General features: G+C 69.7%; 46 protein-coding genes and 6 pseudogenes (1 of these 52 only partly in view). 27 read left to right on the top strand and 25 right to left on the bottom strand.

The genetic code is table 11. The features are described 5' to 3' along the window. From ACZ6BB_RS09465 to ACZ6BB_RS09455, 3 genes are all read right to left on the bottom strand, one after another. Positions 1 to 1,632, bottom strand: the 5' portion of a protein-coding gene (locus ACZ6BB_RS09465; RefSeq protein WP_471614685.1) for a fatty acyl-AMP ligase. 183 nt of this gene lie to the left of the window's left edge; only the first 1,632 of its 1,815 coding nucleotides appear in the window; the start codon lies at positions 1,630 to 1,632; the stop codon falls past the left edge of the window. A 128-nt stretch (positions 1,633 to 1,760) separates the two neighbouring features. Further along, positions 1,761 to 2,099 carry a DUF6059 family protein gene (locus ACZ6BB_RS09460; RefSeq protein WP_471614684.1) on the bottom strand — a complete coding sequence of 113 codons (339 nt, stop codon included), beginning with the start codon at positions 2,097 to 2,099 and terminating at the stop codon, positions 1,761 to 1,763. Positions 2,100 to 2,109: 10 nt separating this feature from the next. Next, positions 2,110 to 4,077, bottom strand: coding sequence for an HAD-IIIC family phosphatase (locus tag ACZ6BB_RS09455; protein WP_471614683.1), 1,968 nt, complete (start codon positions 4,075 to 4,077; stop codon positions 2,110 to 2,112). 597 nt (positions 4,078 to 4,674) lie between these two features. On the opposite strand from ACZ6BB_RS09455, the gene ACZ6BB_RS09450 reads away from it, so the two are divergent. From ACZ6BB_RS09450 to ACZ6BB_RS09440, 3 genes are read left to right on the top strand one after another with little or no spacing between them, the layout of a single operon-like run. Then, positions 4,675 to 6,297, top strand: a complete 1,623-nt coding sequence (locus ACZ6BB_RS09450) for an amino acid adenylation domain-containing protein (protein WP_471614682.1) — start codon at positions 4,675 to 4,677, stop codon at positions 6,295 to 6,297. Beyond that, positions 6,297 to 7,634 (top strand): ferredoxin reductase domain-containing protein, encoded by a 1,338-nt coding sequence (locus ACZ6BB_RS09445; RefSeq protein WP_471614681.1) that lies wholly within the window; start codon positions 6,297 to 6,299, stop codon positions 7,632 to 7,634. Before ACZ6BB_RS09450 ends, ACZ6BB_RS09445 begins: the two co-directional genes overlap by 1 nt. A 40-nt stretch (positions 7,635 to 7,674) precedes the next feature. Further along, complete coding sequence (locus ACZ6BB_RS09440; RefSeq protein ID WP_471614680.1) at positions 7,675 to 8,442, top strand: enoyl-CoA hydratase-related protein; 768 nt, start codon at positions 7,675 to 7,677, stop codon at positions 8,440 to 8,442. A 418-nt stretch (positions 8,443 to 8,860) separates the two neighbouring features. Here the strand turns inward: ACZ6BB_RS09440 and ACZ6BB_RS09435 are convergent, their stop codons facing one another. Then, complete coding sequence (locus ACZ6BB_RS09435; protein ID WP_471614679.1) at positions 8,861 to 10,315, bottom strand: amino acid permease; 1,455 nt, start codon at positions 10,313 to 10,315, stop codon at positions 8,861 to 8,863. 709 nt (positions 10,316 to 11,024) lie between these two features. Here ACZ6BB_RS09435 and ACZ6BB_RS09430 point away from each other — a divergent pair. The 3 genes from ACZ6BB_RS09430 (at position 11,025) to ACZ6BB_RS09420 (ending at position 13,993) form a co-directional block, all read left to right on the top strand. Further along, positions 11,025 to 11,756 carry a FadR/GntR family transcriptional regulator gene (locus ACZ6BB_RS09430; protein WP_471614678.1) on the top strand — a complete coding sequence of 244 codons (732 nt, stop codon included), beginning with the start codon at positions 11,025 to 11,027 and terminating at the stop codon, positions 11,754 to 11,756. A gap of 78 nt (positions 11,757 to 11,834) precedes the next feature. Then, positions 11,835 to 13,304 carry an APC family permease gene (locus ACZ6BB_RS09425; RefSeq protein ID WP_471614677.1) on the top strand — a complete coding sequence of 490 codons (1,470 nt, stop codon included), beginning with the start codon at positions 11,835 to 11,837 and terminating at the stop codon, positions 13,302 to 13,304. A gap of 173 nt (positions 13,305 to 13,477) precedes the next feature. Next, positions 13,478 to 13,993 carry a MarR family winged helix-turn-helix transcriptional regulator gene (locus ACZ6BB_RS09420; protein WP_471614676.1) on the top strand — a complete coding sequence of 172 codons (516 nt, stop codon included), beginning with the start codon at positions 13,478 to 13,480 and terminating at the stop codon, positions 13,991 to 13,993. Between the two features lie 84 nt (positions 13,994 to 14,077). Here the strand turns inward: ACZ6BB_RS09420 and ACZ6BB_RS09415 are convergent, their stop codons facing one another. From ACZ6BB_RS09415 to ACZ6BB_RS09405, 3 genes are all read right to left on the bottom strand, one after another. Continuing rightward, positions 14,078 to 14,503, bottom strand: a complete 426-nt coding sequence (locus ACZ6BB_RS09415; protein WP_471614675.1) for a PPOX class F420-dependent oxidoreductase — start codon at positions 14,501 to 14,503, stop codon at positions 14,078 to 14,080. Positions 14,504 to 14,579: 76 nt separating this feature from the next. After that, positions 14,580 to 14,972, bottom strand: coding sequence for a nuclear transport factor 2 family protein (locus ACZ6BB_RS09410; RefSeq protein ID WP_471614674.1), 393 nt, complete (start codon positions 14,970 to 14,972; stop codon positions 14,580 to 14,582). A 154-nt stretch (positions 14,973 to 15,126) separates the two neighbouring features. Next, on the bottom strand, positions 15,127 to 15,507 hold the full coding sequence (locus ACZ6BB_RS09405; RefSeq protein ID WP_471614673.1) for a VOC family protein: 381 nt from the start codon (positions 15,505 to 15,507) through the stop codon (positions 15,127 to 15,129). Between the two features lie 270 nt (positions 15,508 to 15,777). Between ACZ6BB_RS09405 and ACZ6BB_RS09400 the strand changes: the two genes are divergently transcribed. Next, positions 15,778 to 16,659: a radical SAM protein gene (locus tag ACZ6BB_RS09400; RefSeq protein ID WP_471614672.1), complete on the top strand. Its 882-nt coding sequence runs from the start codon at positions 15,778 to 15,780 to the stop codon at positions 16,657 to 16,659. Positions 16,660 to 16,714: 55 nt separating this feature from the next. On the opposite strand, the gene ACZ6BB_RS09395 is transcribed toward ACZ6BB_RS09400, so the two are convergent. Beyond that, entirely contained in the window at positions 16,715 to 17,281 is a 567-nt protein-coding gene (locus ACZ6BB_RS09395; RefSeq protein WP_471614671.1) for a hypothetical protein, read from the bottom strand. Positions 17,282 to 17,724: 443 nt separating this feature from the next. On the opposite strand from ACZ6BB_RS09395, the gene ACZ6BB_RS09390 reads away from it, so the two are divergent. The 6 genes from ACZ6BB_RS09390 to ACZ6BB_RS09365 all read left to right on the top strand — a co-directional run bounded on the left by ACZ6BB_RS09390 (position 17,725) and on the right by ACZ6BB_RS09365 (position 24,139). Continuing rightward, positions 17,725 to 19,038, top strand: coding sequence for an ABC transporter substrate-binding protein (locus tag ACZ6BB_RS09390; protein ID WP_471614670.1), 1,314 nt, complete (start codon positions 17,725 to 17,727; stop codon positions 19,036 to 19,038). A 102-nt stretch (positions 19,039 to 19,140) separates the two neighbouring features. Further along, entirely contained in the window at positions 19,141 to 21,168 is a 2,028-nt protein-coding gene (locus tag ACZ6BB_RS09385) for a branched-chain amino acid ABC transporter permease (protein WP_471614669.1), read from the top strand. Continuing rightward, positions 21,165 to 21,980: an ABC transporter ATP-binding protein gene (locus tag ACZ6BB_RS09380; protein WP_471614668.1), complete on the top strand. Its 816-nt coding sequence runs from the start codon at positions 21,165 to 21,167 to the stop codon at positions 21,978 to 21,980. Before ACZ6BB_RS09385 ends, ACZ6BB_RS09380 begins: the two co-directional genes overlap by 4 nt. Then, positions 21,977 to 22,690 (top strand): ABC transporter ATP-binding protein, encoded by a 714-nt coding sequence (locus tag ACZ6BB_RS09375; RefSeq protein WP_471614667.1) that lies wholly within the window; start codon positions 21,977 to 21,979, stop codon positions 22,688 to 22,690. The genes ACZ6BB_RS09380 and ACZ6BB_RS09375 overlap by 4 nt, the downstream gene beginning before the upstream one ends. A 124-nt stretch (positions 22,691 to 22,814) precedes the next feature. Continuing rightward, positions 22,815 to 23,669: an alpha/beta hydrolase gene (locus ACZ6BB_RS09370; RefSeq protein ID WP_471614666.1), complete on the top strand. Its 855-nt coding sequence runs from the start codon at positions 22,815 to 22,817 to the stop codon at positions 23,667 to 23,669. A 254-nt stretch (positions 23,670 to 23,923) separates the two neighbouring features. Next, a complete protein-coding gene (locus ACZ6BB_RS09365) occupies positions 23,924 to 24,139 on the top strand; it encodes a hypothetical protein (protein ID WP_471614665.1) in 216 nt (71 codons plus the stop codon). A gap of 62 nt (positions 24,140 to 24,201) precedes the next feature. On the opposite strand, the gene ACZ6BB_RS09360 is transcribed toward ACZ6BB_RS09365, so the two are convergent. Continuing rightward, positions 24,202 to 25,059: an effector-associated domain EAD1-containing protein gene (locus ACZ6BB_RS09360; RefSeq protein ID WP_471614664.1), complete on the bottom strand. Its 858-nt coding sequence runs from the start codon at positions 25,057 to 25,059 to the stop codon at positions 24,202 to 24,204. Between the two features lie 597 nt (positions 25,060 to 25,656). Between ACZ6BB_RS09360 and ACZ6BB_RS09355 the strand changes: the two genes are divergently transcribed. The 3 genes from ACZ6BB_RS09355 to ACZ6BB_RS09345 all read left to right on the top strand — a co-directional run bounded on the left by ACZ6BB_RS09355 (position 25,657) and on the right by ACZ6BB_RS09345 (position 28,805). After that, the gene (locus ACZ6BB_RS09355; RefSeq protein ID WP_471614663.1) at positions 25,657 to 27,006 is read left to right on the top strand and encodes a S8 family serine peptidase; all 1,350 of its coding nucleotides are present in this window, start codon (positions 25,657 to 25,659) and stop codon (positions 27,004 to 27,006) included. Positions 27,007 to 27,029: 23 nt separating this feature from the next. After that, positions 27,030 to 27,311: a hypothetical protein gene (locus ACZ6BB_RS09350; RefSeq protein WP_471614662.1), complete on the top strand. Its 282-nt coding sequence runs from the start codon at positions 27,030 to 27,032 to the stop codon at positions 27,309 to 27,311. A gap of 654 nt (positions 27,312 to 27,965) precedes the next feature. Then, a complete protein-coding gene (locus ACZ6BB_RS09345; protein WP_471614661.1) occupies positions 27,966 to 28,805 on the top strand; it encodes a transposase family protein in 840 nt (279 codons plus the stop codon). A 453-nt stretch (positions 28,806 to 29,258) separates the two neighbouring features. On the opposite strand, the gene ACZ6BB_RS09340 is transcribed toward ACZ6BB_RS09345, so the two are convergent. The 7 genes and pseudogenes from ACZ6BB_RS09340 to ACZ6BB_RS09310 all read right to left on the bottom strand — a co-directional run bounded on the left by ACZ6BB_RS09340 (position 29,259) and on the right by ACZ6BB_RS09310 (position 36,412). After that, entirely contained in the window at positions 29,259 to 30,686 is a 1,428-nt protein-coding gene (locus ACZ6BB_RS09340; protein WP_471614660.1) for an aspartate ammonia-lyase, read from the bottom strand. Between the two features lie 171 nt (positions 30,687 to 30,857). After that, positions 30,858 to 31,751, bottom strand: coding sequence for an amino acid ABC transporter permease (locus tag ACZ6BB_RS09335; protein WP_471614659.1), 894 nt, complete (start codon positions 31,749 to 31,751; stop codon positions 30,858 to 30,860). Then, a complete protein-coding gene (locus ACZ6BB_RS09330; protein WP_471614658.1) occupies positions 31,748 to 32,416 on the bottom strand; it encodes an amino acid ABC transporter permease in 669 nt (222 codons plus the stop codon). Before ACZ6BB_RS09330 ends, ACZ6BB_RS09335 begins: the two co-directional genes overlap by 4 nt. Before the next feature lie 75 nt (positions 32,417 to 32,491). Further along, on the bottom strand, positions 32,492 to 33,322 hold the full coding sequence (locus ACZ6BB_RS09325) for a glutamate ABC transporter substrate-binding protein (protein WP_471614657.1): 831 nt from the start codon (positions 33,320 to 33,322) through the stop codon (positions 32,492 to 32,494). Between the two features lie 84 nt (positions 33,323 to 33,406). Continuing rightward, entirely contained in the window at positions 33,407 to 34,186 is a 780-nt protein-coding gene (locus ACZ6BB_RS09320) for an amino acid ABC transporter ATP-binding protein (RefSeq protein WP_392314898.1), read from the bottom strand. A 127-nt stretch (positions 34,187 to 34,313) separates the two neighbouring features. Then, a pseudogene (locus ACZ6BB_RS09315) lies at positions 34,314 to 35,744 on the bottom strand (NF041680 family putative transposase). 131 nt (positions 35,745 to 35,875) lie between these two features. Continuing rightward, positions 35,876 to 36,412, bottom strand: a complete 537-nt coding sequence (locus ACZ6BB_RS09310) for a phosphoribosyltransferase family protein (RefSeq protein WP_471614656.1) — start codon at positions 36,410 to 36,412, stop codon at positions 35,876 to 35,878. A 170-nt stretch (positions 36,413 to 36,582) separates the two neighbouring features. Between ACZ6BB_RS09310 and ACZ6BB_RS09305 the strand changes: the two genes are divergently transcribed. Both ACZ6BB_RS09305 and ACZ6BB_RS09300 read left to right on the top strand, forming a co-directional pair. Continuing rightward, positions 36,583 to 37,317 (top strand): Type 1 glutamine amidotransferase-like domain-containing protein, encoded by a 735-nt coding sequence (locus tag ACZ6BB_RS09305; RefSeq protein ID WP_471614655.1) that lies wholly within the window; start codon positions 36,583 to 36,585, stop codon positions 37,315 to 37,317. A 178-nt stretch (positions 37,318 to 37,495) separates the two neighbouring features. Continuing rightward, on the top strand, positions 37,496 to 38,002 hold the full coding sequence (locus ACZ6BB_RS09300; RefSeq protein ID WP_471614654.1) for a helix-turn-helix domain-containing protein: 507 nt from the start codon (positions 37,496 to 37,498) through the stop codon (positions 38,000 to 38,002). Here the strand turns inward: ACZ6BB_RS09300 and ACZ6BB_RS09295 are convergent. Together ACZ6BB_RS09295 and ACZ6BB_RS09290 are read right to left on the bottom strand one after the other, a co-directional pair. Continuing rightward, a pseudogene (locus ACZ6BB_RS09295) lies at positions 37,884 to 38,527 on the bottom strand (IS5 family transposase); the annotation flags it as partial. The gene ACZ6BB_RS09300 and the pseudogene ACZ6BB_RS09295 overlap by 119 nt on opposite strands. Positions 38,528 to 39,010: 483 nt before the next feature. Continuing rightward, entirely contained in the window at positions 39,011 to 40,369 is a 1,359-nt protein-coding gene (locus tag ACZ6BB_RS09290) for a glycoside hydrolase family 43 protein (RefSeq protein WP_471614653.1), read from the bottom strand. A 372-nt stretch (positions 40,370 to 40,741) separates the two neighbouring features. Between ACZ6BB_RS09290 and ACZ6BB_RS09285 the strand changes: the two genes are divergently transcribed. Then, the gene (locus ACZ6BB_RS09285; RefSeq protein ID WP_471614652.1) at positions 40,742 to 40,927 is read left to right on the top strand and encodes a hypothetical protein; all 186 of its coding nucleotides are present in this window, start codon (positions 40,742 to 40,744) and stop codon (positions 40,925 to 40,927) included. Positions 40,928 to 41,440: 513 nt separating this feature from the next. Here ACZ6BB_RS09285 and ACZ6BB_RS09280 read toward each other — a convergent pair. Together ACZ6BB_RS09280 and ACZ6BB_RS09275 are read right to left on the bottom strand one after the other, a co-directional pair. Next, a complete protein-coding gene (locus ACZ6BB_RS09280) occupies positions 41,441 to 42,316 on the bottom strand; it encodes a glutamate ABC transporter substrate-binding protein (protein ID WP_471614651.1) in 876 nt (291 codons plus the stop codon). Further along, entirely contained in the window at positions 42,313 to 43,002 is a 690-nt protein-coding gene (locus ACZ6BB_RS09275; RefSeq protein WP_471614650.1) for a response regulator, read from the bottom strand. The genes ACZ6BB_RS09280 and ACZ6BB_RS09275 overlap by 4 nt, the downstream gene beginning before the upstream one ends. 283 nt (positions 43,003 to 43,285) lie before the next feature. Between ACZ6BB_RS09275 and ACZ6BB_RS09270 the strand changes: the two genes are divergently transcribed. The 3 genes and pseudogenes from ACZ6BB_RS09270 (at position 43,286) to ACZ6BB_RS09260 (ending at position 46,780) form a co-directional block, all read left to right on the top strand. Next, the gene (locus ACZ6BB_RS09270) at positions 43,286 to 46,255 is read left to right on the top strand and encodes a hybrid sensor histidine kinase/response regulator (protein ID WP_471614649.1); all 2,970 of its coding nucleotides are present in this window, start codon (positions 43,286 to 43,288) and stop codon (positions 46,253 to 46,255) included. A gap of 32 nt (positions 46,256 to 46,287) precedes the next feature. After that, positions 46,288 to 46,514: pseudogene (locus ACZ6BB_RS09265) on the top strand (hypothetical protein); the annotation flags it as partial. Further along, positions 46,478 to 46,780 (top strand): hypothetical protein, encoded by a 303-nt coding sequence (locus ACZ6BB_RS09260; protein ID WP_471614648.1) that lies wholly within the window; start codon positions 46,478 to 46,480, stop codon positions 46,778 to 46,780. The pseudogene ACZ6BB_RS09265 and the gene ACZ6BB_RS09260, both read left to right, overlap by 37 nt. Positions 46,781 to 47,026: 246 nt before the next feature. On the opposite strand, the gene ACZ6BB_RS09255 is transcribed toward ACZ6BB_RS09260, so the two are convergent. The 4 genes and pseudogenes from ACZ6BB_RS09255 to ACZ6BB_RS09240 form a co-directional block, all read right to left on the bottom strand. Continuing rightward, positions 47,027 to 47,914: an SCO6745 family protein gene (locus tag ACZ6BB_RS09255; RefSeq protein WP_471614647.1), complete on the bottom strand. Its 888-nt coding sequence runs from the start codon at positions 47,912 to 47,914 to the stop codon at positions 47,027 to 47,029. 202 nt (positions 47,915 to 48,116) lie between these two features. Further along, positions 48,117 to 49,264, bottom strand: a pseudogene (locus ACZ6BB_RS09250) (sensor histidine kinase); the annotation flags it as partial. Positions 49,265 to 49,312: 48 nt separating this feature from the next. Beyond that, positions 49,313 to 49,540: pseudogene (locus ACZ6BB_RS09245) on the bottom strand (MMPL family transporter); the annotation flags it as partial. 214 nt (positions 49,541 to 49,754) lie between these two features. Then, positions 49,755 to 49,895: pseudogene (locus ACZ6BB_RS09240) on the bottom strand (ABC transporter ATP-binding protein); the annotation flags it as partial. 146 nt (positions 49,896 to 50,041) lie between these two features. Between ACZ6BB_RS09240 and ACZ6BB_RS09235 the strand changes: the two are divergent. The 5 genes from ACZ6BB_RS09235 to ACZ6BB_RS09215 all read left to right on the top strand — a co-directional run bounded on the left by ACZ6BB_RS09235 (position 50,042) and on the right by ACZ6BB_RS09215 (position 54,954). Further along, positions 50,042 to 50,413, top strand: a complete 372-nt coding sequence (locus ACZ6BB_RS09235; RefSeq protein ID WP_471614646.1) for a hypothetical protein — start codon at positions 50,042 to 50,044, stop codon at positions 50,411 to 50,413. Between the two features lie 164 nt (positions 50,414 to 50,577). Then, positions 50,578 to 51,162, top strand: coding sequence for a DUF5819 family protein (locus ACZ6BB_RS09230; protein WP_471614645.1), 585 nt, complete (start codon positions 50,578 to 50,580; stop codon positions 51,160 to 51,162). Continuing rightward, positions 51,159 to 52,358, top strand: a complete 1,200-nt coding sequence (locus ACZ6BB_RS09225) for an HTTM domain-containing protein (RefSeq protein WP_471614644.1) — start codon at positions 51,159 to 51,161, stop codon at positions 52,356 to 52,358. Before ACZ6BB_RS09230 ends, ACZ6BB_RS09225 begins: the two co-directional genes overlap by 4 nt. A gap of 306 nt (positions 52,359 to 52,664) precedes the next feature. Next, on the top strand, positions 52,665 to 53,399 hold the full coding sequence (locus ACZ6BB_RS09220) for a fumarylacetoacetate hydrolase family protein (protein WP_471614643.1): 735 nt from the start codon (positions 52,665 to 52,667) through the stop codon (positions 53,397 to 53,399). 76 nt (positions 53,400 to 53,475) lie between these two features. Next, entirely contained in the window at positions 53,476 to 54,954 is a 1,479-nt protein-coding gene (locus ACZ6BB_RS09215) for an FAD-dependent monooxygenase (protein WP_471614642.1), read from the top strand. Between the two features lie 213 nt (positions 54,955 to 55,167). On the opposite strand, the gene ACZ6BB_RS09210 is transcribed toward ACZ6BB_RS09215, so the two are convergent. Further along, positions 55,168 to 56,742, bottom strand: a complete 1,575-nt coding sequence (locus ACZ6BB_RS09210; RefSeq protein WP_471614641.1) for a sigma-70 family RNA polymerase sigma factor — start codon at positions 56,740 to 56,742, stop codon at positions 55,168 to 55,170. Positions 56,743 to 56,888 lie beyond the last annotated feature (146 nt).

Genomic DNA, 56,888 nt, shown 5'->3' with positions numbered 1-56,888 from the left:
GCGCACGGTGCCGGGGCGGACCAGCAGCACGTTGCCCGCCGGGACGGCGAACTCCATGCCGATGTGCCGCTGGATCTGGGTGGCGACGTCCTTCAGGTCCGCGGCGGCCGCGGCGGCCCGGATCTCGTGGATGACCACCAGATGCTCCTGGCCGCCGGTGTCGACGGCGAACACGGCCCCGGCGCCGATCGCCGGGTCCAGGCCGCGTACCGCGCTCTCCACGTCGTACGGGTAGATGTTGCGGCCGTTGATCAGGACCATCTCCTTCAGACGGCCCGTCACGAACAGTTCGCCGCCGCCCAGGACGCCCATGTCGCCGGTGCGCAGCCAGGCGCCCAGCTCCTCCTGGCCGGCGATCCGCGCGCCGAAGATCTCCGCGTTCACCTCCGGCCGCTCCCAGTAGCCGGAGGCCACGCTGGCGCCGCGCACCCAGATCTCCCCGACCCGGCCCTCGGGCTGCTCGGCGAGCGTCTCGGGGTCGACGATCCGCACCTCGAAGTCCTCGGCCAGCGCGACCCCGCTGCTGACCAGGGTCCGTCGCGGAGCGCCCAGGTACGGGCCCGCCAGGGTGCCCTGCTCCAGTCCGGCCGCGTCCACCTCGCGCAGCAGCGCGCCGCGCGTCTTCGGGGTACCGGTGACCAGCAGGGTGGTCTCGGCCATGCCGTAGCAGGGGAACATGGTCTCCGGGCGGAACCCGTAGGGGCCGAAGCGCTCGGTGAACGCCTGGAGGGTCTCGGCCCTGACGGGCTCGGCACCGTTGCAGGCGGTCCGCCACGACGACAGGTCCAGGCCCTCCAGCTGCGCGTCGGTCACCCGGCGCACGCACAGGTCGTACGCGAAGTTGGGGCCGCCGCTGGCGTTCACGCCGTACTCGCTGACCAGTTCCAGCCAGCGGGCGGGCTTGCGCAGGAAGGACACCGGCGGGATGAGCACGCTGGTGGTGCCCAGCCACAGCGGCTGGAGGATGTGCCCGATCAGGCCCATGTCGTGGTAGAAGGGCAGCCATCCGCCGATCATCGTGTCGGGGGTGTTGCCGGTGGAGCGGGCGATGGCCGCCTCGTTGGCGAGCAGGTTGCCGTGCGAGACCATCACGCCCTTGGGGGCACTGGTGGACCCCGACGTGTACTGCAGGAACGCCAGGTGGTCCGGGGTCAGCGCCGGGTCCCGCCAGGCGGCCGCGTCACCGACCGGGCCCTGGTCGGTGGGCAGGCAGACCACGTCCGAGAAGCCCTCGGCCGCCAGCCACGCCTCCACCTCCGGGGCGTGCTCGGCGAGGGTCAGCACGGCACCGACCCGGGCGTCGCGGACGATGCCGGACACCCTGCGGAAGTGCTGGCCCTGCTCGGAGGGCAGCGGCGCGGGCACCGCGACGGCCCCGGCGTAGAGGCAGCCCGTGAACGCCTTCACGAAGTCCAGGCCCGAGGGGTACAGCAACAGGACCTGACGCCCCGCCAGACCCCGTTCCTGCAGCCAGGACGCGATGTCCTTGGCCGCACGGTCCAGGTTCCGGTACGGCAGTCGCTCCGGCACCTTGCCCCGTACGCCGTCCGCGAGGAACACGAACGCGTCCGTGTCACCCCGTTCGTCCGACCGCGTCAGCACGACCTCCGCGAATGAACCGAATTCCGCCACCGTCTTTCCCCTCGCCTCGAAGCGACTCGTATCGCGTTGACATCGGTCGGCCCGGTCGAACCGACTGTCCGCCGGACCCGTCGTGCCGATCGTCGGGTCCGTCTCTAAAGCCCCTCTTGCGGCCGGCGTCACTCCCGCCGGCCGGGGCCGTCCTCCACCCGGCCGTGCCCCCACAGCTGTGCCCACAGCTCCCGTTCACGCGGGGAGAGCGGCACGTCGGGGACCAGGCGCTCGGGATGCGCGGGCGGCGGCTCGTCGAGCGGGGGCGCGCCCGCGCCGCCCGGTCTCCCGGCGTCCGTGTCGTCGAGCCACCACTGCTTGGCCTGCTCCACGGACGCCGGCGGCACCATGCCGAAGATGACGGCGAGCGCGCCGAACCCGTCGACGAAGAACGTGACGACGCCCTTCCTGATCCGCCGCGCCGCCGGGCGCGCGGACCACCACCCCATGCCGGGCGAGGCGGCCACACCGGCCGCCTCAGGACGAGCGCCGGGTGAAGTCCGTCCGCAGACGGACGTGCGCCGGCGGCGTCGGCAGGTGTTCCTCGGCCAGGTCGTGCCGGAACGACACGGTGCCGTCGGCGTCCTCGCCGGTCTCGGCGAAGCCCAGGGACGGGTACAGGCCACGCACCCGGTGGTTCTTGGCCGTCGGACGGTAGCGGGCGTACACGGCGGCCGCGCCCTGGGCCCGCGCCTCGTGCAACACGGCGGCAAGGCAGGCCTGTTCGATACCGCGGGCGAACACTCGGCAGCTCAGCAGCATGTTGTCGATGTGCCAGCCGCCGTCCGCCCCGCCCTCCGTGCCGACGTCCGTCCCGACGCCGCTGACCAGGACCGCTCCGACCAGTCCGTTGTCCCCGAACCGGTCCGCCGAGCGGATCGCCAGCACCAGCCCGTCGGTGGACTCGTGGCGGGCCCGCACGTCGGCCTGCTGGAGCCGCTCGGTGGTGAGGTTGAACTGGTTGGTGCGCAGCGTCACCTGCGAGACCCGTGGGATCTCGTGGTCCCGCGGGGGCGAGAGGGTGACCTCGACGCCCAGTTCCGCGAGGTAGTCCTCCATGGAGTCCGCGCCCTCCAGGAGGTCCTGGCGGGCCACCTCGGTGCGGTACTGCGTGGACCGGGCACGGTCCTCGGCCGTCAGCTCCCGTACGTCGAACCAGCCGTCGGCGAGCAGCCGTTCGATGTGCAGCGCCGGTTCCTCGTCGAGCCGGACCACGGCGACGCCGGGCAGGCTGCGGGAGACCAGGCCGCACTCGAACGGCGAGTCGTCGGCGAAGACGAAGCTGTCCACCCCGAGGTTGAGCCGCTGGGCGATCTCCAGCAGATTCCGGTCCTTGGGTTCCCAGTTGGCGGTGACCTGCACGAAGTCGGTCTCCCGCAGGACCATGTCGGGGTGCTCGCGCAGCACGCCGCGGACCGGCTCGATGTCGTTCTTGCTGCACACCGCGAGCAGGACGCCCTGCGCGCCGAGCTGTCCGACGGTCTTCTGGAACCGGCCGAACGCCTCGCCCCGGTAGGTGGTGGCGGCGGCGATGCCGTCCGGGCCGTCGTCGCCGAGGATGCCGTCCCACAGGGTGTTGTCCAGGTCGACCACCAGCACCTTCTTGGTGCGCCCGCGCAGCACGCGGGCCAGGTGGCCGACCTCCCGGGCGTAGGAGGCCAGGACCTCCTCGCCGAACTGCACCTTGGCGTAGGCGGCGAGCCGGGGCTCGTTGACCGGGCCGCAGGACGCGGCCAGCGGATCGAGGTCCACGACGTGGACGCGCTCGTGCACGACGGCCAGCCGCAGCAGTCCGGCGTTGAACTCCCGCCAGATCACCCCGAGCCGGGCCCGGGAGCGGGCGTCGACGAGACGGCGCAGATGGCCGCGCAGCAGGGGCACGGTGTTGAGCACCAGGGTGCCGCCGCCGCGCGTGACATAGCGCTCCACCAGCGAGGTGATCAGGTTCAGTTTCCCGGCGGTGACGCGCTGGACGTCCTCCACCAGCCAGGGGTGCGGCAGTTCCCCGAAGACGATCTCGGCGTCCAGCACGCACAGCGCCAGATCGGCGTCGTACATCTCGCTGGCGGTGTTGTGGAGATCGCGGCGCCACGAGTCGTAGTCGCCCTCGTGCAGCGTCGACAGCAGGCCGTGACGGGCGAGTTCGGCGGTCAGCGGGGCCGTGAGCCCGCTGAGGGTCGAGCCGCCGGTGACCGCGACGGTGATCGTCTCGGTGCCGGGGTGCTCGCGCAGCACATCGTCCCGGTCCAGCCGGGACAGCAGTTGCCCGGCTCGCGCCAGGTCCGGTGCCGGAGGTCCGGCGGGGTCACCCGCCGCGGCCAGTTCGGACAGCAGACCGGGCACCTCGTCGTACGCGTAGGCGAGGCGTCCTTCGGCGTGGAGGGCGCGCAGCCGGTCCAGCGGTCCGGTCCGCTCGCCCACGGCGGTGTTCACAACCGTGGCCATGGTGTCTCCATTCACTGAATCGCCCGTCGCTCGGCGCTCGCGGTGTCCCGAGAGCACCGACGCGGGCCCGCGCCCCATCCCGGACACGGACCCACCACCACTGCGGGTGGCCGCACCGAGCGTGCCGAGCGCGTCTTAAGCGCCCCTTGAGCGCCCGGACCGGCCCGCTCCCGGGGCGGACGTCAGGGCCGCCGACGTGCCGGGGCCAGCGGGGAGGCACCGGGGGCGCCGGGGAAGGCGATCGGGCGCGTACGTCCCGCTCCCGCACGTCATGGGTCTGCGCAGGCCACGGACCTGCGCCGCGCGGGCGGCCCCGGCCCGCCACCCCCACGCGCGCGTCCCGTGACGCGCGCTGCGAATGAGGCTCCTGGCGCCTGCCCGGAAGGGAGCTGTCCCTGTGCCGCAAGTCCAGTCATGTGACTGGTTTTCACAGTGACGCAGAGCACATTGAACGTTGAAGCTATTTGAGCCGCCACCGCACACCGGTGTTGTCGGCCGGCACCTCCGCACGACGCTCGACCATGCACCGTTCGAGGCACGTCAGCGTTCAGCAGCCCGAGGCATCTTCTCCCCACACAGCCAGGAGGTCTGTGAAGCATGCCCCTGAGCCATCTGTCCCTCCAAGACAGGGCCCTGTTCTGGCAGTTCGGCCAAGGTCCTGACATCCCCGTCCCCGACCCCCTCGTCCACCACGCCTTCGAACGGTGGGCCACCGCCGCGCCGCACGCGGTCGCCGCCGAGCACCTGGGCACGACGATCACCTACGGCGAACTGAACCGCCGTGCCACCCGCCTCGCGGCCGTACTCGTAGGGGAGGGCGTACGGCCCGGCGACCACGTCGGCCTCTTCGTGCGCCGCTCCATCCCGATGCTCGTGGGACTGCTCGGCACGCTGAAGGCCGGCGCCGCCTACGTCCCGCAGGACATCGGCCTCACCCCCGCCGCCCAGCTGCGGCACGTCATCCGCACCGCCGGAACCCGGGTCGTCCTGACCCAGTCGGAGCACTCGCTGCGGGTGCCCCTGCCCGGCACCGGACACCGGCTGATCACGCTCGACGACGATCTCGCCGGCCCGACCGCGCACGGGCCGGTCCGTCCCGAGCGGCCCGTACGCCCCGAGCGGCCCGTACGCCCCGACGACGGGTGCTACGTCCTGTTCACCTCCGGCACGACCGGCAAGCCCAACGGGGTGAAGGTCACCCACCGCAACGTCGCGAACATCCTCCTCACCGCGCCCGGCGACCTGGGCATCCGCCCCGGTGACCGGGTCGCCCAGCTCCTCAACATCGCCTTCGACATGGCCGCCTGGGAGATCCTCGGCTGTCTCGCCCACGGCGGCACGCTCGTCGTGCGCGGCAAGGACGTCAGGGCGGCGGCCCGCACGGCGGACGTGCTGATCGCGACGCCGACGGTGCTGTCCGGAATCGACCCGGCGGACTGCCTCCGGGTGCGGACGGTGGCCGTCGCGGGTGAGCCGTGCCCGCGCCCGCTCGCGGACGCCTGGGCCCGGCGGTCCGCCTTCCACAACTCCTGCGGGCCCACGGAGACGACGATCGTGAACACGATGCGCCGGCACCGCGTGGAGGACGCGCTGCTCACGATCGGCCGCCCCACCCCCAACAACACGGTGTACGTCCTCGACGAGCACCGGCGTGCGCTGCCCATCGGGGAGGTCGGCGAGATGTGGGCCGGGGGCGACTGCGTCTCGGCCGGCTACCTGGACAACGAGGCGCTGAACGCCGAGCGGTACGCCCCCGATCCCTTCCTCGGCGGCGGCCACCGCATGTTCCGCACCCGCGACCTCGGCCGCTGGACGCCGGACGGCGAACTCGAACACCTGGGCCGTACCGACGACCAGGTCAAGGTCCGCGGCTTCCGCGTGGAACTCGACTCCGTCTCCTCGGTGCTGGAGTCGGTGGCGGGCTGCTCCCGCGCCGTCACCCTGAAGCGGGACGCCCGCAGTCTGGTCTCCTTCGTCTGCCCGGCCGACGTCGACCCGGACACGGCCCGGCGCGCGGTGGCCGACGTCCTGCCGTACTACTGCGTGCCGGCCACGGTCCTCCCGGTGGCCGCGCTGCCGGAGACGGACCGGGGCAAGGTCGACCGGGCGGCACTGCTGCGGCTGGCGGCCCAACGGGAGGAGGCCGCCCGGGCGGTGACGGTTCAGGGCGAGGGGGCACCGCTGATGTCGGTGTCGGCGGTGCGAGAGGGGGCGGCCTGATGACGTCGTCCGTCGAGACCTCGTCGGCCGGGACCTCGTCCGCCGAGGCGGGAGGCGCCACCCGCGCGGCCTCCCCCACCCCTCCCGCGCCTGCCTCGGCTCTCGCCGAACTCCCACCGCTCACGTCCGCGCCCCGCCGCCTGCTCAAGCACCCCCGCCTGATGCACCACAACCGCCTCGCGGCCCTGGTGCTGCTGGTCAACATCGTTTTCCTGGCGGTCAGTCGGGGGCCGGACGCCGAGACCGTCGGCTACGCGTCCCTCGCGAACCTCGCGCTCGCGGTGGTGGTCCGGCAGCAGTACGTCATCAACCTCTTCTTCCGGCTGGCGACCCGGGCTCCGACGAGCTGGCCGCTCAAGGCGCGGTGGACGCTCGGAAAGGTCTACCACTTCGGCGGACTGCACGTGGGCGGGGCACTGGCCGGAGCGGCGTGGTTCCTCGCCGGGGCGGTGGTGGCGACGGCCGACGGGGCCGACCCGGCGCTCGTCACGGTGAGTTGGACGCTCGTCGCCCTGCTCGCCGTCATCGTCGCCACCGCCCTGCCTCCGTTCCGCGCCCGCTTCCACGACCACTTCGAGAAGATCCACCGCTTCGGCGGCTGGAGCGCCCTCGTACTGTTCTGGACGCACACGCTGCTGGGCGGACAGGGGCCGGTCGCCCTCGGGGTGCTGGCCGTGGTCACCTTCAGCGTCGCCCTCCCCTGGCTGCGGCTGCGCAAGGTGGACGTACGGATCGAGAAACCCTCCACGCACGTCGCGCTGGCCCGTTTCGACCACGGCGTGACCCCCTTCGCGGGGTCCTCCACCGCCATCAGCCGCAGCCCGCTCACCGAGTGGCACTCCTTCGCCAACGTGCCCTCACCCGGCGAACCCGGCTTCCGGCTGACCATCTCCCGCGCGGGCGACTGGACCGGCTCGTTCATCGACGACGCGCCGACGAAGGTCTGGGTCAAGGGCATCACCACGGCCGGGGTCGCCAACATCGAGACCCTGTTCAGCAAGGTGATCTACGTCGCCACCGGCAGCGGCATCGGCCCCTGCCTGCCGCATCTGCTGGCCGCCGAGGTGCCCTCACGGCTCGTATGGGCCACGCGTGACCCCCGCAGGACCTACGGCGACGAACTGGTCGACGAGATCCTCGCGGTCCAGCCGAACGCACTGGTCTGGGACACCTCGCAGCACGGCAAGCCGGACATGGTGCGCCTCGCGTACACCGCGTACCGCGACTTCCGCGCCGAAGCCGTCATCTGCATCTCCAACAAGAAGCTGACCTGGCAGGTCGTTCACGGTCTCGAACGGCGCGGGATTCCCGCGTACGGCGCGATCTGGGACTCATGACACACCGCCGGATTCGACAAGCGAGGGAGAGGGAGAGTCGATGAACACCCTCAAGATCGAACGTCATGACCGCGTCGTCACGGTACGACTCCATCGGCCGCACGTCCTGAACGCCCTCAGCAGCGAGCTGCTGACCGAACTCCTCGACGTACTGCGCCCGTTGGACCGCGATCCGGAGGTCGGCTGCTTCGTGATCACCGGTTCGGAGAAGGTCTTCGCGGCCGGTGCCGACATCAAGGAGATGGCCGGGAAGTCGGCCGTGGACATGGCCGCGGAGGACTACTTCGCGGGCTGGGAGGAGTTCGCCGGATTCCGGACGCCGAAGATCGCGGCGGTCAACGGGCACGCACTGGGCGGCGGTTGCGAACTGGCGATGATGTGCGACCTGGTCGTCGCGGGCGAGTCGGCGGTCTTCGGCCAGCCGGAGATCAAGCTCGGCGTGATCCCCGGCATCGGCGGCACCCAGCGGCTGACCCGCCTGGTCGGCCGCGCCAAGGCCATGGACCTGATCCTCACGGGCCGCACGATGAGCGCCCGCGAGGCGGAGGCCGCGGGCCTGGTGTCGCGGGTGGTCCCGGACGACCGTGTCCTCACCGAGAGCACGGACGCCGCGGCGGCCATCGCCTCCTACGGCCGCCGGGCCGTCACGGCCGCCCGCGAGTCGGTCGACCGGGCCCTGGAGACCGGCCTGCGCGACGGGCTCCTCTTCGAACGGCGCGTGTTCCACGCCCTGTTCGCGACAGCGGACCAGAAGGAGGGGATGAGCGCGTTCCTGGAGAAGAGGGCGCCTGTCTTCGAGGACCGCTGACGGTGTGACCCGTCCGACCCGGCGAGCGGGGCGGCGGACGGACTCCCCGTCCGCCGCCCCTCGTCGTACGCGGATGACGAGCCCCCGGTCCGCCCGAGGCAAGGCGAGGTGGATCTGACGGTGAGGGGCGGTGCTTCGGTTCGTGGCCCATGCCTGCACCGGAGCAGTCCGCACCTTCGAGCGCGGCCGAGCCGGTGCACCCGAGTGGCGGGTGGCTGCGACGGGTCTGTTCGGCTGCACCCGAGTGGCGGGTGGCTGCGGCGGGTCTGTTCGGCGACAGCGGTCCGCAGCGGCCCGGCTCGGCGCCGGATGCCCGTGCTTCCGCGGAATCGGGGACGAGTGCGGCCGTGAAGCCGGTGACGCGGCGGGAGGGCCGCGTCACCGGCGGATCGGGACGGCCGTACGACGGGCCGGGCCGCTACGAGAGGGTGACCTTGTCCTGCCGGGCGTTCCGGGCCCGCCGCTCGCGGACGAGAGCGAAGGCCACCACGACCCCGGCGAGCAGAGTGGACAGGACGACCTGGTCGCGGCCGCCACCGTCGGCGGTGTCGGTCAGCATGTAGACCAGGACGAATGTGATCATCCCGATGGTGGCCCAGGTCAGGTAGGGGTAGAGCCACATCCTGACGACCAGCTTGTCCGGCGACTCACGCTGGATGATCTTGCGCATTCGCAGTTGGGAGAAGCAGATCACCAGCCAGACGAAGAGAGCGATCGCGCCGGAGGAGTTCAGCAGGAACTGGAAGACCGTGTCCGGCCAGAGGTAGTTGAAGGCGACCGCGACGAAGCCGAAGACCACCGAGGCCAGGATGGCCGCCTGCGGGACTCCGCGCCCGGTGGTGCGGGCGAAGGCCGCCGGGGCGTCGCTGCGACGGCCGAGCGAGAACGCCATCCGGGAGGCGGTGTAGAGGCCGGAGTTGAGACAGGACAGCACGGAGGTGAGCACGATGGCGTTCATGATCTCGCCGGCGTGCGGGATGCCGATGGAGTTCAGCGCGGCAACGTACGAGCCGTCCTTGAGGATCGCCGGGTCGTCCCAGCGCAGCAGCGACACCACGATCAGGATCGAGCCCAGGTAGAACACCCCGATCCGCCAGATGACACTGTTGGTGGCCTTGGTGACCGCGGCCCGCGGGTTCTCGGTCTCGCCGGCGGCCAGGGTGACGATCTCGCTGCCCATGAAGGAGAAGACGACCATCAGGATGCCGGTGAGGATCGCCCCCGGCCCATTGGGCAGGAATCCGCCGTGGTCGGTCAGGTAGGAGAAGCCGGACGCCGGGTGGTCCGAGCCGGGCAGCAGGCCGAAGATCGCGAGTCCGCCGACCACGATGAACGCGGCGATCGCGACGACCTTGATGCCGGCGAACCAGAACTCGAACTCGCCGTAGGAGCCGACGGAGACGAGGTTGGTGGCGGTGAGGACCACCATGACGAGCAGGGCCCAGCCCCACTGCGGGACCGCGGGGATCCACCCGGCCAGGATCTTGGCGCCGGCGGTCGCCTCGACCGCGAGCACCACGACCCAGAAGAACCAGTACAGCCAGCCGATGGTGAAGCCGGCCCAGCGGCCCAGCGCACGGTCCGCATAGGCGGAGAACGAGCCTGAGGTGGGATTGGCCGCGGCCATCTCGCCGAGCATCCGCATGACGAGGACGACGAGGGTGCCGACAAGGAGGTAGGAGATCAGGATGCCGGGACCGGCGGCGGCGATGCCGGATCCGGAGCCGACGAACAGACCGGCACCGATGACACCACCGATCGCGATCATCGACAGATGACGGTTCTTCAGTCCGGCTTGCAGGCCGGATCCTCCTGAGGGGCTCTCGGTGGTGGTCACCGGATCGGGCGCGGGACGAGGGGCTTGTGTGGTCATCTCGGCATCCAGGAAGCAGGTGGGGACGAGGGAGGGTTCCGGCGGGACCGGGCGGCCGGCGGCGGGGATGCCGTCGGGTGGGGGGCGCGGGCGTGCCGGGTGACGGTGCGGGTGGCGATCACGGCCTGAGGGAGGGCATGGTGGACCGTGGCCTCCGGGTCCGGTCCCTGCTGGACCGTCGAACCGGTGGCGTTCAGGAAAATAGTTCAGGACGATCGAATAAAACAAGGGGTCCGACCGCCCACGCCCTGGCGTCAGCACGCCGTCCCGCCGGGGCACGCACACCCCGCACCCGCTCGGCCCACACCCTGCCGACAGCCCCCGCGACCCGCCCACCGGGGTGCGAATTCCCTGGTCGGGGCGGCGATGGACCGGCCTCCGCACCCGCCCCGCCCCCCACCTTCCGGCCCGGTCACGGCAGGGTCTTGTTTAACTGTTCACCTTGCTCTAATTTTTCCTGCAGCGCGACCCGCTCCTCCCGTCGCGACGCCCGTGCCGTGCCGCGCCGTCTGTGCCCGCGGCCGGAGCGGGCCGGTTCACCACCTCCTCGGGAGTCCCCATGCACCACACCGCGGTGTCGTCGCGGGAACCACCGGCGGGCCCGCCCGCCCCGCACCGAGCACACGCTCGCCCTCGACGCCGGCCCGGCGCACCGCGCGACGGCCGTCGGGGGCCGCGACCGCGATCAGCGGGCCGTTAGGGTGGCGCCGTGGCGAATGCAGCGGGCAAGTTCGGGCCCTACAACCCGCCAGGCCCGGCGACGACGGCGGTCACCGGCGTGGGACTCGCCCGCGCCCTGCCCGGCGGGGGCCAGAGCGGATCCGACCTCGTCCGGTCACGGATCGCACTGCGGGTACGCCTGCGTTCCGTACGGCCCGGGGACCGGCTGCCCGACGCCGGGGTCCTCGCCGAGGAGCTCGGCATCGGCGAGATCACCGTGCGCCGCGCACTGGAAGGCATGTGCCAGGACGGCCTGCTCGACCGCCGGCGCGGACGCGCGGGCGGAACCTTCGTCGCGCAGGAGTGGGACACCGTCGTGGCCCTGACCCACGACCCCGAGGAGGCGGCCTCGCTGGAAGCCTTCCGGCTCCTGCTCGAATGCGGCCTCGTGGCGCACGGTTCGGGAGAGGTCCCGCCCGCACGGCTGGACGGGCTTCGACCGCTGGTCGAGGAGATGGAAGAGACTGACGACCCGGCCCGCCTGGCCGAGCTGGAGACCCGATTCCACCTGGACCTCGCGGTGGCGCTCGGCGGCGCCGGGATCCGCGAGTTCGCCGCCGACCTGCTCGGCCGGCTGTGCCTGCTGCTGCCCGCACCGGAACCCGCGGTCGTCCGGGCGCAGAACCACTGCCACGCCGAGTTGCTCGCCGAACTCGGGCGGGGCGCGACCGATCCGGCCGTGCAGGCGGTGAAGGCGCACCACCGCTCCCGGCACCGCTGACGCGCCGGTCCGTGCCGGCCCGGCCGTCGCGAACCCGCGCATCCATCACACCGCCACACCACACGAGGAGTTGCCGCCATGCCCCACCCCGGAGCCGGCTCGCCGTCCCCGCCGGGTCCTGCCGGCGGCGCGCCGCAGCGGCTGCGCGGTGGCGTCCTCGGCATGGCGGACATCGCCGCGGCCACGATGGCCAACGTCGGCCCGGCCATGAGCTTCTTCTTCGGTTTCGCCTTCCTTGCCACCACCGCGGGCGTGGCCTCACCGCTGACCATTCTCGCCGCGGGCATCGCGGTGGCGCTTCTCGGCAACACCCTGGCGGAGTTCTCCCGGGCACACCCCTCGGCGGGCAGCTTCATCACCTTCGTCGGCAAGACCTTCGGGCCGGTCAGCGCGGTGACCACGGCGCTGCTGGCAGCGCTGGGCTACATCATCGCGATGGCCGGCGTCATCTCGATCTCCGGCGGGTTCGTGCAGATCACCCTGCACCACTACACCGGGGTGGACCTGCCGTGGATCATCTGGACGCTGCTGCTCACCGGGCTGGCCGTGGCGCTGATGCTGCGCGGGGTGGTGGTCTCCACCAAGTGGGCCGGCTACTTCTTCGGCGCGGAGATGCTGGTGCTGGTCGTGGTCTCGGTCGCCGCGCTGGTGGAACACCGCGGCGCCCTGTCCTTCGACCCGTTCCTGCCCAGCCGCATCAGCGACGGCTTCAAGGGGCTGGCGGCAGGCTTCCCGCTGGCGGTGTACCTGTTCATCGGCTGGGAGAACTCGGCGGCACTCGCCGAGGAGACGGAGAACCCGCGCCACAACGTCGGCCGCGCGGTGTTCTCCTCCGTCGCGATCATGACGGTGAGCTACATCCTCTTCGCCTACGCCACGGTGACCGGCTTCGGCTACGACGTGAACCGGCTCGGCGCCTCCCGGATCCCCTTCGTGGAGGTGGCCGACGACACCCTCGGCGTGCTGGCGTTCCTCGCCTATCTCGGCGGACTGACCTCCACCCTCGGCGTGCTGATCGCCGGCATCAACTCCCAGGCCCGCCTGGTGTTCAACGCCGGACGCGAGGGGCTGCTCCCCTCCTTCTTCGGCTATGTGCACCCCATCCGCCGCACACCGAACAAGGCGATCATCACCTTCACCGCCACCGCTCTGCTGATCATCGGCGGCTGGGGCCTGGGCCACCTGCTGGGCTCCTCCGGCGACTCGATGAACCCCGTGGTCTTCTTCACCGAGTCCTCGACGCTCGGCGCCATCCTGATCCTTCTGGTCTACCTCGCGTCGAACATCGCCCTGCCGTTGTACTACCGCAGGTACCGGCCGCAGGAGTTCCGGCTGGTGCGGCATCTGGTGCTGCCCGTGCTCGGTACGGTGGCCATCCTGATCCCGCTCTACTATCTGGCCAAGCCCGGCCAGCCCGCGCCCTACAACTGGTTCCCCTACGTGGCGGTCGCCGCCCTGCTCGCCGCCGTCTGCTACGCGGCCCTCCTGGTCCGACGCGACCCGACCCTGGCCGAACGCGTCGGCTCCATCGTGGCCGACGCGGACTGACCCTCTCCACAGCCACGCGCACGGACGGCGAGGACGGGCTCCAGGGCCCCGGGAGCGTGGAGGTGGGCGGCGTCGGTGGAGAGACCCCGGCCGGGGCGCGGCCTCCCTGGGCGCCACCGGTCCGTAGCCTACAATTAGCTGTCCATGGAAGATAATTCTACGGAAGCCGAGTGATGCCCGACGCCGACCTGAAGCAGCTGTACCGGGAGCTGGTCTCGCTGGAGATCGAGCTGTGGGACGGCATCGAGGGGCGCTTGAAGGCCGAGTACGACCTGCCGCTGACCTCGTTCGAGGTGCTGCACCTGCTGCATCAGCAGCCCGGGCGGCGGATCCAGGACATCGCGGAGAAGTTCTCGATCACGGTGGGCGGCACGAGCAAGGTGGTCGATCGCCTTGAGGCGGCGGGCCTGTGTCAGCGGCGGGCCAATCCGAACGATCGCCGTTCCTCGATCGTCGAACTGACGCCAGGGGGGCGGAAGCTGGTGGACGGGGCGCTGAAGGTCTTCGAGGAGGAGCTGGAACTGCGTATCGGGTCGGTGATCTCCGAGCAGTCCGTACGCGAGGTGACCGCGGTCCTCAGCACGCTGCGAGCCGCCGGACGCGCCCTGGACGCGGAGCGGAAGGCCGCCGCACGGACGCCGGTGCCGGCCATGCGGGCGCCGAAGCAGCCCGGCCGACCGGCACCGTGAGCCGCGACGGCTCGGCAGCGCCCGTGGGTCGATCAGCCGGAGCCGGCTGCGCACAGCCCCCGGCCGCGGCCCGTCAGCCACGGTTCAGTCGGCGATACCGGCGAAGGCGATGACTTTGTCGATGCGGCCCCGGACGAGGAGGTTGCCGGGGCCGCCGTTGCGTGCGGCGTACTCCTCGGTGCGGTCTTCGCCCATGTACCGGGCACCCAGCAGACCGCCCCAGCGCAGCATGCCGTCCGGGTCCTCGGCGATCGTCGCGCGGCCCTGGAGGAGGACGAACGCGTACGGCGGCCGGTCCTCGTCCACACAGAGGGCGAACCGTCCGTCGCGGACGAGGTTGCGGCCCTTGACCCCGTACTTCTCGGTGGTGAGCACGATGTCGTCGCCGTCGAGGAGGAACCAGACCGGTGTCACATGAGGGATGCCGTCGGCACGGCTGGTCGACAGTTTGCCGGTGCGGGTGCCGTCCGTGACGAACGCCCGCCACTGCTGCTCCGTCATCTTCCGCATGCGGGTGCCTTTCGTGTGCGTACGGATCGACTCATGGGTGCGCCCGGCGCCGAGTCGGCCCCGGGCACCACGGGCCCTAGCCCCAGAAGGCGTCTTCGGCGGCCGGGTCGGCGGAGAAGAGCCACATCTCGGCGATCTTGCCGTTCTCGATACGCAGGAGGTCGACGCCGTCCATGCTCATCGACGCGTCGTCGCGACGGCCGGTGAAGTGGATGGTGGCGGTGACCAGGTCCCCGTTGCCCATGAGGGCGTGGATCCCGTCGATGGCGAAGGTGCCCTGGCTGGCCTCCATCATGCTGCCGAGCATCTGGAAGACGGCGCCCTGGCCCTTGTGCTCGCCGGAGAACTGGTTGGCTCCGGGCTGGTGCCAGACGATGCCGGCGTCGAGGAGTTCGCCGAGAGCGGCCATGTCCCCGGTCCGGACGGCCTGGAAGTAGGCGCGGGCGATGTCGATGTTCGACCTGGTCATGCCGGTTTCTCCTTGGGTTCTTGCTGCGGGGGCGGTGGTGTCGGGCGAGGTCGAGGCGGTCGGCGGGGCCGGTTCGGGCGTACGCGGCCTCGATCCCGTTCGTGCTGCGGGACAGGCCGTCCGGCGGGTGTCGTGCGGCTGCCCGCGCGGCCGGTCAGGGGGCGGGCACCGAGAAGACGCCGAAGTGGTTGCCGGCCGTGTCCTGCAGCCGGGCGAAGGTGAAGCCCGCGGAGTCGGAGACCGGTTCCATGAGCACCTCGGCGCCCAGTTCGCCGGCGCGCTCGACCGTCGCGGTGACGTCCTGGACGAGGACGTAGAAGATCGCGTAGCCGGGAAACCCGCCCTCGGACTCCCACACGCCGCCCGTCGGCTGCTGGGCACCGGGCGGCATCACCGAGTGGTAGGTGACGCCCGGGGTGTCGGTGTTGAGGACGTAGCTCCAGTCGAAGAGCTCGCCGTAGAACTCCCTGACCTTCTCCGGCTGGTCGGTGCCGAACTCGAACCAGGCGACCGAGTTGAGGGCGGGAAGGGTCATGACGCTCACTCCTTGACAATCCCATAGGGGACAAACGTGACTCTCCGGGGCGCGCCCGATCCGGGAGCGATCGCCGCGCTCCGCCACGAGGGCTCACGGAAACCCACTCGCCGGGGCCGGAGACCAAGGCCCGGATCAGCCGCTCGCCCAGCAAACCATTTAGATTCCATGGAATCAACTTCTGAGGATTATTGTTCCTCGTGATGCAGGTTGGGTGTCCAGCCGCCTCGCGCCGGGCGCGGGTGGCCGACAGCAGAGAGGAAGCCCGACATGGAACCGGTCGAGATCGAGGCGAAGACCCTGATCCAGAAGTCGAGGACACCGTCGAACGACTATGTGATCAACCCCTGCACCGGCTGCGTTCTGGGCTGCGCGTACTGCTTCGCGTCCTTCGCGGGACGGCAGTTCGGCCGGTCGGCCAAGGAGTGGGGCGACTACCTGTACGTGAAGAAGAACGCCGTCGAACTCGCCCGCGAAGAGTTGGCCCGGATGCCCGAGCACAAGCACCACGGCACGATGCTGCTCAGCTCCGTCACCGACCCCTACCAGGGCAACGAGAGGAGGTACCGGCTCACCCGCGGCATCCTGCGCGAGCTCGACGCCGTCGCCTACCCGGTCCTGGTCCGCATCCTGACCAAGTCACCGGTCGTCACCCGCGACATCGACCTGCTCACCAGCCTGCCCCGGGCGGAGGCCGGCATGACCGTGACCACCGCGGACGACAAGGTCAGCCGCCGGCTGGAGGTCCGCGCCCCGCTCGCCTCCCGCCGCCTGCGCACGCTCACGGAACTACGCGACGCCGGCATCCCCACCTTCGCCTTCGCCGGCCCGCTCCTGCCCCACTTCGCCGCCCGGCCCGAACTGCTGGACCACCTCTTCGGGCAGCTCGTGGAGGCCGGCATCACCGAGGTGTTCATGGAACACATCAACCTCAAGCGGTACATCCGCGAGCGCATGGACCAGGTCCTCGCCGACGAATCCGACGAGGTGCGCGTGTCGTACGTACAGGCCCGCACCAAGGCACACCGCGAACAGCTCGACGCGATCGTGGCCGGCCTGCCGGCCGAGCACGGGCTGCGGCTGCGCTTCGACGAGGTCGTCCATCACGACGACAACGACGCCCCGCGGCAGAGGCTGACCGGCTCGGCGTGAGAGCGCACAGGCCCTGCTGCGCGAGCAGCGCCGGCGCATGGCCCCGTGAACCCGCCTACGCCGGTTCGGTGAACTGGTCGAACACCATCACGGCGGCCCGGGTGACGAGGAACCAGCCGTCCTCTCCTTCCGGGTCCTCCAGGTTGGGGTGGCCGGCGATCCAGCGCATGTGGAAGCCGTCGAGCAGGGCGGCGATGGTGGTGGCGAGGTGTTCGACCTTGTAGGGCGCTCGCATGCGTAGGCCGTACGCGTCCAGCAGCGCCTGGTACGCCTCGCAGGCGACCTCGGTGAACGACTCGCCGTAGTGCCCCAGGGCGTCGCGGACGCGCGGGTTGGCGGCGCTGGCGTAGAAGCCGAGCAGCACGCGGTAGATCGGGTCCACGCGGTGGTTCTCGTGGTTGTCCGCCAGGACGTCGTTGAGAGCCTCCTGCCAGGTCGTGCCGCTGTCGACCGCCTCCTTGAAACGGCGGATGCTCTCCGACAGGCCCGGGACCAGTTCGGCCTGTCGGCTGGTGAGGTGGAAGAGGAGATCTGCCTGGAAGTCGGCCTGCGCGGGCCAGATCTGATAGATGGATCCGGTCGTGATCGCCGGTGCCGTGTCGTCGCCCAGCCTCTCCCGCATGATGCGAGTGGCTTCCTCAGTGACCCGCTTGACGCGGATATGAGCAAGGGCTGCGGAGACAGCCGCTTCACTCGTGTCGGAGGTGCCGGCGCAGACGAGTTCGGTGGCCGCCTCCAGCATGAGAGCCCGGGTCTCTTCGGGTGTGCGCCGAGGGAGCCTGCGTCTCACGGCATCCGCCGTCATGTCCTTCCCCTCCCATTGCATGATCGTTAATTCGGTGTGAACCGGGGCGTTGACAGGGCGCCAGCGTACACCTAGATTCCCGATCCGTAAGAAAGTTACGAAACTTGAAAGCGCCGATCACCTGGCCTTTCGAAGTACCTCGGGCTGGACCCAAGCACCGGTCATCCCTGTGCGCCCTCCTGCCCTCCTCCGCCTTCCGCGCTCTCCCCGCATGCCGTGCCGGCTACGCCCTGCCGTTTTCCGATCCTGGAGGATCCCGCATGCCCGCAACCTCACGTCCCCTGAGACTCGGCCTCGTCTCCGCCGCCATGGCGCCCCTGCTGGGCATCGCCGCATGCGGCGGATCGGGCACCGACGCACCCTCGTCGTCCGGCGCCTTGGGGGGTGGCTCCTCCGCGAGTGCGGACTCCCGCTCGGCGAGTGACGTCGTGACCGACTACCTCGACTACGTCGGCGGAAAGGCGGGCAAGGCCGACGCCGGCCTCGACCCGGTCACCCTGGGCTGGGTGAACGTCGAGGGCGGCCCCGGCGGCAACCCCGAGGCCACCCTGGGTGCCCGTGCCGCCGTGAAGTACGTCAACGACAGGCTGGGCGGTATCGGCGGGCACCCGCTGAAGCTGAACGTCTGCACGGTGGTGTCCGCCGAGGAGGAGGGGCAGAAGTGCGGCCAGCAACTCCTCGGCGACAAGGACGTCTCCGCCATCGGCGCGGGCAACCTCTACCTCGGAGACGCCTCCTTCAACTCCGTGATCGCGGGCAAGAAGCCCGTGCTGGTCGGAGTGGCGACGGGCCCGACCATGCCCACCGCGAAGAACACCTTCAGCACCTTCGGCGACCTGCCGCACATCTTCGGCACCTGGGGCACCTACGCCCGTGACGTGCTGAAGGCGAAGACCGCGGCGGTGATCCACACGAACACGCCCGGCGACAAGATCGCCTCCGGGGCGGCGGTGAAGGGCCTGGAAGCCGCCGGTCTGAAGGTGAAGTCCGTCGGATTCGACGCACAGTCCACCGATCTGATCGGCCCGGTCACCGCGGCCGGGGCGAACACCGCGGATGTCGTGGTGCCCATCTCCGTCGGTGGCGGTTGCGTCGGGATCGCCAAGGCGCTGAAGCAGCTCAACGTCACCAAGCCGGTGGTCTCCACGCCGCTGTGCATGTCCCCCGATGTCGCCCAGGGCCTCGGCGGGGACCTGCCCACCTGGACGTACGGCGTCGCCCAGACGCTGCCGATGGACTCCACGGCCGCCGACTCCAAGGCGTTCCTGAAGACCTCGGCGCAGGCGGGTCTTGGCAAGGACGACCAGTCCAAGGTCTTCGCGCCGCTGGGCTGGAGCACGGTCCTGACGTACGCGAAGGTGCTCAACGCCATCGGCCCGGACAAGATCACCCCCGCGTCGGTGACCGAGCGGCTCAAGAAGTTCCCCGGGCCGGTCGTCATGGGCGCCGCCGAGGTCAAGTGCGGCAAGTACCCGGACGCCCCCGCCGTCTGCAACGACCAGGCGAGGTTCTACCAGTACGAGGGCAAGGGCCAGTTCAAGCCGCTGACCGACTGGATCCGCCCGCCCCGGTGAGCCCCCGCCCGCCCCGCCGCCTCTGAGGCCGCACGCCCTCGCAGGACGCGGCCTCGGCAGCGCGGACCCGCGGATTCGCGGGCTCATGACAGGAGTCATGCATTGGAACAGATACTGCTCTTCGCCCTGCTCGGCCTCGGCCAGGGGGCACTGATCGCCGGCATCGCGCTCGGCGTGGTGGTCACCTACCGGGGCTCGGGCATCATCAACCTGTCCACCGGCGCCGTCGCCATGGCCTCGGCCTATGCCTTCTGGGCGCTGACCACAGGTTTCTTCGGATTCACGCTGCCCAGGGGAGCCGCTCTCGCCGGAGCCCTCGCGGTCGCGCTCGCCGTCGGAGTGCTGACCGAGGTGGCGGTCTTCAAGCCGCTGCGCACCGTCTCGCCCCTGGCGAAACTCGCGGCCTCCCTCGGCATCCTGCTCACCCTGCAGGCCACCGTGCTCCTGGTCTTCGGCGTGCAGCCGCAGCAGGCACCGAGCATCCTTCCGGCCGGCACCGTCACCGTGCTGGGCGTCACCACCCCCTCCGACCGCTTCGTCCTGGCCGGACTGGTCGTCGTGATCGCCCTGCTCCTGGGGGCCCTGTACCGGTGGAGCCGCTTCGGCCTGGCCACCCGCGCGGCCTCCGAGAACGAACAGGCGGCTCTCCTGGCGGGCCTGTCGCCCAACAGTGTCTCGATGGCCAACACCCTCCTGGCCGCCCTGGTCGCCGGGCTGCTCGGTGTCCTGGCCGCGCCCATCGTGCAGGTCGACTCCATGACGCTCCCCCTGCAGGTGGTCCCGGCCCTGGCCGCCGCCCTCTTCGCCGGGTTCACCTCGCTGTGGATCGCCTGCACCACGGGCATCCTCATCGGCGTGCTCCAGTCGATCGTGTACTACCTGTCCACGCAGAGCTGGTTCCCGACCGACAACGGCAACGCCATGCCCGGCCTCCAGCAGCTCCTCGTCTTCGCCCTGATGGTCGTCGCCCTGTACGTGCGCGGCGCAGGTCTGCCGCGCCGCGGTGAACTCGTCGAACAGCGGCTGCCCGCGGTGCCCCTGCCCGAGCGGCTGCTGCGTCCCGCCCTGATCGCCGCCTCGGTCGCCGCCGCCGCACTGATCGTGCTCCCGTTCGACTTCCGCCAGGCACTCACCAACTCGATGATCGGCATGGTCATCGTCCTGTCCTACGTCGTCATCACCGGCTACGTGGGACAGATCTCCGTGATGCAGCTCGCGCTCTCCGGAACCGCGGGCTTCGTCCTCTCCCACCTCTCCGTCCGGTTGGGGATCCCGTTCCCGTTCTCCGCACTCGGCGCGATGCTGCTGGCCACCCTGCTCGGAGTGGCCGCGGGCGTCTCCGCCCTGCGAGTGCGGGGGGTGAGCCTGGCCGTCGTCACCCTGGCCGCGGCCCTGGCCATGGAACAGGCGCTGTTCGGCAACACCTCGTTCGGCGGAACGGCCGGAGTGTCCGTACCCCCGCCGCGCCTGTTCGGCATCGACCTCGGTCCGAAAGCGGACTTCCGCGGCCTGGACGGCAACGAACCCAGCCCCATGTTCGGCTTCCTCGTCCTGGCCGTCACCGTCGCCCTCGGACTGTACGTCGCCCATCTCCGGCGCACCGGACTCGGCCGGCGGATGCTCGCCGTCCGCTCCAACGAGCGCGCCGCCGCGGCGGCCGGTGTCGACGTGCGGGCCGTGAAGATCGCCGCGTTCGCGATCAGTTCCTTCATCGCCGGCGCTGCCGGCACCCTCTACGGCTACAACTTCGGCTCGGTCAGCGCCGCCCGGTTCACCGCGCTGGCCGCCCTCGGCCTGATCGGCTTCGCCTACATCGGCGGCATCACCATGGTGTCCGGAGCCGTGATCGCGGGGCTGATGTCGACCGAGGCGCTGCTGCCCCACGCGCTGGACAAGTGGTTCGGGATCAAGGGGACCTGGGCCCTGCTCTTCGGCGGCGTCTCCCTGATCGTGACGCTGATCGCCAACCCGGACGGCATCGCCGGCGCCGCCTACCGCCGGAGGACGGTGAAGCGGGCCAGACGCGCGGCGGCCACGACGGGACCGCCGGCCGACAGCGCATCCGCCGTCGGCTCCCCACAGATCCACCTCGGCCGTACCGCTGCCGACGCCAAGGAGGTCGCACCGTGAACGTGCTCTCGGTCCAGCAGCTGGGCGTCAGCTACGGCGGCGTCCACGCCCTCAGCGATGTCTCCCTGGAGGTCGGCGAGGGCCAACTCGTGGGACTCATCGGCCCCAACGGAGCCGGCAAGACCACCTTCGTCGACGCCGTCACCGGCCTCGTCGCCGCCCGGGGAAAGGTCGAACTGGACGGCAAGGACCTGACCGGACGGCCGCCCCACACACGAGCCCGTCGAGGACTCGCCCGCACCTTCCAGAGCAGCGAACTCTTCGAGGACCTCACGGTCGCCGAGAACCTGCAGGTCACGGCGGACCCCTCGACATGGTGGACCGCGCTCGGCGAGACCTTCGGCCGCCGGCCGTCCCCGAACCCCGCTGTTCCGGAGGCGCTCGCGGCCCTGGGTCTCGAGGACCTGGCCGACGCCTCGGCGCACGAACTGTCCCAGGGCAGACGCAAACTCGTCGGTGTGGCACGGGCCCTGGCGGCCCGGCCCCGCGTCATCTGTCTCGACGAACCCGCGGCCGGCCTGGACACGACGGAGAGCGCCGAACTCGGACGCCGACTGCGCGCGGTCGCCGACGCCGGCACCGCGCTGCTCCTCATCGACCACGACATGAGCCTCGTGATGGGCGTCTGCGACCACGTCGTCGTCCTGGAGTTCGGCAAGGTGATCGCCTCCGGGACACCGGCACAGGTCCGAACCGACCCCGCCGTCGTCACCGCCTACCTCGGGGCGTCCACCGCCCAGCCCGCCGCCGCGGCCGGCACGTCGACCGTCGGATCCGCCACGTCCCTCACCAGCACCCCGGAGACACCATGAGCACCCCAGTCCTGGAGGTGGCCGGCCTCACCGCCGGATATGACGGAGCCGCCGTCGTCCGCGGGATCGACCTCGAAGTGGGCGCGGGAGAGGTCGTCGCCCTCCTCGGGGCCAACGGAGCGGGGAAGACCACCACGCTCAAGGCCGTCTCCGCCCTGCTGCGCCCCCTCGCCGGCACGATCACGTTCCACGGAACGGACCTCGGCAGGATCCCGGCGGCGACCCGCGCCCGCCTCGGCATCGCCCACGTTCCGGAAGGGCGAGGCATCTTCTCCGGCCTCACGGTGGCGGAGCACCTGCGCCTCGGTCACCGGGGCGAGCGCCTCGACCAGGCGGCCGCCCACCGTTACTTCCCCGCCCTGTCCCGGCTCCAGGACCGCAAGGCAGGACTGCTCTCCGGCGGCGAGCAGCAGATGCTCGCCATGGGACGGGCCCTGGCCCGCGGCCCCAAGCTGCTGCTGCTCGACGAGCTCAGCCTCGGCCTGGCACCCATCATCGTCGAGGAGTTGCTGCCCATCGTCAGGCGCTATGCCGACGACACTGGCTGCGGGGTGCTGCTCGTCGAACAGCACGTCGGCCTCGCCCTCGACATCGCCGACCGCGGCTACGTCCTCTCCCACGGCGAGATCACCGCGCACGCCACGGCCCGGGAACTCCGGGCCGACCACTCCCGCATCATCGCCGGCTACCTCGGCGAGCAGCCCGCCTGACCCGGCCGGGCGGCCACCACCGCCGGCATCACAACCACCGTGAGCCTGGACCGCTCGGGCCGGCCACCCCCTCCCACGCGGCCGGACGCTCAGAGCTGCCCGCTTACCCAGGACAAGGAGTCCGATGTTCACCTTCGACAGCGAGGACGGCGTCCAGATCCACGTGCGCGAATGGATGCCGGACACCCCAGCGCGAGCCGTCGTCCAGATCGCCCACGGCATGGGAGAGCACGCCGGCCGCTATGCCCCGCTGGCGTCGGCACTGACCGCCCAGGGCTACGCCGTCTACGCCAACGATCACCGCGGACACGGGCTGAGCAGGCACGCCGAGCCCGGTCATCTCGGGGACGACGGCTGGAACCGACTCGTCGGCGACATGGTCACCCTCTCGGAGACCATCCGTGGGCAGCACCCCGGCCTGCCCCTGGTGCTGCTCGGACACAGCCTCGGTTCCTTCGCCTCGCAGCAGTACGTCCTGGACCACTCCCACCTGATCGACGCCCTCGTCCTCGCCGGTACCACCGCGGTCGACGTCATGCTCGCGTCGCAGGCCCGGGAGGCCGCGGAGGGAGGAGACCCGCTGCTCGCGCTCAACCGGGCGTTCCAGCCCGGCCGCACGCCGTTCGACTGGCTCAGCCGGGACGAGGCGGCCGTCGACGCCTACCTCGCCGACCCCCTGTGCGGCTTCAGCCTCGACGCCCAGGGCATGGCCGACATCACCGTCGCCTCGGCGTCGCTCGCCCAGCCCAAGGGCGTCCCGGCGGATCTGCCCGTCTGCGTCCTGGTCGGCGACCACGACCCGCTGAACGCCGACCTCTCCCTCAGCAACCTGCTGGTCGAGCGCTACGGCGAGGCCGGCGTCGTCGACCTGACCTACCTCATCTATCCCGCGGCCCGCCACGAACTGTTCCACGAGACCAACAGGCAGGAGATCGTCAGCGACCTGCTGGCCTGGCTGCACCGCGTCCTCGCCCGCTGACCCGGCGCTGGAGACAGCGCCCCGAGACCGCGGACGACCATGGAGACCCGTGCATCGTGAAACGCGCAGGTGAGGTGGGCTGGTGTGCGGGCGAGTTGCCGTGCTCGTGCCGGTCGGCGGCGGGTGTCCATGGTGAAGATCGTCTGCCCCGTCGGCTGAGGCGGTTCTTGGGTTCCGCTGCGCTCGTCTCGGGAGCGCTCCTACGGATCCGTGACCGGGGTGGTACGCGGTGAGATCGCGGGAGGGTGCAGGGTATGGGAGACCTGGAGCGGATCACCGCTCGCCGGAGCGAACTGGACGTGTTCGACGAGGAGTTGGCCAAGCAGCTGCAGGAGGTCCAGGCGGAGCGGGAGGAACCGCTGGTCGCCGAGCAGGTCCTGAACCGGCTGGCCGAGCAGGACCGGGCCGAAGCGGAAAGCGCCGTGGCCGTCTCCCCGGCGCCCGCCCGGGTAGCGGGAAGGTCACCGTAGCAACTTGGCTACTAGCGTCCCATTCTTCGGCGCAGCCAGCGCCGCGGGACGGGATGTGGTTGCTACCTCTTCCACACGATGCCGTGGAAGACGAAGAAGCCGCTGCCTCCTGATGGCGCAGGCAGCGTGATGACGCGGAGCATCGCGTAGCGGCCTTCGGTACTCCGGCCACAGAGCTGGTCGCCCACGCGCAGGGTGCTGAAGTCGATCCGTGTCGCCCAGGATGTGACGCGGGCGCAGCGTGCCGGAGTCGCGTCTGGTGACCTCTCGATCTTCGCCAGAGCGGCGGAGTCCACGGCATCCAGATGACCGGGCCTCATCCACAGGTCACCGTTCGGGGCGCTGGCAGAGTTGTCGAGCTCCTGGCGCCAGTAGTCCATCTCTACGGACTGATAGCCCGGCTCGGAAGCGTGGAGCTTCACGTCGCGCTCCTCGTTGACGATTCCCGGCGAGTCGGAAGTCCCGTCCTCGCCCGGCGTCGCACTGCTGCCGGACTTCGCGTCCGTGACGGTTCCGCCAGCGTCGATCAGACCGAACAGCCCCGTCACCACGGCGGCAATAACTACGGCCAGCCCTCCGATCACGGCCCCCGCGATGGCGACCTGGTTCGACGTCAGAGACAAGCCTGGCCCCGGCGGGGGCTGTGGGTCGGGCGGGGGATTCTGGCCGGAACCCGAATAGGAGCCAATCGGACGTGCCGGGTACCGGGCCTCGTCCTCTGCAAGAATCCTGTCCCTGCCGTCGGTCATGACACCGGACTCGATCTCCTGGTTGATCTCATACCAGAACGAGCTGGCATCCGTAAATTCGGGGACACGTTCCTTCGGGTATCCGGCCCGCCCGAGTAGTAGCCGGGCTTTACGGGACTCGTGGTAGCGCTCCGCGAGCGCCTGCAGTTCCCCGTCGGTGAATCCTGCCAACACCCCTCCTCAGGTTCCCGGCAGTCATCGTCGGCGTGCCGCCCTCGCGGAGGCGCGGGCCATCACTGCAAGCGATCACGCTCCGTCCGGATGGCAACACTCAGCTTAGCGAGGCCCTCAGATACAAGGGCACAACTAGCGACAATTAGGCAAAGCAAGCTCTCGCGAACGAAACCGGTCAGAGCCCTCTTCAGGCTTCCGGGCCCCTCGCGGTCACCCCGTGACCCAGGCCGTCAGACGTCGTCTCCGAGGAGGTAGTGGCAGCCTTGTCGGCGCAGGGTCAGGGCTGCGGCATCGCGGGGTTCGCGAGCGGGAAGGTGACGGCAACAGCGGAGGTTGCTGAATCGATCACCACAGCCGCATCTCCTGCCATGAAGCGTCGACTCTCCATCGCATATGCCACAGGTATGTCGCCTGTTTGGCGGTGCCGTAACGGTCTGCCTTCTGTCACCGTGAGGCTCGTTCCCCAGGGGAGCCGATCCACGGTGACCGTCCCACCTCGGTCACCGGTGTTCCCATCCCCTCTGCAAACGCCGCCCTAGCGTCAGTGATCCGCGACCCAGTGGGGCTGACTACTGCACCGTTCAGGAGCCAACTATGCGCGTCATGATTCAGATGCGGCCCGAGCCCGATGTCCTCCGGGCCGTCATCGACCCTCACGAAACCACCCCCGCCGCCACTACCGTCGCCGGGGACGTCCCCGGCGTCGCGCTGGATCCCAACTTCGTTCCAGTACCGATGCCCCAGCCGCAGCCGGCGACGCCGGGCGGCGACCCGCTGTCCCTGGAACAGCCACTCACCTTTTCCATGGCTCCCGAGAATGCCAGCGTCCTGGTGCGCGGTGAGATCCAGGACTACGACGTCGCCAGCCGCTACGCGATGCTCGCCACTGCCCGTCCCGACATCGTCGGCATCTCCTCCGACCCCGTCATCGAGACCATGCCGACGTGCGGTGGGGACGCCCCCGTAGGCGACTGGCACGACGTACAGCGAAAGCTGACCCACAGCCTGGAGACGGAGGGTCTGGACGGTGCCGGCGTCTCCGTCGCCGTCCTGGACACCGGCATCAACGTCCAGCACCTCTCCCAGGTCATCGGCCACGAGGTGACCGTCGACGCGGAGCGGAGCTGGAAGCCTGCCGGGGTCGTGGGAAACTTCGGCCAGTTCGAGGTGGACCACGGCACCATGTGCGCCTTCGACGCCCGGATCACCGCACCGAAGGCAACGCTCCTCGACATCCCCATCCTGCTGTCGCGGCGCCCCGGAGCAACCGTGATGGAGGGCTTCCTCTCCGACGCGATCGCGGCCTTCTCGCACCTGCGGTTCATGCTTGAGGACATGCCCGAAGAGCGCCGCTCGCTGGTCGTCAGCAACAGTTGGGGCTCGTTCAGCCCCGGCTGGGACTTCCCTCCCGGCCACCCCGGAAACTACTCGGACAACCCGGCGCACCCTTTCAACCTGGCCGTCACTGCTCTGGAGCAGGCAGGTGCGGACATCTTGTTCGCCGCGGGCAACTGCGGTCGCGAGTGCCCCGACGGCCGCTGCCAGTTCACGTCCCGTCCCATCAACGGGGCGAACTCTCACCCCCGGGTCCTGTCCATCGGCGGCGTCAATGTCGACGGTATCCGCGTCGGCTACTCCTCCCAGGGCCCAGGACGGCTCAGTCGCCGCAAGCCGGACGTTTGCACCTTTACGCACTTCGCAGGGTCGAAGGCGTTCGGTGAGCACAGCCCCGACTCCGGCACGTCGGCGTCCTGTCCCGTCGCCGCCGGTGTCGTGGCCGCAGTGCGCTCACAGCTTCCCGTGAACAAGCTTTCGCCGATGGAAATGCGCACCCTGCTGCGTCGCACCGCCAACGATATCGGCATGGCCGGCTTCGACTTCGACCATGGGTACGGCACGATTGACACGGCCCGTCTCGTTGACGTGATCCGCAAGCGCCGGTAGCCCGGGCTTCCACAGGGAGAGCTATGGCTGAACAGGGCCCTTTCGTTCTCGTCACCGTCACGCTCCCACGTGGAGCGAGGCTCCAGGACGCCATACGGACGTACGGACTGGCGCCCGCGGAGGTCGACGAGTCCTACGGCCTCGTGCTCGTGGATCCCGAACAAGGCACTCATGTCTTGATGGTCACCGAGGACACCGCCGCCCGGATCACCGGTGCGGCGGGGGCGCGGGGGCCGTTCGCCAACCCGAAGATCGAACCCTACGGCCCACCACAACCTGGCTCCTCGGACGACCACGAAAAGTGACGCCTTCGTCGTGGGGCCGGCACGGCCCAGGCCCCACGACGAAGGCACACCGCGGTCGCGGCGGCGGTCGCCATCGACCTGCTGATGACGGTGGTCAACTGGTTGCCGGCACACTGGTGGGTACTCGGCCCTGGCACTCGTCGTGCCTGCGCCACAGGCTTCCGTAACTGGACGCACTGCAACATGCCTCACAGGCGGCCTGCGTCTACCCAACCACCCCACGCTCAATCAGGCCGGAGCGCACGCCCATCGGCTCCTTGAGTGACTGCCGTCCCACCGACGCAGCCCTCGCATGGAAGCCCCACGGCAGATCCCCGTGACCAACTTCCTCGTCGTTGCCTGCGGCCTCCTGCGCCCCGCGCACCGAGAGGGACGGACAGCTCAAGGACGACTGGCGGACCGCCGCTACGCGACGCTCCTACGATCCGTGACCGGGGTGGTACGCGGTGAGATCGCGGGAGGGTGCAGGGTATGGGAGACCTGGAGCGGATCACCGCTCGCCGGAGCGAACTGGACGGCGAAGATGACCAAGCTCGCCGATCGTGGCTGGTTGCACAAACGACCCGACGGACGGTTCACCGCACGCCGGTAGCCACACCGGGGCGGGGAGTCAGGGCGTAACTGGCGGGCCCCCGAGGACAGTTGACGTGTTTTGTGAAGGGCAACACCAGCCCCGTCGAGGGCCCTGGCGGCCTTGTCTACACCGCCCGCCTGCCGCTGTCGAGCGCCACCCTGAACTACCTCGCCACGCTGATACGCGGCCACTTGAAGAAGATCGGTTCGCGGTGGCGGGCCCTGCCCGCGGGGAAGAACGCCGGCATCGTGCTGGCGGTGCTGCGCTGTGACCAGCGGCCCGGCGACCTCGCCGGCGGCAACGGAGTGCACCGCACCACCGTCACCCGGTGGGTGCGGGAGGCCGTCAGCCTGCTCGCCGCCCGCGCCCCGCGCCTGGACCGCGCACTCAAGAAGATCGCCCGAACGGGTGGCGGGGTGGTTCTGCTCGACGGCACCCTGATACGCACCCGGCGGCCCACCGGCACGGCGAACCGGAAGAACTGCTCCGGCAAGCACAAATGCCATGGCCTGCTGGTGATCGCGCTCACCGACGACCGGGCCCGCCTGCTGGGGGTCTCCGCGGCCCGCCCCGGACGATCCTCGGAGATCACCGTCTGCCGCCACGACCAGCTCACCGCGAAACTGCGGGCGGCCGGGCTCGGTGCCATCGCCGACCTGGGATTCGTCGGCCTCGACGACAGTGATCCCGGCGCCGACCCGACGGTGATCACCGGCTACAAGGCCTCCCGCAACCGGCCCCTGACCCGAGGGCAGAAACTGTCCAACAAGGCACCGGCCGCCGTCCGGGCGCCGGTCGAGCACGGCTTCGCCCATCTCAAGAACTGGCGGGTCCTCGGCAAGGTCCGCACCCACCCGAAGTGGGCGACCGCCCTGGTCAGGGCCCTGATGGTCCTGAAGAACCGCGAAGTCTCCCGATGACCGACGATCTTCACCGAAGTCATCCACCCGCGACCGGCACGAGCATCGAGAAACCCGCGCACACCAGACCCGTGACCTGCAACTTCACAATGCACACTGCTCATGGGGCGGGCGGCTACCAGGCAGCCGCCTCATGCGGGTTGACCGCCCGGGGCCGCGACCCCGTCGAAGCACCCGCCGTCGGGATCGCCGACGCAGGCCCCAGGCCCAGTTGCCGCACTGCTCGACTCCGGCGGGCCGGAAACGCAGGTCAGGCTTGGGCACCAGAACCGGGAGTTCTGGTCACAGGGGAGATGTCTGGTGCCGGCTCGCGACTGCCGTGAACCGACTCCCCCGGGGCGCCGCGGCCGACGCGGACGAGCGCCAGGTGGACGACCGAGGTGACCACCATGCTGGATGGCCGCGCACCCTCGGACCCCTTGCCGCGTGGCGGGCCCCGTGGAGGGCGGCAGGTCAGTCCGACGCGCGTGCGTACGCCTCCCGGTCATTGCTTCTGGCGAGCGTCTCGGGGCGCAGAGCGCGCCGGAGTTCGTCGGCCGTGAGCAGTTCCCTTGCCAGGACCACGTCGGCCACGGGCAGGCTTCTGTCCAGTGCCTCCTGTGCGGCGGCACTGGCCTGCGCGTAGCCGATGACGGGGGTGAGGGCGGTGACGATCCCGATGGTGTTGTGCACGACCGCGCTCAGGTGCTCGCGGTTGGCGGTGATGCCGTTCACGCAGCGGTCGGCCAGCGTCAGGCATCCGGCCTCCAGCTGTCCCAGGCTTTCGAACAGGCAGTGGGCGATGACCGGTTCGAAGGCGTTGAGCTGGAGCTGGCCCGCTTCGGCGGCCATGGTGATGGTGATGTCGTTGCCGATGGCCTTGAAGGCGATCTGGTTGACGACCTCGGGGATCACCGGGTTGACCTTGCCGGGCATGATGCTGGAGCCGGCCTGTACGGCGGGGAGGTTGATCTCGCCGAGGCCCGCCCGCGGCCCGGAGGACAGCAGGCGCAGGTCGTTGCAGGTCTTGGAGAGCTTGACGGCGATGCGCTTGAGCACCCCGGAGAGCTGGACGAACGCTCCGGCGTCCTGGGTGGCCTCCACCAGGTCGGCGGCGGTGGACAGGGGCACACCGGTGATGGTGCTGAGGTGTGCGCAGGCCAGTGCCGCGTAGCGGGGGTGGGCGTTGAGGCCGGTACCGATGGCCGTACCTCCGAGGTTGATCTCCCGGACGAGGGCGGTCGCCTCGGCCAGGCGCTGTTCGTCCTCGGCCAGCATCACCGCGTACGCGCCGAACTCCTGGCCGAGGGTCATGGGTACCGCGTCCTGGAGTTGCGTGCGGCCGGTCTTGACGACGTCGGCGAACTCGTCGGCCTTGGCCCGGAAGGCTTGCCGCAGGGTGGCCATGGCCTGTTGGAGACGGTGAGTACCTGCCTGCAGGGCCACCTTGACCGCCGTCGGGTACGCGTCGTTGGTGCTCTGCCCGGCGTTCACGTCGTCGAGGGGGTGCAGGTGGTGGTAGTCGCCGCGGTGGTGACCGAGAATTTCCAGGGCCCTGTTGGCTATGACCTCGTTCGCGTTCATGTTGGTGGAGGTGCCCGCGCCGCCCTGGATGACGTCCACGACGAACTGGTCGTGGAGCTTGCCGGAGCGGATCTCCTCGCAGGCGGCGACGATGGCCTCGGCCTTGTCGGCGTCCAGGAGCCCCAGGTCGCGGTTGGCCAGCGCCGCGGCCTGCTTGACGGCCGCCAGCCCGTTGACCAGGTCGCCGTGGGTGGAGATACGGATCCCGGTGATGGGGAAGTTGTTCACCGCCCGGAGGGTGTGGACGCCGAAGTAGGCGTAGCGGGGCACCGGAAGGTCGCCGAGGAGGTCGTGTTCGTAGCGGAACTGCTCGTCCATGAAGGTTCGTACTCCTGATCTGGGCGGATCACCGCTGGCCCTGCCGCCGGCTTCGGGACAGGCCGGCTTCGGGACATGCCTGCGGCGCGGTGGCTGAGTCGGGACCCCCGTCCCCGTGGTCCGGTGGACTGCGGTGGGCCCCGGGGCCGGGGTTCCGTGCCCGCGCCGGTGTCAGAGCTGTTTGGCGAGCGGGCTGTCCACGGCAGCGGGGGACGGCGGTGCGGCCGTGCCCTTGCCGGGCTCGCGCGTCACCTTTCTGCCCTTGCTGACCCGGCGCCGCAGCCAGTGCGCCAACGCGTCGAGCGCCGTGTTGATCGCGATGAATATCGCCGCGACGAGCAGGGCGGCCGGGATCACGTTGGAGAAGTTGGCGGCGATGCCGTTCAGGCCACGGTCGACGAGTTCGTCGTAGCCGACGATGAATCCCAGGGCGGAGTCCTTCAGCAGGACGACGAACTGGCTGACGATGGCCGGCATCATGGCCACGATCGCCTGCGGCATCAGGACGAGCAGCATCGTCTGGCCCTTGCTCATGCCGAGCGCCCGTGCGGCCTCCGCCTGTCCCTTGGGAAGGCTGTTCACTCCCGCCCGGAGCGTCTCCGCGATGACCGACCCGTTGTAGAGGGTGAGGCCGAGGACCACGGCCGCGAACGGGGACATGGTCGTCCCGGTGATCGCGAAGGAGCCGAAGAACGCGCAGAAGATGAGCAGCAGGAGGGGAACGGCCCGGAAGAACTCGACGACCGCTGCGGCGGGCACACGGATCCAGGCGTGTTCGGACATCCGCGCTGTCGCGAAGACGAGCCCGAAGGCGCCCGCGAGCACGATCCCCAGCCCTGCGGCCTTGAGCGTGCCTTCCAGGCCCGGCAGGATGAACGTCGTCCAGACGTCGGCGCGCAGCAGGGGCTGCCACTTCTCCGCCGCCCACTGGCCACGTTCGTCGAACCGCGCGTACACCACGTATCCGAGCCAGCCGAAGACGGCGGTGATCACCGCCGCCAGCATCCGGTTGCGGATGGTTCCCCGGCGGCCGGGGACCTCGTACAGGTTCGAGTAACCGCTCATCGGGCCACCGCCAGGCGACGTGAGAGCCAGCCGAACAGCAGGCCGGTCGGCAGGCACAGCACCACGAAGCCCGCCGCGAAGCCGATGAAGATCTGGATCACTTGGTCGCCGTAGATCTCGATCATCTCCCGCATCCGGACGGAGGCTTCCGCCACCCCTGCCACGAGGGCGACGGTGGTGTTCTTGGTCAGCGCGATCAGAATGCTTCCGAGCGGCGGGATCACCGCCCGGAACGCCTGGGGCAGAACGACGGAGCCCAGGGTCCGACCGAACCCGAGCCCCACCGCCCGGGCCGCCTCCGCCTGCCCGACGGGGACGGTGTTGATGCCGGACCGCAGGGCCTCGCACACGAACGCCGACGTGTACGCGGTCAGGCCGAGGACGGCGAGCCAGTAGTTGTTGACGCTGATCCGTGCGGAGAACTCCACACCGAGATTGGCGCCCACGCCCAGGCTGGTGAAGAGCAGGACCAGGGTGAGCGGGGTGTTGCGGGCCACCGTCACGTAGACCTGGGAGGCGGTGCGCAGCACCGGGAGGGGCGAGACGCGCATCCCGGTCAGTACGGTGCCCAGCACGAGTGAGCCGAGCGCGCTGACGGCGGTGAGCCGCAGGGTCATCCAGAACGCGGCGAGGATCGTTGCTCGCTCGGTGAACAGTGCGTCCATCAGTACCTTCAATCGGGGCGGGGCCGGGCGGTGGGGTGAACCCGCTGCCCGGCGGCCCGCGGTTCGGCGTCGTCGTCAGTACCGCTCAAGGTTCGGGACGGTGAATCCGGAGGCGGAGAGGTTGGCCTTCAGCGCGACCTTCCAGGAGCCGTCGGACACCATCTTGGCCAGTGCGTCGTTGACCGCCTCCCGGCCCTTCTTGTCGTCCTTCTTCAGCCCGATGCCGTAGTTCTCCTCGCTGAAGGGCGAGTCGAGCACCTTCAACTTGCCGGGATGCTGGGCCGCGTACCCGTAGAGGATGGAGTTGTCGGTGGTGACCGCGTCCAACTGGCCGCTGAGCACCCGGTCCACGCATGCGGAGTAGGTCCGTTCCTCCTGCAGCTGGACGTCCTTGGCGTACTTGTCCTTGATCAGTTGCGCGGAGGTCGAGCCCGCGACCGAACACAGCTTCTTGCCGTTGAGCGACTGCGGACCGGTGATGTCCTTGTCGTCCTCGCGGACCAGCAGGTCCTGGCCTGCGACCAGGTAGGGCCCGGCGAAGGAGACCTTCTGCTTGCGGGCGTCGTTGATGGAGTAGGTGGCGACGACCATGTCGACCTGGCCCTGCTGGAGGAACGCCTCCCTGTTGGCCGACACGGCCTCCTTGAAGGTGATGTCCTTCTCGTCGACTCCGAGCTCCTTGGCGACGTACTTGGCGACGTCGATGTCGAAGCCGGTGAAGCTCCCGTCCGGGGTGCGCAGGCCGAGCCCCGGCTGATCGGCCTTCACCCCGATGACGAGCTTCTTGTCCTTCGCGGCCCGGTCGACGACGGACGATCCGGTGTCGTCGCCGCCGTTTCCGCAGGCGCCGACGCTCAGGGCGACGATCACGGAGGTGAGGGCGACGCTGATCAGTCTCTTGGACATGCTGAATCCTTCGTGCAGGCGGGAAGAGGGTCTGTCCGGATGTGCGGATGCGCCCGGCCCTTGGACGGCCGGCGGATCCCGGTGTCAGTGGGTGAGGATCTTGGCGAGGAACGACTGGGCGCGTTCGCTGCGCGGGTGGTCGAAGAACTCGTGGGGGGTGTTCTCCTCGACGATCTGACCGTCGGCCATGAACACGACGCGATCGGCGGCCCGGCGGGCGAAGCCCATCTCGTGCGTCACCACGACCATCGTCATGCCGTCCCGGGCGAGGGCCGTCATCACGTCCAGTACCTCGTTGACCATCTCGGGGTCGAGGGCGGAGGTCGGCTCGTCGAAGAGGATCACCTTCGGGTCCATGGCCAGGGCCCGGGCGATGGCCACCCGCTGCTGCTGTCCTCCGGACAGCTGGGCCGGGTACTTGTGGGCCTGGGCCCCGATACCGACCCGGTCGAGGAGTTCGTGGGCGCGCTGCTCGGCGGCCCTCCGGTTCTGCTTCAGCACCTTGACCGGGGCGAGGGTGACGTTGTCCAGGACGGTCTTGTGGGCGAAGAGGTTGAAGCTCTGGAAGACCATGCCGACTTCGGCGCGCAGTCGTGCCAGCTGCCTGCCTTCGGAGGGCAACGGCGTTCCGTCGACGGTGATGGTGCCGGAGTCGATCGTCTCCAGCCGGTTGATGGTGCGGCAGAGCGTGGACTTGCCGGACCCGGAGGGACCGATCAGCACGACGACCTCACCGCGGCTCACGGCCAGGTCGATGTCCTTCAGCACATGCAGTTGCCCGTAGTGCTTGTTGACCTTGTCGAGCACCACCAGGTGGGTGCCCGGTACCGCCCGCTGAGGCGTCGCGGACATAACCTCGGTCATGGGAACACGTCCCTCCCTTCCTCGGATTCGCCGGCCGCAGTGCCGTTCTCGGCGGCGATGGCGAAACCGTAGGAGGAGCGCACTGCCGCGAAGGGCTTGTGCGCTTTGTGCTCAGCTTGTTCTTTATCTACCAAGATCTTCCGGGTTTGCCGATGGCCTTGAGAGTCTCAGGGCGTTTGACGGTCTTGCCGACGTCGTAGCGGGGTGCCCGCTGTTTGTTCTTGACGCCGGGTGGCCGTCCAGGGCCGGCGCCTCGGGGTTTGGGAACACGGACTGGGCAGGCGAGGTGAGCGCGGATGTTCCTGAACCCCCGGCGGACCCGGGCCGGGGTGAGCCGGTCGAAGGTGGCGGGTTTCTCCCAGGGCCGGCGGAGATCACCGGCCAGCGGCCGGGCGAGCCGGAGCTGGGTGTGAGCGACGATCAGGAGCCAGGTCCAGTGGTCCGCCGCCTCGGGAGTACGGAGCTTCGAAGTGGTCCAGCCCAGGGTCTGCTTCGCGAAGCGGAAGGTGTGCTCCAGATCGAAGCGGCGGAGAAACGCCTGCCAAGAACGGTCCACGTCGTCCGGGGTGGCGCCGGTCTTGGAGGACCACAGCCACACCGGCGGGGCATCCCGGTCCTTCGACAGATACTCGACCTTCAACCGGATCAACGCACCCTCAACCAAGGGAAGTTCACCGTCGTGGTCGAGCCATGAGGAGCGGTGGGTGAGCCTTGGGTGGACCCGATCCCATGCCTGCGTCTCGGCCTTGCCGTAATTGGTGGTACCGGTGATCGCGGGCTCGGGCCAGGTCTCCGGCTTGGTGAAGCGGAACTCCGGACCGTGCTTGGGCGGCCTGCCGTTGACGCCGTGCCTCCTCGGTGGCTTCGGCAGACGCATCACGCGGTCCGAGCACCCGGCCGACCAGCTCGACCGGCAGGTCACGCAGAACCCAGGCCAGGCGCGTTACGTCGTAACCGGCGTCGCTGACGATCACGATATACGGGTCCCCGGTCTGCCACTGGCCTGCGGCGATGAGCCGCTCGACGACGCCCCTCAGCTGGGCGGAGGTGATCGCGGTCGCGTCGTCGCAGGGCTGAGCCGGACCACGTCCAGGATCGCGGTCCAGGACGTGGCACCCGGCTCCAGCACGGCCACGAAGGAGTAGGGCCAGCCCGGGATGAACTGCGATGCCGTCTTCGCCCGGCCGTAGACATGGCAGAACAGTCGCTCCGCTGAGCACGGCGCGTCCGAGCGAAGCCACGGCGACACATCGACCGCGAGGACCAGACGCCCGCCGTCGAAACGCGGCAGCGAGAGCCCGGCCAGCGCCGCCCGCAGCCGGCCGACGTCGATCCGGCCGTGGTTCAGGCCGCCGTACATCGCTCCGTGACCACGCCGGTGCTCGGGCAGCAGCGTCAAGTCCACCGGGGACTTGACCGCACCGTCCGCACACAGCACCGCGTCCACCAACTCGAACAACTCATCGCGCCGGGCGGTCAGACACTCGTAGAACTCGCTCCGGAAGCGTGACGCTTCCGCGAACGCTTCCCTCCGGACAGCATCTGGCAGCAGACTCACCCTCACGGCCTTCGTCGTGGTCACGTGCACCTTGGTCGGAGCACATGATCAGACGGAGGCCGCCCCCACGTCCGCTGAACTGCGCAAACCTGCCTCAAGTTCGAGATCGGTTCGACGTTGGGAAGCTGAACTCATGACTCGCACGGTGGGAGTTCTTGCGCAGTCAACAGCCCCCGAATGGTGCTGAAGGCGTTCCTCGGCGCACCGGTGAACTGATCAACGATGACGCTGCATCCCACCCAGGTGGACCCGCACTCCTCGACCATGCTCTTGACGGCCGCAGCCTGGCTTCCGGTCTCAATCCAGTCATCAACCAGCAGAACACGGTCTCCCGGCCCCAGCGATGATCGCTGGAGTCGCAGCGTGTGACGAAGGCGTCGGTAGTCGGCAGATGACTGACGCACGACTTTGTCGCCTGGAAAGAGGCCCTCGCCCTTGCGGATGGGAACGAAACCGACGCCCAGCTCGACGGCCGCAGCAGCACCCAGAAGGAATCCCCGCGACTCGATTCCGCAGACTGCTGTGATCTGCTCCTCCCGGAACGGTTCAACCAGAGCGGCGACCACCGCGGCCAGGGCCTTGGCATCCCGAAAGATCGCCCACACATCCGCATGACCGCCGATCCACCGGAAGTGTTCAAGTGCCAGGTCACGCGGAGTCGAAGGCATGAGCGGAAGTCTTCCGATCGCCGAACAACGCAGCAAACCATTAACGACCACCCGGCAGCCTGGCTCTCACGACATCGACCTGAGCCCGTAGATAAAGAACAAGCTAAGTAGGTGTTTTTCAACCGGGGGCTGACCAGGTCCGTCAGCATGCCGCCGATACGATCATGGCCATGACGACTTTGGAACCGACGATCCTCGCGACCTCCGGCGGACATCGAGTCGGAGGACGAACCAGGGTGATGTTTGATGCTCTGGTGCATCATGCGGTCGACCTCTCCGGCGTGCATGGTCGGCGTCCGCGCATCATGTATGTCGGTACCGCCATCGGGGATGCCGAGCACTTCACGACCCGTATGACCGAGGCTGCGCGGGTAGCGGGATTCGATCTGACGCCTCTGCACCTGTTCCCCATGCCCAATGTCGAGGATGTCGAGGGCTCGATCCTCGAGCACGATGTGGTCTGGGTCATGGGGGGCTCGGTGGTCAATCTGCTGGCGGTGTGGAGAGCGCATGGCCTGGACCGCATCATGCATCGTGCCTGGCAGGCCGGTGTCGTGCTCAGCGGAGTCAGTGCGGGCTCCCTCTGCTGGTTCCAGGGAGGTGCGACCGACTCGTTCGGGCCGGAACTGCGCCCAGTCACGGACGCACTCGCTTTCCTGCCGTATGGCAACGGCGTGCACTACGACTCGGATGAGGGTCGACGCCCGTTGATCCACCAGCTCGTGGCGGACGGCACCATACCTACTGCTCACTGCACAGACGATGGAGTCGGCCTGGTGTACCGAGGAACGGAATTGGTGGAAGCGGTGACGGAAACTCCCGGTAAGGGCGCCTACATCGTCAAAAGCGACGGAGCCAGGGCGGTGGAGGAGCGCATCGAACCTCGCAGGCTGACCGCATCCTAGCGATGACCAAGTCTTTCACTTCGCGAGGCGAGACGATTCACGTTGGAATCGTCCCAGCTCAGCGGGTCGCCGATGGCTTCTTGGTCCACTGGTGTGATGTGAGGGCTCAGGACATAGTTGACGTGATGTTCTCAGGACACTCTTGACATCTTCTGATGGCACTTCAGGTGCTTCGGGCGTGACTCAGGAGGCGGAGAGCCCGCAGCAGGGCGACTGGTTGGTCGAGCAGAGGTACCGGGCGGTGCTGGAGGTACTCGACGGTTCCCCGTTCACCGAGGTCGCCCAGCGGTACGGGGTCTCCCGGCAGTCGGTCTACACGTGGAAGGCGAAGTACGCCGCGGGTGGCTTCGAAGGTCTGAGGGAGGCATCCCGTCGGCCGCGGACGAGTCCGAACAGGCTGCCGGCTGAGGTGGAGGCCCTGGTCTGCGAGATGCGCCGGTCCTATCCGCGCTGGGGAGCCCGGCGGATCGCCTACGAGACCAAGCGGACCGGAACTGAGTCCGCTCCGTCGCGGGCCACGGTTCACCGGGTGCACCGACGCCTGGAGCCACGTCTCGCGCTGCACCTAGGGGCTTTCGTTTGGGTCCCCGTGCGGACCACAGAAAAATGCCTGCGACGTGGAGTCCGGCCAGGTAGATCGCGGCCGTCTTCTCGTAGCGGGTGGCGATGCCGCGCCACTGCTTAGACGGTTGATGCACCGCTCGACGGTGTTGCGGTGCTTGTAGGTCTCGCGGTCGAAGGCGGGCGGTCTGCCGCCCCGGCTGCCGCGTCGAAGGTGGTGTGCCTGCTGGTCGGCCGGGGCAGGGATGACCGCACGGATTCCGCGCTTTCGCAGGTGCTTGCGGATGGCACGCGGGGAGTACGCCTTGTCGGCCAGGACTACGTCCGGGGTGGTGCGAGGCCGACCACGCTGCTGGGGCACTCGCAGGCGGGCCATGACCTGCTCGAAGGCAGGCGCGTCACCGGCCTGTCCTGCGGTCAGGACGAACGCCAGAGGCCGGCAGCGGCCGTCGGCCGCCAGGTGGACCTTCGTGGTCAGTCCGCCGCGGGACCGGCCGATGGCGTGATCGTCCGGCTCGCCGGCCGGGGCCCCTTTTTTACGCGCCCCGGCTGCGTGCTGGTGAGCGCGCACGATGGTGGAGTCCACGGAGACGGCCCAGTTGAGGTCTTCGTCGGCGTCGGCCTGGGCCATCAGCGCGGTGAACACCCGCTAATGACGGCCGGTCCCCGGCTGCCGGGGGGACTGCGAGCGGCTCGGCGGCCTGGGCGTGGATCTGGTCCCGCAGGTCTCGGTGGCGGTAGAGGAAGGCGCGGTCGACGCTCGCGCGTCGGGCGAGCGCCGCGACGCTGACCTCCGAACCGTCCTTCGCTGCCTCGGCCAGGGCGGCGAGGACGCGGTTGCGTCGGCCGGTGTCGGCGGGGTCCTCGGGGGCCTCGCGGCGCGGGCGGGTGTCGGACTCGGTGGCGCGGGCGGGGTCGGTGGTGGTCACCGCCATCGTGGCCTGGCCGAGCTGTTCGGGTACGCCACGCGGTTGCGCAGCCGTACCCAGGGGAGGGGGCGTTCACGACCCGGCCCGCGGGCTACGCGGTAGCGCTGGCCGCCGTGGCAGTGAGTGAGCGGTAGGGAGGCCCCTTTCCCCCCGTATACGCGGTTCCCCGCGCCCCTTTCGGGGGCGCGGGGAACCGTCCTGGATCAGGCCCAGGGGCTCACTGCGGTGAAGGAGCTGTCGGCCTTGAAGGTGGCCGTGTCCTGGAAGGGGTCGAGGCGGAGTGCGTAGGCGTAGTGGCGGAGGTAGCGGCCGGGGAAGTTGTACGACTGCAGGCTGACCGAGCCGGCCGTGCTGCCCGGCTGGGCGCAGTAGGTGGCGTCCTTGTTGAAGGTGTCGGTGCCGTTGCTGGCGTCGAAGCGGATCCGGTAGTCCCAGTGGCGCAGGTAGCGGCCGGCGGAGTCACGGAAGGAGTAGCAGGTGGCGTCGGCGAGGCCGGGCACGATCGTGAAGGTCGCACTCTGCTTCACGGCGGTGGTGCTGGAGTCGCTCACCGGGTCGACGTAGCCGAGGTTGTCGGAGCGGACCACGGCGTAGCGGCTCGGGAAGTTGACGGACTGCAGCGACCGGGTGGTGTTGGTCGGCAGGCTCGCGCCGCTGGGCACCCGCTCCTTCAGGACGGTCATGTGGCGGACGAAGCCGCTCAGGCCCGGCAGTTCCTTCTTGGGAGTCCAGGTGGCGAAGTTGTCGTAGCTGTCGCTGTACCAGTACTTCCCCTCGCGGTAGCCGTCGAAGTAGATGCGCCAGCCACCGTCGTCGAGCTGGACCAGCGCGGGACCCTCGACCCAGTCTCCCCAGCTCGCCCAGTTCCCGGTCTTCTTGATGGTGTACGGACCGGTGAGGCTGGAGGCGGTGGCGTACTCGAGGTACTTCGTCGTCTCGTTCTTGATGAAGGCGTGGTAGGTGGAGCCGATCTTGACGACGAAGGTGTCGATGTAGTTCGGGCCGATGCCGGCGAGCTGCGTGGGCGCGGACCAGTTGGTCAGCGTGGAGTCGGTCGCCGTGATCTTCCAGGGGGTGAAGTGGACGGCGGTGCTCGCCGAGGTCAGGGTCACGATGATGTTGACGCTGCCGTCGGTGTCGATGAACCACTCGGGCGCCCAGGTGCGGGTGATCCCGCTGATCGGGACCGTGTAGTTGTACAGGAAGGTCCAGTTCAGACGGTCGGCGCTGCGGGCGATGCCGATCGTGTTGCCGGTCCAGTTGGTGGTGTACGTGAGGTAGTAGAAGCCGTCGGTGTGCTTGAAGATGCTGGGGTCACGGATCAGACCGGACGGCGGGGTGTACGCCGGGCCTTTGCGCAGGGTGTACGTGGTGGCGTCCGGCGAGTCGTAGACGTACATGTTCGACTCGCTGGTCTTGGTGAAGGCGGTCATCGTGTACCGCGTCACCTGTCCCGGCGGCGGGGTGTCGGCTCCGGCCGGACCGGCAAGGGCGGTGGAGAGGCCCAGCAGGGCGGCCACCGAGGTGAGCAGGGCGAGGACTGCCCTGAGGGTTCTGTTCAACGCTCGTCCCATTTCTGCGCGAACTGCCCTGAGGCGCGAGTTGTTCGATATGCCGCACATCGTGCGGAACTGCGATCAGAAGATAAGAAGGTGGGCATGGATGCGTCAATGCATTCTGCGGAGTTTCTGTGAGAGATCATTCCGCTTGTGTCAGTTGTGGCCCCGCCGTGACCTCACTGTGAGGGCCCCGCATCCGCGTACCGCTCCCGCGTTGCCTCCGCCCTCGCGTCACCCCTGGTCACGCCTTGTTCCCGGTCGCCCGGCACGCGGGCAACAGGACGGCCACTCCGGCGCCGTGCGGGGCGTGGACACCGGCGCTACTGGGGCGACCTCACTCTCCTGCAGTTCAAGCACTTCCTGGTGCTGGCGGGCATGAGGAGCGCCTTCGGTCCCGGCGCCACCCAGGACACCTTCAACCGCCACCTCGGCGCGCACCAGGCCCCGCCCGACGTTTACCGTCCGGAGTTCGTGCTGCCGGCGATCCTCCTCGCCCACACCCTGCTGCGGGCGCTGAACCACGACCTCACGCGCCCCGACGACGAAGAGGACGACGCGTAGCCGTTTCCCAACCGGTCTGCTGAAGCAGCTCAGGCCGCCTCGGAGTCGATCTCGTCCCGTGCCTGACACACCAGACTCCACAGCTTCACGGGAGGTTCTGACATCGCACCGCCCGCGCCGACGCCGCAGTCACCGCCTGGTCCGGTCGTATCTCAGTAGGGTCGGGGACTGGCGCGGTGGCTGATGCTCTGTTTCTAGTCCCCGACCCTACTGAGCGGCACACGCCCTGCCTCCAGCCACCTGCGCCCTACGGCTGGCCGATCATGTCGCTGACAGGGAACAACCTGCGTGACAGGGTCAGGTGATGGTGAACAGCCTGACGGCGAGAGGAAGTTCGTGGAAGCACCGATACGGATCGCGCCGGCCGACGTGGCCGAAGCCTTCGGCCGCTGCCCCGGAGGAGAAGACCGTGCCCCCGCGATCTCGGTGACGACGCGTCCAGCCGTATCGACAACGCCCAAGAGCAGCTCAGCGCCGAACAGCGTGAAGCGGAAGCGGCGGAAAAGGCCAAGCTCAGCGGGACGGTGAGGAAGTGGGGGACGAGGAGGCGGACAGGGACGGCTTGGCCGTCTTCGCGGACACGCTCATCACGCCGATGGTGTCCCGGAAGGCCTCGTCCCATCGGCTGTCGCTCACGTACTGCTGGATCAGCCCGTTGAGATAGTCGCGGAAGTGGGTGTCGCCCCGGCGCACACCGATGCCGTACGGCTCCCTGCCGAACGGCCTGCCGACGAGTCGGACCGTGTCCGGATACTGGCTCATCAGGCCCAGCAGGATGGACTCGTCCGTGCTGATCGCGTCGATCCGCCCGTCGACCAGCGCCGACATGCACTCACTGTAGGTGTCGACGATCACCAGTCGGGCGCGCGAGACCTCGCCCCGCAACCGCTGCGCGGACGTGGAGCCCGCTGCCGTGCACACCTCCCGGCCGGCGAGGTCGGCGAGGTCACGGATGCCCCGTTCACCGCTGCGGACCAGCACGTCCTGCCTGGAGTAGTAGTACGGGTCGGTGAAGTCCACCAGCTTGCGGCGCTCTTTGCTGATCGAGTACGTCGCCACCACGATGTCCACGACACCACGGCGGAGGAAGTCCTCGCGGTTGCGCGGCATGGTCTCGATGAACCGGATGTTGCCCTCGCTGCCGGTGAGGTCCTTGGCCACCATGCGGGCGATCTCCGCGTCGAATCCGGTGATCCGCCCGGTCGAGGGATCTTTGAACCCGAAGAGCGGGTGGTCGAACTTGATGCCGACGGTGAACACGCCCCGGTCCTCGATGCGGGCCATGGTCGAGCCCTCGGGGAACCGTGCCCCGGAGTCCGGCCCTGCCAGGCCGCAGGCGCCGAGCACCAGACAGGTCAGCGCGGCCAGTATCGAGCGGCGGGAGGTCATGAGTCGCAGAAGCGGTAGCGGTGCTGCGGCCGCCCGGCAGACCCGTAGCGCAGGTTCGCCACGACGTCCCCCCGGTCGGCGAGGTACTCGAGATACCGCCTGGCGGTGGCCCTGCTGATACCGACCGCCTCGGCGGTCTCGTGCGCCGACAGGTCCCGTCCCGCGGCGGCCAGCGCGTCGAGCACCACCTGCTCGGTGGCGGGCGAGATGCCGGTGGGACGGACCACCGCGTCCAGGTGCAGGGAACGGAAGACGCGGTCGATCGCGCGCTGCTCCACCATCGCGCCGCCGGCCGACAGATGGGCCGACGCTGCCGCGTATCTGAGGAGGGTCTGCTCCACGGTGCCTGTCCGGGCGGGCTTGATCAGGTAGTACAGTGCGCCGCGCTGCATCGCCGCCTGTACGGCGGCGGACTCCCTCCTGCCCGAGATCACGATGACGTCCGTCGGCGGGTAGTCGGGACGCCGGAGCTGGTGGGCCACGTCCAGGCCGGGTATGTCGGGCAGATGCAGATCAAGGAGCACCAGGCGCGGTGCGAACCGGCGCGTGGCGGCCAGCGCCTCGCGTCCGGTGTGGGCGACGGCCACGACCCGGAACCCGGAGATCCGGTTGACCTGTGCCCGTAGGGCGGTGGTGACGACCGGGTCGTCGTCCACAATCAGAAGGGTTATCTCCTTCGACGCCATCGCCACGCTCCTCGTTTCGGCGACCGTCCAGACGACCCCATAGATTCCCAGTCAACGTGGTGTCCCCTCGGCATTTTGTGCATTGTGCTCACCACATATGTCTCTTTCAACCGCTCGACCTACTATTTTTCCTTCCGGCAACCACTCTGTACTGCGGCGGCATCTCGATGACTCGCCCGATCACCTGGAGGTGAGCTCACTGGGAGGGCGACTCTCCAGGACCGGACGGCGTTTTCGGTGGTCCCCGCGCCGCGGTGACAGCGACCGGGGATGGTTGTTCGCGGTGGCCGCGCTGTGGGCCCTGCTCGGCCTGCTGCCGCTCGGGCTGCTGACCTCGACGAGTGTGACACTGTCCGACCAGGCTGTCCGCAGCGAGGTTCGGGACCGGGTGGAGACGACCGCGGCGGTGAGCCGGGTGGTCGTGGAGCAGCAGATGGGCACACTGAAGCAGCTCGTCAGCGCCTACGCCCAGCGGCCCGAGATACGGTCCTTGGTCACCTCGGGCAACCGGGCGGCCGCGTCCGGTCTGCCCGACGCGCTGGCGGAACTGGCCCGGATGCGGCCCGGGATCAGCGGAGTGATCATGGCGGCGCCCGACGGCCGGCTGATCGACGCCCAGCCCTCGCTCAAGCTGTTCCAGGACGTCAGCGGAACCGACTGGTACCGCGCGGTGCGCAACAACATGCAGCCGTACGTGTCGCAGGCGTACACCCCCACCATGCAGGGCGTCTCCCGTGCCGTGGCCGTCGCGGCGCCGATCCCGGGCGAGGACGGCCATGAACTGCTGGGCATCCTGACCGCCGTCTACAGCCTGGACGCGATCCAGGCGTACGCTTCGGAGGCCGCCGAGGCGCAAGGGATCCGGTTGCTGATCACGGACCGGGGCGGGGTTCTGGTGGCGGACCCGGCGGGCCGGCTGTTCGCGCTCACCTCCCTGCGGGAGGACGCGCGAGTGGACGCGGCGCTGGCCGGCCGCAGGGTTTTCACCAACTGGCGCGGTGACGAGGGGCCGGTGCTCTCGGCCTCCGAGCCCATCCCGGGCATCGGCTGGACGGTCACCGCCGAGGTGCCCGCCGCCGAGGCACTGGCCTCCGCGGGCCATCTGCGCAACCGGGTGCTGTTCATAGCCGCCCTGCTCACCGCCTTGATCCTGGCCGGGCTCGGCTTCCAGATCCACACCAGCCGTAGCCGTCGACGGGCGAGGCGGACCCTGGCGCGGTACGCGGACGCGCTCGGCACGGCGCGGGACGAGGCGGTGCGGGCCTCGGCCGCCAAGTCCGAGTTCCTGGCCAAGGTCAGCCACGAGATCCGCACCCCGATCAACGGCGTACTGGGCATGAACACCCTCCTTCTCGACACCCGCATGGACGACGAGCAGCGGCACTACGCGAGCACCGTGCAGGAATCCGCACAGAACCTGCTCCGCCTGCTGGACGACTTCCTCGATCTGTCGAAGGTCGAGGCGGGCCACCTGAGGATCGAGAAGGTGGCCTTCGACCTGCCCCGGCTGTGCGACGAGGTCGTGGCCCTGTTCGCCCCGCACGCCTACCGGCAGGGCCTGTGGCTGGCGCTCCACCTGGCCGAGGACCTCCCTCAGCACGTGGCCGGCGATCCCGTCCGGCTCCGGCAGGTGCTGACCAACATCCTCGGCAACGCCATGAAGTTCACCGTCCAGGGCGGGATCGACCTGGAGGTCGTCCTGGAACCCGACCGCGATCGAGGTGCCTCGTCCACCGTCGACCGGGCGACCTTGCGGTTCACCGTCCGCGACACCGGCATCGGCGTCGGCCCCGAGGACCGGGACCGGGTCTTCGAGACGTTCCGTCGGCTCGACTCCCCCATCACTCGCCGCACCGGCGGCAGCGGACTGGGGCTTGCCATCAGCCGGCAGCTGGTCGAGCTCATGGGCGGCAGGATCGGGCTGGACAGCATGAAGGGCGTCGGCAGCCGTTTCTGGGTGACCCTGCCCATGGACGTCCTCGCCCGGACCGCCCCCGCCCACGAGGAACTGAACGGTCGCCGCGTCCTCGTCGCCGCCGCGGACGAGGAGAACCGGGAGCTGGCGCGCCGCATTCTGTCCGGAGCCGGTCTGATGGTGGAGGAGACGGCGGACGCTGCCGCGGCCACGGCCGCACTACGGGCCGCGGCAGCCGACCAGTCGCCGTTCGACCTCGCCGTCATCGATCTCCACATGTCACTCGCCGGGAACGGTACGCGTCCGGCCCGGCCGGATGACGACGAGAACGGGTCGCTCGCCGACGCCGTCCTCGCCGATCCCCAGCTCCACGCGACCAACGTCATCGTGCTGATCACTCCGGGACGTACCGGTGCCGCATGGCCTGCCGCTTCCCGGACCAAGGACCGGACCGTCCAGTCGGTGACCCTGCCACTGAGCCGACGCCGTCTGCTGGCGGCGGCGCAGAACGCGCTCAGCACGGCGGGAGCCCCCGAGCCGCCGGCACCGCTCCCCCGCCCGTACGACGGCGGAGCACAGGATCATGCCGGCGTCGCGGCACGCCCGGCCCGTGTCCTCGTCGTCGAGGACGACGACGTCAGTTCCCAGGTCGCACGGCTCGTCCTGCAGAAAGCGGGCCACCATGTCGACGTGGTCGACGACGGGCACCGCGCGGTTCGAGCCGTGCTCCGCGACCGGTACGACCTCGTCCTCATGGACTGCCAGCTGCCGGGACTCGACGGCCTCGCCGCGACGGCCGAGATCAGACGGCGCCAGGCCGGATCCGAGCGCGTCCCGATCATCGCCATGACGGCGGCGGCCATGCCGGACGACCGGATCCGGTGCATCGAGGCGGGCATGGACGACCACCTCACCAAACCGGTGGACTGGACGCAGGTGCTCACCCGCATCGCCGTCTGGACGGCGGCGGAACCGCCCACCGAATCCGCCGCTCCGAACACCTGGAACCTACCGGCGGAGCTCGACGGCCTGCCCGCCGACGACATCGCGGACATCGCGGACGCGTTCGCGGCCTCGACCCCGGAGGTCCTCAGCCGGCTGCGGGAGGCGCTGGAGACCGGGGACTTCGATGCGGCGCGCCTGTGGGCGCACCGTCTCAGAGGCAGTTGCGCGACCGTGGGAGCCACCCGCGCGGCGGAACTCTGCCAGGACCTCGAGGCCGCTGCCGACGCGCGGCGGCTGTGGACGGCTCGTGACGACGCTCCGCTCCCCGCGGTCCTGACGCGGTTGGCGGACGAGATGCGCCGGGCCACGCAGGAGTTGCGCAGCCGCTGCTGAGAAGGAGCCGGCCCGCCGACGCCCGCCCCTGGATCGCGGGGGCGGGCCGACACCTGGCGAAGGACCGGATGGACATCACCGGTGCCCGCTGGGGCCTGGCCGGGGCCGAGACGGTCTCAGGCTCCGCACCGTGATCAGCAACGGCGGCTTCGAGCGGTACTGGAAGTATCACCCGCAGCGCGGAGCACCTGTGGTTCACGCCATCCGTTGCGCGGAAGGTCCGTGCGGCCTTGCCTCAACGACCACAAGCCGTTCGTAGGACTCTTCTCGCCGGATCACGACCTCTTCCTGGCCCTCGGCCCCGTCGAGAATGCCTGGGCAGACCGCTGGATCTCCTGGGAGTACGCGGATCTCACCCCTCCGACCGAGGCCGCGGACCTGGTCGAGCACCTGCTGGATCAAGTCGCCGACCAGGTGGCCACGCTCTGGGCCAAGGACGTCGACCGGATTGAGGCAGCTCTCCGACGCGATCACGCTCGTGACATGCGCGTGCAGCCCAACTGCTCGTCAGACCGAAGACGTTGACTGCCGATCCACGATGAAACGTCCGCAGCGCCTTCCCTACGGCGCCGACCTGTCCGTCCACACCCGAGCGCACCGCATGCGGGTCGGGGAGGCGACTCCGGGCAGGTGAGAAGCCTGCGCCGGTCGAGGCGCCTCGACGCCACAGGCCAGGCGATGTGCTCGGGGGCAGTCCGCGAGCACCACGGCTGCTTCGAGGGTCGTCGAGACGGACCTGCCGTCGGGAATTCCCGGCCTCGCTCTCTTCTCTCATGCGTTCTCTTCGCTGAGGCGGTCGACTGCCCACGGGATGAGCTCCTTGGCCACCGCAAGGCTGAACGGCCTCCCCAGTGAACGAAGTTCGGCGCAGGCGGCAGGACCGAGCGTGATGTAAGGGAGGGCGGCCAGCCTGTCGGTGGTGTGCTCGATCTCCGCCCTGCGCCGCGTACCGTCCTCGGTCAAAGCGAGGTGGGGTCCATCGTCGAGCCATCCACGCTCACGCAGGTTCTCCACGGCCTGTCCCCACTGCTCCTGCGTCCATGCCCGCGAGTCGCGCAGCACACCTGCGTCGATGTCGCCTGTGGCGGCGTGCGTGACGAGAGCCTCGAGCCCGCTCAGTCCGACAGTCAGCAGTGCCGCCACGTGACCGTCGCCACGGAATTCCCGCAGCAGAGTCTGTGCGTGCCAGAGCACGAGGTGGGGTGCGCTCGGCCACGGCAGTGCGGCGTGCGCGGCGAAGAGGGGGCGGCCTTGTGGATGGCGCACGGCCACTTCAGCAGCGGTACGGGCCAATTCCGCTGCGCGGGCCAGCGCCGGTGAGGAGACGTCCGTGCCGAGGATGCGGCGGAGCGTGGTATCGATCCCGGTGAGCCGGGCGGCGGCGAACCGCTCGGGCGTGGCGGCTTCCCATGCCGCGGGTATGGCTCGTCGCACCAGTTGGGGATTGAAGTTGTAGAACGTGGCGATGACCAGATCCGCCGGAGCGGCGCCGAGCGCGGCGGAGCGGGAGGCGAAGTACCCCGTCCTGGCGTCCACGCCCAACTCGGCGTACTGGCCTGCGGCTTCGGGCGAGAAGTAGACGGCCCCGTGGTAGGGCTCGAGAGTTCTCCAGGTCTGGCGTGCGAGGGCCAGGCTGTCGCGGTCCGTGTTCTGCGTCATGAGGGGTTCACCGTCCTGTGGCGGATGAAGCGTTGCTGTTCATCGAGCACACGACGGCGCGTGGGGGACACCCGACCGTACCGTCTGGTCGGTACGTTATCGGAGAGCGGCTCTGGCTGCTACTGCCCCTGCAACCAGTTCCCTCCTGGCCGAAATACGAATCCATCCGCTGTACGCGACCGCGTTGGTGCGGCTTCCGCAGGACCCCGAACCCCCCGGCGGCCCCCGGCCCGGCGTCCAGCATGCCGCCCACACTCCGCGCCCGCTCCCGCATCCCGACGAGACCGAACCCAGGGGTGTCCGTGGCGCACGGCCCCGTGCCGTCGTCGGTGAACGAGACGTGCAGGGCGCTGTCCTTCTCGTACACGTGCACCTGGATCGAAAGTCCCGGTCCCCCGTGCCGTACGGAATTGGTCAGCGCCTCCTGCACGATGCGGTACGCGGCGGCGCCCACGGCGGGCGGCGCATGGTCGGCCCGTACGGTCAACTCGGCCCGTGCCCCGGCGGTCCGGGCGGTCTCCGCCAGGTGGGCGATGCCTTCGAGGCCGGGCAGCGGCCCGCGGCCGTCGCCGTGCTCGGCGGCGCGCAGCACCTCGAGGGTGGTGCGGAGTTGCGGCAGGTGTGGGCGATGTCGTCGAACGCCTTCGCGACGGCCGCGCGGTCGAGGCGGTCCGGGTCGGCGGCCAGTACGTGGGCGGCGACGGAGGTCTGCACGCCGATGAGCGTGATGCTGTGCGCGAGCAGGTCGTGCAGGTCACGGGCGATGCGCAGCCGCTCCTCGGCGACCCGGCGGAGGGCCTCCTCCTCGCGGGTGCGTTCGGCACGTTCGGCACGTTCCAGGACGGAGGCGAGGTACTGGCGGTGGACGCGGATGTAGCCGCCGAAGAGCAGTACGGAGACGAGCCAGCCGGTGATAAGGATGATCTCGGCGAGTCCGTCCGGATTGGTGACCGCGTTGACGGTGAGGGTCATGCCGATGAGGACGATCCCGACGAGCAAGGCGCGGCGGGCGCTGCCGGCGACGGCGACGGTGTAGAGCGCGAGCAGGGTCGCCGGGACGGGGACGCTGTGGGTGTAGTCGAGAGCGTGGTACGGGACGACGCAGGCCACCATGGCCAGCATCACGGTCATGGGGTGGCGACGACGCCAGATCAGCGGGACGTTCGCGCCCAGCAGCAGCAGCCACGCGAGGAGGTCCGGCTGACGCCCGTCCTTGAGGAAGAGGGCCATGACCGTGGCGAGGACGGCCACCACGGCGGCGAGGTACGCGTCGTTGCGCAGGGAGGGGACCGCCGGAGGGTAGTTGACGGCGGTCAGGGCCCGCTCGATGAGGGATTGGTGGCGCGGCATTCCGTCAGGCGGGCGTCCCTGCGGCAGTGGGAGGGACGCTCGCGGTGTCTACGGAACTGCGACAGGCTCCTGTGCGCCAGGATCCGGCTCCGGTTCCCGCGACAGGCGACCCGGCCACCACATCTTCCGCCGCAGGGCGACGCTCGCGCTGGTCACCAGGTACGTCCGTACGAGGAAGGTGTCCAGCAGCACTCCGACCGAGATCACGAAGCCCATCTCGACCAACTGCACCAGGCCCATGTTCACCAGCACGGCGAAGCCGGACTCGCCGACCAGGGCGGTGATCCGGCCGGCAGGCAGGTCGAAGGACACGTCGTTGACGGCACGGATGCGGCGCCGGGAGAAGGCGGTGCCGGCCTGGAAGTCCTTGGACAGACCGCGTACGGACAGCAGGGGTTCGGTCATCCGGGGCTCCTTCAAGGCTGCGGGCCACCCAGCGGCCGGGCGCGATCTCGCGCAGGTCGGGGACGTTCATGGAGCAGTCCGAGCGGTCCTCGGGACAGCTGACGTGGAAGCCGCAACTGTCGGCGGTGCGCGGGGCGTCGAAGGGGCCGGTGAGCTCCTGGCGCGGGCCGGTCAGCGGCGGGAAGGCGTTCATCAGCGCCTTGGTGTAGGGGTGGAGCCCGCACACGGGACGCTGAGGGCGAAGCAACGCGGTTCGCGTCAGTTCAACCCGATTGGTCCATCCAAGGCCGCGATTTCGTTACCTCCCCTCTTCGACCCCGGTTGGGTGCGGCAGCGGCGGCCGAGGGGTGCCGCCCTAAGGGAAGGCAGCCAATGAAGGGGATTCTCCGGACGGCATTTGTCGTGGCGTCCGTTGTGGGCGCCGCGGTGTTCGGCGGAGTCGCGTCGGCCGACGAGGGCGACACGTTCCAGCGCGATTCCACCAACATCTCGACGTCGAACAACCTGGACCACAACTGTGGCCAGGTCCGCTACGGATTCTGCAACCAGACCAACACCTTCAACCCCGTGGTGCTTTTGAGCATCCGCGATCTGCTGCTGGGCAGTGGCGATGACGGTGACACCGGCAGTTCCGGCAGCAGCGGTTCCTCGGGCTCTTCGGGCAGCAGCGGTTCCTCGGGTTCCTCGGGCAGCAGCGGTTCCTCGGGTTCCTCGGGCAGCAGCGGCGCCTCGTCCGCCGGCTGAACACCACACGGGCGGCAGCGCGCCCATGACGACGTAACGGAATCCGGACCCGGCGAACAACGGAGCGCAAGCGAATGACGGGCTCTCAGAGCAACTCTTCCCGGGTCCGGTCCGGACCGGCCACGGCGGTATTGGTCTCCGCCGCCGTGATCATGCTGGGGGCCGTGGCCTGGCACGTAGCGGCGGTGTTCCTTGCGCTCGCGCCGGAGAACGGGATCTCGCAGAGGTACAAAGAACAGATCGACGGGTATTCCAGACCCACATTCGCCAGGGACTGGAAACTGTTCGCTCCCAACCCCCTCCAGGAGAACACCGCGGTCTGGGCACGCGTCGAGTCGGAGTCTCCCGACGGCCACCGCCGGGTGAGCAATTGGGTCGACCTCACAGGGCAGGACATCGCGGCCATCAGGGGCAACCCCGTGCCGAGCCACGCGCATCAGAACCTGCTCCGCCGCGCCTGGGATTTCTACGCGAAGACGCACGACCTGCGCGACGGTCGCCGTGTGGACCGGCGCGGTGACCTGTCGGAGCAGTACCTGAAGCGGATCGCGCTCCAGCGCCTAGGCCGCGGGGACAGCGGCGGCACTCAAACCGTCGCCATCCAGTTCCGGCAGCAGGTGACACCGGTGCGACCACCCCATTGGGACACGCGCGACGCGGGCACCGGTGTCATGGTCCGCGCGGCGGTTCCCGGGACGCAGCCCTGGTGGCCGGTGAGGGAACACGACTACGAAGGGCTGGGGTTGTGACCAAGCGCCTCACCGATCTCACGACGCGTATGACCGTCCTTCTCGACCTCGCTACCCGGGCCCGATTTCCCTACCAGGCCGCCACGGTCCGGATCGGCTTTTCTCTCGTCTTCGCGGCCTTCCTCATCCGCGAATGGCCCCACCGCCGGTCCCTCTACGGCGACCACAGCCCCTGGTCGCAGGAGATGGCTCTGCGCGTCATCGGCGAGGACCAGGCCTTCACCGCACTGGCCTGGTGGCCGGGCCACTGGTGGTTCGAGACCGTCTACCACGGCACCCTCCTGGCGGCACTGCTGCTCATGGTCGGCTGGCGCACCCGTGCCATGTCGGCGCTCTTCATGGTCGGCGTGCTGTCCCTGGAGTTCCGCGCCCCCTACCTGGGGGACGGCGGTGACAGCGTCTTCATCAGCATGGCGGTCTATCTCGTCCTCATCCGCTGCGGCGAGGTCTGGTCACTGGATGCACGCCGTCGGCGCACAGGTGCGGATGACCGGTCCGGTCCGTTGCTGTGGCAGCTGACGGGCGTACTGCTGGGACTGGTGCTCGGTCTCCCCGACTTCGGATGGGCGGGGCTGCTCTGGGCACTGTGGGTCGGATGCGGTCTGCGGTTCGCGGCCGACCGCTGGTTCCCCCAACACGAGGCCCGGACCGTGCTGGACGGTCTCGCGGCCATGCTGCACAACCTCGGAATGCTCGTCATCGCGGTGCAGGTCTGCTTCATCTACGCCACCGCCGGCTGGTACAAGATCCAGGGTTCGCGCTGGCAGGAGGGCAGCGCGCTGCACTACGCGCTGCACCTGGACCACTTCCGGCCCTGGCCCATGCTGTCCGATCTGCTGGCGGCCGGGATGCTTCCGGTTGTCCTCCTCGCCTACGCGACAGTCGTGGTCCAGGTCGCCTTCCCCTTCACGCTCGCCTCCCGGAAGATCAAGAACACCCTGCTCGCAGTGATGATGGCCGAGCACGCCGGCATTGCGGTTGTCCTCGGGCTGCCATTCCTGTCCGCGGCGATGATTGTCTGCGACGCCCTGTTCCTGCCGACCGCGCTGCTGCTTTGGATCGACGCCCGTCTCAGCCGCAGAGGTCTTCGATCCGGGGGCGGCAGGAAGGTCCCGGCGGCCGTTCCTTCCATCCCGGAGGGCAGAAGGCCCGAGCCCGCGAAGGCACCGGCACCGTCCGGCGCGACCCGGCCCTGACACGGAACCGTAGGCTGCCGCCGTTCCCGTGTCCGGGAACGGCGGCACGGTCGAGGTCCCGGACCTGGCGCGACGGATGTCCGCAGCTCCCACGTGAAGTGGCTCTCCCCACGGGGATACCGGATGTGGCGGGACGTGGGCCTGGGCGGGATGCAGCCGATCGGCATGGAGAACGAGAGCTGGTGGTCCCGGTCGTGCCGTCGTCGGCGATCGGCGCCAGGCGGGTAACAGGGTTCAGGCGGTGAAGGAGGTCTCGGCGGGGACCTGGGCCGCCGTTTCCGCGGAGGCTCCGCGCGGGGGCAGGCCGTGGCGCTTGCGGAAGTACGTGGAGAAGTCCTCGTCGAGACGGCGCAGACCATCGGACCGGTCGCGGCGTTCCTGCCGTGTCTGTGCCTCCATCGTCTCCCGGTAGTTGCTCGTGGGATCCGGCAGCAGGGTCTGCTGGATGCGCAGGGCCAGTCCCGTGGTCTTCAGAAGCAGGGCCCGGACAGGTGCGGGGGGGGACGGGGTCATGCCGTGGACCCGCCAGGTGGTCGGGTGCATCGTCGACGTGACCAGAGCGCGGGCCAGGCCGTGCAGTGGCCTGGGGAAGAACCGGTAGGCGAACTGGTCCAGGATGGCCAGCGTGACCCAGCGGCCCTCCTCGTTCTCAGGCCAGGGCCGGTTCTCGAACTCGTCGACGAAGGCCGTCAGCGAGTCCCAGTCCTCAGGCATGTCCATGATCTTGTTGCCGTGCTCGTCGGTGAAGAGCTTGGACATCTCGAACCAGAAGCGGTGCGCGGCGATCTTCTGCTTCTCGGAGTACCCGGGCAGCCCCAGTTTGAGGTTGTAGCCGTCACCGTGCTGGAACCCGGTGACGTGGTCACGACGGGCACCCCCGCCGGCGTCGCCCCGATCGAAGACGGCGACAGCGTCGAGCTGACCGTGGACCGCATCGGGCGCCTGTCCGTGGAGGTGTCCGCCGAGGAGGCGGTGCCCTGCCCGACCGGAGGAGCCGGTCGTGGTCCTGGGCCGCCGCCCGCCCCCGAGCGCAGCAAGTGACCTGCGCCTTCTGAGACCTACGGCCCGTGCAGTCAGAGACGTACGGCCCATGCCGTCCAAGACCTGCGGAGACACCATGACCACCCACACCGAGCGCACCGGGCTGCTCGTCATCGGCGGCGGCATCGGCGGGATGGCCACCGCGCTCGCCGCGGCCCGCGCCGGGCGGCCGGTCCGGCTGCTGGAACGCGCGCCTGTCCTCACCGAGATCGGCGCCGGCCTCCAGGTCGGCCCCAACGCCATCCGGGTCCTGATGAACCTGGGCCTGTACGAGCGCATCGAGGAGGTCGCAGTCTTCCCTGGCCGCGGCGTCTTCATGGACGCCCTCACCGGGAAGGACCTGACCTCGCTCGATTTCGGTCCCGCCTTCCGGGAGCGCTACCGAGCGCCGTACGCGGTGATGCACCGCAGCGACCTGCTCGACATCCTGCTCGACGCCTGTCGGGCCGGCGACCGGATCGTCCTGGAGAACGGCAAGGAGGCCGTAGTTGTTCGGGAACTCGAGGGCGACATCGTGCGCGTCGAGTGCGCCGACGCAAGTGCCTACGAAGCGGATGCGGTGATCGGCGCCGATGGCCTCAACTCCCGTGTGCGGGGGCTGATCGCCGACGACGAGCCTGTGTGTTCCGGGTACGCCGCCTACCGCGGCACCATGCCCGTGGGCGACCTCGGCGCGGGGATCGACGGTGACAGCGTGGTGTTGTGGATCGGACCAGGCATGCACATGATCCAGTACCCGATCCGGCGCGGCGAGCTGTACAACACCGTCGCCGTCTTCCACAGCGACTCCTCCCAGCAGGGCAAGGACGGCTGGGGCGGCCCCGAGGAACTGGACGCCCGCTTCGCCACCGCGTGCGACGAAGTGCGCCGCGGCGTGGCGCTTGTCGACCGCAGCCGGCACTGGAAGACCTACGACCGCGAACCCCTCGACCGCTGGACCACCGGCCGGGTGGCCCTCCTCGGCGACGCGGCCCACCCCATGCTCCAGTACCTCGGGCAGGGCGTTTGCCAGGCCCTGGAGGACGCCGAAGCCCTCGGCCGCGGGCTCACCGAGCACGGTGACGACTTCACCAAGGTCTTCGCCGCGTACGAGCAGGGGCGGATACCTCGGGCCACCCGGTGCCAGACCACGGCCCGCACCTGGGGCGAGATCTGGCACACCGACGTGGGTGACCACCGTGCGCGCGGTGGTCAGCGCGGTGGCCGCGACGATCAGGTCGTGGGCACCTCGGGGCTGGCCGGCTCTGCGGACATGCGCGAGCAGCCGCGCGTGCGCGCGGGCCACGTCCACGGTGTTTTCCTCGACCGGGATGGTGGCGAGGACGGTGTCGACGAAGGACTGGCGGGCGACCCGGTTGGTATCGTCCGCCGGTTCCACGCCCTGGAGCAGTTTCGCCACCGTGATGGCGGCGATCGCCGGATCGTCGTCGTCGGCCAGCGCCTGGTCGAGGGAGACCTTCCGGCGCTCGATCGCGATCAGCACGCCGGTGTCCAGGATCAGTCGCTCCACGGATCGTCCAGCGTCAGCAGGTCAGAGCAGATCAGAGCGATTTGAACTAACGACTACGACCACAGACTTGAAGTCACGAGGAGCGTGATGAAGACATGCTTGAGGAGGGGGCGGCCCGAGACCTCGGCCGAGGTGCCGACGTGCCGCCCGTATGACATCGCGCTGCGTGAGTTTGAAGTGAACCGGGAGCCAGCGTCAACACTTTGCGAACTATGTCCGATACGTCGAACAACTCTCTTCAGGGCAGGCCGTTCGGCGTCAGCTCCAGGGCGCCTGGAGGACGAAGGAGCGGCTGGCCCGATATGAGGCCGTGCTCTCCGAGCGGTCGAGCCACAACTGGAGGTTGTCCCGGTGGCGGAGGTAGCGGCCCGGGTAGTTGTACGACTCCAGGGAGACCGAACCGGCCGTGGAACCGGAACGGGGGCAGAAGGTGGCGTCCTTCCGGAAGAGGGCGGATCCGTCGTCGATGTCCAGCCGGATACGGAAGGCGTAGTGCCGCAGATACCTGCCCGTCGCGTCCCTGAGTGAGTAACAGCGGGGGTCGGCCAGGCCGGTGACGAAGGTGAAGGTGGCCTCCTGCCGGGTGACCGTGGAGCTGTTGGCACCGACCGGGCCCAGGACACCGAGCAAGCCGGACCGGCTCACGTAGTGGCCGGGGTTGTCGACCGACCGTAGGGCATGCGGCCCCGAAATCCGCGCCTCAGCGGTCGTCGCCCGGGTCGGTGTCGGGGTCGGGGTCGGGGGCGGTGTCGGTGTCCGTGAGGCGGCCGTTCCCGGGGAGGACGACGGCACGGTCGAGGCGGCGGTCGGCAGCGGCGCCGCGACGGCGGGCCGCGGGGCCGGCTCGGGCGATCTCTCGGCTGCGTACCAGGCCACTGCGGCAACCGTGAGCGTGACGGCCCCTGCGGCCGCCGTGGCCGCGGGCTTGGCGGCCAGCTTCCCGATCGTCTGCGCCGTACGGCTCGCACCACTCGCCGTGCGGGTGGCCGCGCTCGCGCTGACGGTCGCCCCGGCCGACCCCGTCCCCAGCGTCCTGGCAAGTACCAGGCCGGCCAGGCCGATCGGCACCGGCACCAGCGCGAGGCCGGCCAGCAGCCCCTCCGCCGGCATCAGGTCCGACGAGCTCACCAGGCACCGCCGACAGTCACGGACATGGCGTGCCAGCCGCTTGCGCCACAGCCCGGACGGCCGCCCGTCCCACGAGGCGAGCACGGCGACCAGGTCCGGGCAGCGCGGCGAGGCCGCCACGGCTCGCACGACGGTGCGCGCCGTCTCCAGCCGTTCCTTGACCCGCTGGATCCGGACCGCGGCATGCTGCGGTGTGAGGCCGCAGGCCGCCGAGAGCTCACCGCGGGTCAGTTCCCCGGCGCTCTCCATCCACCAGAGCGCGAGCACCTCACGTTCCTCGTCCTCCAGCCAGCGGGTCGCCTCCACCGCTTCACGCCGCTGGCCCGACAGCGCGAGCTGAAGAATCGCCAGGTCGGCGAAGTCGGACTGCGGGGCTGCTACGTGGGCGTTCTCCTCCAGGGGCTCCGCGGCGAGCCGGGTGCGCCCTCTGCGCCACCGGTCACGGATCTGCCGCACGGTGACGGCGACGAGCCAGGACCGGAAACGCTCGGGGTGCTCCAGTCCGGGCAGCCCGTCCAGGACCCGCACCATCGTCTCCTGGACCACGTCGTCGACGTCGCTGTGCCCGTCCAGCGCCCGCCCGACGATGTTGTAGACCAACGGAAGAAAGTCCCGTACCAGTTGTTCCACGGCCTGCCGGTCCCCGGCCCGCGCCGCCATGACGACGGCGATGTCCGGCCGTTCCCGTCCTGTCTGCGAGCGCACCTCACGCCACCCGTCCCGTCGTCCTGCCGATGTGCTGGGGGCAGCAGTGTGCCAGGTGTGAATCCCGAGGACGGGCGTCGGGGCGCCGCTCAGACACCGCTCCACCTTCGCCCGTTCCGGGTTTTGCGTTATGCGTGACGTGCCGG

The organism is Streptomyces sp. NPDC041108 (assembly GCF_055592645.1).
This window is presented reverse-complemented; position numbering and strand designations above follow the sequence as displayed.

Coding starts and splice junctions, on each gene's coding strand:
- ACZ6BB_RS09455 (WP_471614683.1), bottom strand. CDS start 4,077: ATGGCCACGGTTGTGAACACCGCCGTGGGCGAGCGGACCGGACCGCTG.
- ACZ6BB_RS09450 (WP_471614682.1), top strand. CDS start 4,675: ATGCCCCTGAGCCATCTGTCCCTCCAAGACAGGGCCCTGTTCTGGCAG.
- ACZ6BB_RS09445 (WP_471614681.1), top strand. CDS start 6,297: ATGACGTCGTCCGTCGAGACCTCGTCGGCCGGGACCTCGTCCGCCGAG.
- ACZ6BB_RS09440 (WP_471614680.1), top strand. CDS start 7,675: ATGAACACCCTCAAGATCGAACGTCATGACCGCGTCGTCACGGTACGA.
- ACZ6BB_RS09435 (WP_471614679.1), bottom strand. CDS start 10,315: ATGACCACACAAGCCCCTCGTCCCGCGCCCGATCCGGTGACCACCACC.
- ACZ6BB_RS09425 (WP_471614677.1), top strand. CDS start 11,835: ATGCCCCACCCCGGAGCCGGCTCGCCGTCCCCGCCGGGTCCTGCCGGC.
- ACZ6BB_RS09420 (WP_471614676.1), top strand. CDS start 13,478: ATGCCCGACGCCGACCTGAAGCAGCTGTACCGGGAGCTGGTCTCGCTG.
- ACZ6BB_RS09415 (WP_471614675.1), bottom strand. CDS start 14,503: ATGCGGAAGATGACGGAGCAGCAGTGGCGGGCGTTCGTCACGGACGGC.
- ACZ6BB_RS09410 (WP_471614674.1), bottom strand. CDS start 14,972: ATGACCAGGTCGAACATCGACATCGCCCGCGCCTACTTCCAGGCCGTC.
- ACZ6BB_RS09405 (WP_471614673.1), bottom strand. CDS start 15,507: ATGACCCTTCCCGCCCTCAACTCGGTCGCCTGGTTCGAGTTCGGCACC.
- ACZ6BB_RS09400 (WP_471614672.1), top strand. CDS start 15,778: ATGGAACCGGTCGAGATCGAGGCGAAGACCCTGATCCAGAAGTCGAGG.
- ACZ6BB_RS09395 (WP_471614671.1), bottom strand. CDS start 17,281: ATGCGGGAGAGGCTGGGCGACGACACGGCACCGGCGATCACGACCGGA.
- ACZ6BB_RS09390 (WP_471614670.1), top strand. CDS start 17,725: ATGCCCGCAACCTCACGTCCCCTGAGACTCGGCCTCGTCTCCGCCGCC.
- ACZ6BB_RS09375 (WP_471614667.1), top strand. CDS start 21,977: ATGAGCACCCCAGTCCTGGAGGTGGCCGGCCTCACCGCCGGATATGAC.
- ACZ6BB_RS09370 (WP_471614666.1), top strand. CDS start 22,815: ATGTTCACCTTCGACAGCGAGGACGGCGTCCAGATCCACGTGCGCGAA.
- ACZ6BB_RS09365 (WP_471614665.1), top strand. CDS start 23,924: ATGGGAGACCTGGAGCGGATCACCGCTCGCCGGAGCGAACTGGACGTG.
- ACZ6BB_RS09355 (WP_471614663.1), top strand. CDS start 25,657: ATGCGCGTCATGATTCAGATGCGGCCCGAGCCCGATGTCCTCCGGGCC.
- ACZ6BB_RS09350 (WP_471614662.1), top strand. CDS start 27,030: ATGGCTGAACAGGGCCCTTTCGTTCTCGTCACCGTCACGCTCCCACGT.
- ACZ6BB_RS09340 (WP_471614660.1), bottom strand. CDS start 30,686: ATGGACGAGCAGTTCCGCTACGAACACGACCTCCTCGGCGACCTTCCG.
- ACZ6BB_RS09335 (WP_471614659.1), bottom strand. CDS start 31,751: ATGAGCGGTTACTCGAACCTGTACGAGGTCCCCGGCCGCCGGGGAACC.
- ACZ6BB_RS09330 (WP_471614658.1), bottom strand. CDS start 32,416: ATGGACGCACTGTTCACCGAGCGAGCAACGATCCTCGCCGCGTTCTGG.
- ACZ6BB_RS09325 (WP_471614657.1), bottom strand. CDS start 33,322: ATGTCCAAGAGACTGATCAGCGTCGCCCTCACCTCCGTGATCGTCGCC.
- ACZ6BB_RS09320 (WP_392314898.1), bottom strand. CDS start 34,186: ATGACCGAGGTTATGTCCGCGACGCCTCAGCGGGCGGTACCGGGCACC.
- ACZ6BB_RS09310 (WP_471614656.1), bottom strand. CDS start 36,412: ATGCCTTCGACTCCGCGTGACCTGGCACTTGAACACTTCCGGTGGATC.
- ACZ6BB_RS09305 (WP_471614655.1), top strand. CDS start 36,583: ATGACGACTTTGGAACCGACGATCCTCGCGACCTCCGGCGGACATCGA.
- ACZ6BB_RS09285 (WP_471614652.1), top strand. CDS start 40,742: ATGAGGAGCGCCTTCGGTCCCGGCGCCACCCAGGACACCTTCAACCGC.
- ACZ6BB_RS09280 (WP_471614651.1), bottom strand. CDS start 42,316: ATGACCTCCCGCCGCTCGATACTGGCCGCGCTGACCTGTCTGGTGCTC.
- ACZ6BB_RS09275 (WP_471614650.1), bottom strand. CDS start 43,002: ATGGCGTCGAAGGAGATAACCCTTCTGATTGTGGACGACGACCCGGTC.
- ACZ6BB_RS09255 (WP_471614647.1), bottom strand. CDS start 47,914: ATGACGCAGAACACGGACCGCGACAGCCTGGCCCTCGCACGCCAGACC.
- ACZ6BB_RS09235 (WP_471614646.1), top strand. CDS start 50,042: ATGAAGGGGATTCTCCGGACGGCATTTGTCGTGGCGTCCGTTGTGGGC.
- ACZ6BB_RS09215 (WP_471614642.1), top strand. CDS start 53,476: ATGACCACCCACACCGAGCGCACCGGGCTGCTCGTCATCGGCGGCGGC.